This is a genomic window from Streptomyces sp. NPDC024555 (genome assembly GCF_055559335.1).
This window is the reverse complement of sequence record NZ_JBVHKV010000001.1, coordinates 456,170-513,840: the sequence shown is the minus strand read 5'-3', so window position 1 is coordinate 513,840 and position 57,671 is coordinate 456,170. Positions and strand designations below refer to the sequence as shown.

Here is a 57,671-nt window from a genome sequence, read left to right as displayed (position 1 = left end):
GGCCGGACCGGGCACCGGTCCCGCGCCGCTGCGGGTGCGCGGCCCCTCCGTGGCCCTGGCGACCTGGCTGCACGGGGCGGCCGCCCCCGTCTCCACCTGGGAGGACGGCGACGGCTGGCTGGACACCGGGGACCTCGCCACGACCGACCCGGGCGGCGGGGTCCGGGTCCTGGCGCGGGCCGGGACCCGGACCGGGGCGATCTTCATGGTGCCGGTCGCCGAGGTGGAGGAGGGGCTGCTGGCCCACCCCCGGGTCGGCGAGGCCGCGGTGGTCGCCTACACCGACCCGGAGCACGGCGAACTGCCCTGCGCGGTGGTCGTCCCGACCGCCTGGGACCGGCCGCCCGGCCCCGCCGAACTGCGCGAGCACCTCACCGCGCGGGGGGTCGCCGAGGCGTTCCTGCCGACCCGGCTGGAGATCGTCGGCGCGCTCCCCCGCGACGAGCACGGCCGGCTCCGCCGGGACGCGCTGCGCACCTGGCTGCTCCGCTCCCGGCCGGGCAGCCCCCGCCGGTCCCCCGGCTGACCGGGGCTCATGCGCAGCCGGCGACCCGGCGGGCGAAGGCCCGGAGTTCGTCGCGCCAGTGCGGGGCGACCGGGGCCCCGGCCACCGCCGCGTCGGCGCGCACCAGGAGTTCCGCGACGGTGTCCTCGGCCCGCTCGCGGGCCGAGGCGTCGAAGAAGATGTCCCGGAGGAACTGGGCGTCCCCGTCGAAGCCCGGCCCGCCGCGCAGGAAGCCCCGGATCCGCCAGGCCCCGTGCAGCGCGCGGGCGTACTCCTCGTACGGCTCGCGCAGTTCGTCCCGGTCCGCGAGCGCCGCGCCGATCAGCAGCGCGTGGCGCAGCCCGTACCAGCCGGCGCCGCAGCCCGCCCCGCAGTCCTCCAGGCACTGGCCGGGCCAGGCGTCGTCCAGGTACTCGGTCGCCGCCGCGGCCTCGGCGTGCGCGCCCAGGGCCCGTTCGACGCGCAGGTTCTCCCACAGCTCCCGGGCCCGGGGCGGGAGTCCGGCCGCGAAGCGGTCCCCGTACGCCGCCGCGAGGTCCCCGGCGAGGACGGCGGTGCCCTCGCCGAAACGGCGGGACTCGCCCCGCCAGCCGTTGCGTTCGTGCTCGGCGGCGTGGCTGATGTGGAGGGTGGGGATGCCCCGGCGCAGGGTGGCGTTCTGCCGGACGTCCTCGCGGATCATCAGACAGGTGTCGAGGAGTTCCAGCGCGGCGCAGGCGTCCACCACGTCCTCGCCGTCCGGGTCGCCGCCGGCCGCCAGATAGCCGGTGAGGCAGATGACCGGATGGGCGCGTTCGGCACCGGCCTGCACGAGTTCGGCGACGCCCGCCACCAGCACCACACTGCGCGGATCGGCCGTGCGGCGGATCCGGGACTCGTCGGCGAGGAGCCGGGCGAGCCGTTCCTCGACCCGGTCGAGCACGGTGTCGCGCAGCTGTCCGGTGCTCGCGGTGCGGCCCGGCCGGTCGTGCCTGGGTGCGGTGGTCATGGGTGCCCTCCCTGGTGGGCTGCGTCCTCATGACCGACCCTCCGGGACCCCCGGTCCGCCGGGCCACCCCGGACCGCCGCCGGGCGGACGGCCGGCGGCGGACGGGGCGGCGGAGCACCAGGTGCCTGCCATACGGGGCGGGTGCCCGCGGGGGCTTGCCATCACCTTGCTACGCGACGGCCCCGCACGGCGCGGCACGGTCAGATGAACTCCGCGACCCCGAGGTGGAAGTCGACGGGCAGCGCCTGCCGGCCCGGGATCTCCAGCTTGCGGTAGACCCGGGTGAGGTGCTGCTCCACCGTGCTCACCGTGATGTACAGCTTCTGCGCGATCTCCCGGTTGGTGTGGCCGTGCACGGCCAGCAGCGCGACCCGCTTCTCCGACTCGCTGAGGCTCGCCACCCGGTCGGCGTGCGGGGCGTCGGCCGCCGCCGCCGACCGCTGCGCCTCGCCGGTGTGCCCGGGGAGGATCCGTACGCACAGGGCCTCGGCCCCGCACTCCTTCGCCACGTGCCAGGCCCGGCGGTTGACCATGGCGGCGCGGGCCGGTTCGCCCAGTGTCTGGAGGACCTGGCCGAAATCGCTCATGGCACGGGCCAGTTCGTAACTGTCGCCGGAGCGGTGCAGATCGTCCACGGCCTTGGTGAGCATGGCCTGGCGTTCCTTCGGTTCGCGCAGCAGGGCGCGCAGCCGCAGGGAGATGCCGCGCACCCAGGGGTCGTTGGCGTCCCGGGTGGTCAGCTGGTCGGCGAGGAAGCGGTCGGCCTGGTGGGTCTCGCCGAGCCGGAGCAGCGCCTCCGCCGCGTCGGACCGCCAGGGCAGCACCCTCGGCCGGTCCAGGCCCCAGCGCTTCATGTGCCGGCCGATGTCCAGGAAGTCGCCGAGCGCCGCGTGGAAGCGGCTGGTCGCCAGGGCGTAGTGGCCCCGGGCGCGCAGATAGGCGAGCCCCTGCACACTGCCCGTCAGCCGTTCGGGCACCGGCCGGCTGAGCACGGCGGCCGCCGCGTCCGGGCGCCCCATGGCCGTGCGGGCCCGGACCAGGGTGGCCGTGAGCGCGCACAGCTGCACCCCGCCGCCCCGGGCCGGCACCGCGCGCAGCCCGTCCTCGGCGGTCTCGGCCGCCCCGTTCAGATCGCCCAGCCGCAGCCGGGCCTCCGCGTGGAGCCCGGCGAAGACCGCCTGCCAGCCGGTGGCGCCACGGGCGGCGGCCTGCTCGGCGAAGGTCTCGCACCAGGGCAGGGCGCGCTCGGCGCCCTCCAGGTACAGCAGGGTGCGCAGGGCCTGCACGGCCGGTTCCACCATGCCCTCGGCGAGGCTCGCCCCGCGCAGGAAGAGTTCGGCGGCGTGGGTGGCGGCCCCCTCGTCGGCCTCGGCGGGCAGCGCCCACAGGGCGGCCGGGTGCACGGGGCCGCGGCCGGTGCGGACCGCCGGGTGCGCCCCGGGCCCGCCGGCGGCGCGGCGTCCGGCGGCGCCCCACTGGGGGAAGGCGGAGAGCCCGTCGAGCGGGTCCTCGCCCGGGATGTCCCCGGGCCGGCGTTCGGCGCCCGGGTGGCGGCCCTCCCGGGACGCGAGCCGTTCCAGCACCTCGGTCGACTCGTCGATCCGGCCCTGCGCGGCCAGGGTCCGGGCCAGCGGGCCGAGGGCCCGCGCGTCGAGCCGGCCCTCGGCGAGCGCGGTCAGCGGTTCGGCGAGATGGCGTTCGGCCGCGGCCGGGTCGGTGCGGGCGGTGACGACGCCGAGCCGGACGCCCAGCTCGGCGCGGCGGGCCTCGTCCGGGCAGGCCTCGCGGGCCAGGCTCAGCAGCGCGGTCGCCTCGTCGAGCGCCCCGTCGGCCGCGTGCTGGTCGGCGGCGGCGCGCAGCACGGGCAGCGCCCAGTCCTCGCCGGTGTGGCGGGCGGCGAGGAGCTGTGCGGCGACGGCGGTGTCGGGGGCGCCCGCGCCCCGGGCCAGCAGGGCCGCCTCCCGGTGGAGCGCGCGCCGGGTGTCCGGGTCCGTGCCCTCCAGGACGGCGGCGCGCGCGGCCGGGTGGCAGAGGCCGCGTCCGCGGGTCAGCAGTCCGGCGTCCTCCAGGGCGGCGAGCGCGCGGGCGGCGGCGGGTTCGGTGGCTCCGGCCAGCCGGGCGACGTGCGCGGCGGTGGCCAGGGGGTCGAGTACGGCGACGGCCTCGGTGAGCGCGGGGGTGGCGGGCCCGCAGCGGTGCAGACAGGCGAGCACGGCCTGGGCGTAGGCCTCGCCCGGCCGGGTGCCGGGGTCCTGGAGCAGGGCGCGCAGCAGCAGCGGGTTCCCGCCGCTGGCGCGGTGGAGGCGGGCGGCCTCGGCCTCCGCGTGTCCGGGCAGCATCGCCCGGACGTCGGCGGGGGTGAAGCGTTCCAGGCGCAGCCGGGAGAAGTGCGGCAGCCGGAGCAGTTCGGTGCGCAGCAGCGGGTCGTCGCCGTGTTCGTGCACGGACTCGGTGAGCGCGAGGAGCACCTTGGCGCCCCGGGTGCCGCGCGCGAGGTGGAGGAGCTGGCGCCCGGAGACCTCGTCGACGTGGTGGAGGTCGTCCACGCAGACGACGACGGGCGCGGTGGTGCTCAGCTCGCACACGGCGGCGGCGAACCGGCGCATGGTGCCGACCCGGCCGGCCTCGTCGGGTGACGAGGGGGGCGGCAGTGCGCCGGGCGGGGCCTCGGCGGTGAGCTGGCGCAGCACACCGAGCGGATGGTGGCGTTCCTCCGCCGTCCCCATGGCCCGCAGCACTATTCCGCCGTGTTTCTCGGCGTGTACCGCGACGGTCTCCAGGAATTCACTTTTCCCGCAGCCGACGGCCCCCTCGATGAGAAGGAGTCCTGAATTTCCTTCCCCGCATCCTTCGATCAGTTTTTCCAGAAGAGAAAGTTCTTCGGCGCGACGGAACAACACCATGAGATCCCCCAGTGCCCACGTTCCGCGCGCTCGACGAATAAGGAACGCGAACCGGATACAGGACCGATCGAGCAGTGCTTGAGAATCCATACTGCTCCGCTCGAACCGGGGGCGGGACGGATCCCCGGTGGCCGGAACCTGCCAGTCAGCAATCCCCCGGTACGGGGAAGAGCCGGCGGGGCGCGACCCGGGTCTGCCCCCGGTGGTGCCGCTCCCGGGGGTAGCCGACCGAGACCTCCTCGAAGCGCACGCCGTCGTACCAGGTGGTCCGCGGGATGTGGAGGTGCCCGTAGACGACCGCGGCGGCCCGGAAGCGGGTGTGCCAGTCGGCCGTCAGCTCGGTGCCGCACCACTGGGCGAACTCGGGGTGGCGCAGGATCCGGGTGGGCGTGCGGACCAGCGGGAAATGGTTGACCAGGACGGTGCGCAGCTCCGGATCGCAGGCGGCGAGCCGCTGTTCGGTGGCGGCCACCCGGGCCCGGCACCAGGCCTCGCGGGTCGGGTAGGGGTCGGGGTGCAGCATGAACTCGTCGCTGCACACCACCCCTGCCTCGTAGGCCTGTTCGAGCGCCTGCTCCCGGGTGGCGGCCGTGGGGGTCCGGAAGCTGTAGTCGTACAGCAGGAAGAGGGGGGCCACGAGCAGCGGTCCGCCCGGTCCGGACCAGACCGGATACGGATCCTCGGGGGTGTGCACTCCGTACGAGCGGCAGATTTCGACCAATCTCCGATACCGAGCGTCTCCACGCAGCGACACAGGATCATCGCGAAGTGTCCACAGATCGTGGTTTCCGGGGGCCCATATCACGGTGGCATAGCGCCGGGTGAGCAAATCGAGGACCCATCCCAGATCGTCGGGGGACTCCCCCACGTCGCCCGCGATGACCAGCCAGTCGGCGGGGGAGTCGGGATACAGCTCCTCGACGATCCGGCGGTTCTCCGGGAATGCGACATGGAGGTCGCTGATGCCCATGAGGTATCCGTGCGCCATTCCCCCAGGCTGGACGGGCCGCCGCGCGGCTAACACCCCTCCCGGACCCCAGAGTTGACGGAGTGTGACCGCAGCGGCCCGGACCATAGCAGGGGCATGGCAAGGGGGCGGGCGGGCACCGGCAGGCCGTACGCAGCCGGGGCGCGGCCCGGGGCGCCGATGGCAGCGCCCTGGCAGGAAGGGCCCTCCGGGCGGGCCGTTCCTGCGCGCCGGGGCCGTTCCCGCTGGCCGGGCGGGCGGCGCCGGCGGGAGCGTGGGAGACGTCCACCCGACGCTCCGACCTGAAGGATCTGCCGTGCTCACCCAGCTCCTGCCTTCGACCGTCGCCACCGCCGAGGCCACCGCCGATCCGGCCGAGGTCTTCCTCTTCCCCGAGGAGGAGCACCTGATCCGCAACGCCGTGCCCAAGCGGAGGCAGGAGTTCGGCACCGTGCGCTGGTGCGCCCGGCGGGCGATGGGGTCGCTCGGGGTGGCGCCGGCCGCGGTTCTTCCGGGCCGGCGCGGGGTCCCGCAGTGGGCGCCCTCGGTGGTGGGGTCGATGACGCACTGCGCGGGGTTCCGGGGCGCGGCGCTCGCCCGCGGCCGGGACTTCCTCTCGGTGGGCATCGACGCGGAGCCCAACGCCCCGCTGCGGGCGGGGGTGCTGGGGTCGATCGCGCTTCCGCAGGAGGCGCGCAGGATCCGTGAACTCGCCTGGGCGGTCCCGGACATCGCCTGGGACCGGCTGCTGTTCTCCATCAAGGAGGCGGTCTACAAGACCTGGTTCCCGCTGACCGGCCAGGAACTGGACTTCACCGACGCGCTGGTGAGCGTGGACGCGGTCCAGGAGACCTTCCACGCACGGCTGGTGGCGGACCCGGACACGCTCTCCCCCGCGGGTCCCACCTCGTTCAGCGGGCGGTGGGCGGCCCGGGACGGAGTGCTGGTCAGCGCCATCGCCGTACCGGCGCGGGTGCCGGCCGGGGCCGCACATGACGATGCCCCCCGCACCTGCGTGGCGGGGAGCATGGTCTGAGTCGTCGTCGCGGCCGTCCGGGAGGGTCAGCCCCAGCGGTCGTCACCCGTCGGAACCGCACCGGTCCCGACGGTTCCGCCCGACACCGCTGCCGCCGCGTGCATCCCCGCTCCGGCCGGAGCATCCTGCGACACGCCCGACATGAACTGTCCCCCCAGAACGGCCAGAAGTGCACCCACAAGCAAAGTCAAGACCACCAAAGATTCTTTACCATAAGTTGCCATTGCGACTCCCCTCGGTCGACGAATGAGACTTACGTACGTCTAGTTCACCACCCGAAATCTCCGGCTTTGGAGGCCTCGGGCCGACAAGAAAAGAGTCTCGGATACTGATCATTCACGCCAAGGGCTTCCCGTTGGCGTAAAGTTACGTGGCAGCAATTACACCGACCAGTGGGGGCTGGCGTGTTCCAAGGGGAGTACGCAGATTCGGGCTTCGCCGAACTGGATGACGTGAGCGCTGCGGCCTACGGGCTCGCCGTCGAGTGCGGTCGCTTCGATCGGGAACGGATTGCCAACGACCTGTCGCTGTCGCACGACGAGGTCGCCCGGGTCGAGAGCGTCCTGTCAGGGGTCCGGCTGCTCCAGTCGGTGCCCGGTCACTCCCATCAGCTGACGCCCGTCACCCCCGACGCCGCCGCCGCCTCCCTCGTCGGCCCCGCCGAACGGCAGATCCGCGACCTCCAGCAGGCCGTCACCGAGGTCCGGGCCAAACTGATGTCGCTGACCCCCCTGTACTTCGAGGGCCGCCGGGTGCGCAATCACCTGGAGGCGTTCGACGTCATCACCGACCCCGCCCGCATCCAGGCCCTGCTGGACCATCTCGGGCAGACCTGCAAGAGCGAGCTGATCACCGTGCAGCCCGGCGGCGCGCGCCCGGCCGGACTGCTCGACGACGCCCGCGCCAGCGCCCTGTCGATCCTGTCGCGCGGGGTCTGCATCCGGACCATCTACCAGCACACCGCGCGCAACGACCTGCCCACCCGTTCCTACGTCCGCGACGTCACCGCGCAGGGCGCCGAGGTCAGAACCGCCGACGAGGTGATCGACCGGCTGATCATCTACGACAGGGAGGTGGCCTTCCTGCCGGAACGTTGCGTCGACGAGAGCAGACCCCCCGGCGCGGCCGTGGTCCGCGAACCCACCCTCGTCGCCTTCCTCTGCTCGGTCTTCGAATACCTCTGGGAGGGCTCGTCGCCGTACGTCGTGGAGAGCCAGCGCTCGCCCACCTCCACCGACGAGCTGAAGTGGTCGATCATCCGGCTGATGACCAAGGGCTACAAGGACGAGATGGTCGCCCGCAGGCTCGGCATGTCCGTCCGCACCTGCCGGCGTCACATAGCGGAGATCACCGAGCAGTTGGAGGCCACCAGCCGCTTCCAGGCCGGCTACAACGCCGCCCGCCAGGAACTGCTCAGCGGCGACGCGCCCCCGCCGCCCTACTGACGAGGGCGCCGCCGCACCCCTCATGCGCCGGTGCCCGCCTCGTCGTCCAGCGCCTCCGTGATCGCGTCCACACAGTCCTGGTCGAGCATCGTCGTCACCTGGGCGTCCTGGAGCTTGCCGAAGCCCGCGTCGTACACCGCCGCGCTCACCACGTACCCGTCCTCCAGCGGGAAGGTGCGGAAGGTCCACTCCTCACCGGTGCCCGCCGTGCCGTCGGGCCGCTGCACCCGCACCGGCCGCCCGTCCGGACCGAAGCCGAACTCGGTGAACCGGAACTGCATGCCCTGCCCGATCGCCTTGCTGTACGCCTCCTTCAGCGTCCACAGCCGCACCAGCGCCCCGTTGCGCTCCGCCTCCGGCATCCCGGACAGCAGGATCGCCTCGTACGGGGTGCAGATGTGCCGGGCCAGCCCCCCGCCGTACATGTCGCGGTCGGCCCGCTCCGCGTCCACCCCGATCAGCCCGCAGGTCGTCAGCCCCACCAGCAGCAGGTCCTCGGTGTGGCTGAGGCTGATGTCGATCTGGTCGCAGCCGCGCAGATACGGGCGGCCGGTCGGCCCGTACGCCAGCTCCAGACCGGCCGGCTCGCTGGCCAGGACGGCCCCCGCCGCGTGCTTGAGCAGCATCCGCGAGGCGACGTAGCGGTTGCGCACATCGGAGTGGGTGAGGTCGAGATAGCGCGTCCAGTCCCGCCCCAGCAGTTCCCGCAGACCGTCGCCCTCGGGCACCGCGGGCTCCAGGTCCTTCAGCCACGCGTAGACCAGCGCGCTGCCGTGGGCGGCGAGGTCCTCTCTGGCTCTGTTCCACGAATCACCTCCGGGAACCACGGCGATGGGCTCACCGAGCGGTGAGCCGAGCGTGACGTCGCCCGGGGCGGTCATCCGTACTCCTTCACGAGGGTGTGAATGTCCCGGAGGCTGCGCGCCTCCAGCAGACGGTGCACCGGCACGGAATGGCCGGACTCCTCCAGGAGGGCCAGCAGCCGGAGCAGATTGAGCGAGTCCCAGCCGGGCACCTCGGTCAGCGCGACATCGGCCCCGGCCGGGCCCTCGACGTCCAGCCCCAGGTCCTCGCCCACCATCTGCAGGAACGCGTCGAGGCCCACCGTTTCAGCGGCGCTCATCGGGGTGCCTTTCCGGACTCGGTGACACGGATGTGGCCGGGGACCTCCGGCAGCACCGTCAGGTCGTGGCGGTACTCCGAGGCCCCTTCCCCGCGCTCCCCCGACTCGGGAAGCCCGCGGGCGACGAACCCACAGGACGGATAGAAGTCCCGGGCCCGGTGATTGCGGACGGTGGGTACGTAGCGGGCGCCCACCGAGATCAGTCCCAGGCGCCGGGCTCTCCCCAACACTACGGCGAGGAAGGCGTGCTCGACGCCACGCCCGAGCACCCGGCAGCTCAGCCACAGGTTGTCCACGAGCCACCGCCCGCCGGACTCCGTGATCAGTGCCGCGCCGACCAGCCCGTTGTCCCCGAACCGGTCCGCGCCGCGCGCCACCAGCAGCAGCCGGCCGTCCGTCGCGGTGCCGTCCACCAGCCCGGCCAGCGCCGCCTCGGCATGGCCGCCGCCGGTCAGATTGAACTGATTGGTCCGCAGGGTGAGCTGCGAGATCCGGGCCAGCTCGTGCGGGCGCGGCGGGCCCACCTCCAGCCGGACGCCCAGCGCCGCCAGGAACCCCTCGTGCGAGGCCGCGCCCTCGCGCAGCTCCTGCCGGCGACGGCGTGCCCGGTACTCCCCGGTCCTCGCCCGGTCCTCCTCGGTCAGGCTCAGCGTGTCGAACCAGCCGTCCGCGAGCAGCCGCGCCACATGACCGGCCGGCTCCGCGCCGTCGAGCGGCACCACGGCGACCCCGGGCAGCCCGTGGCGGACCTGCGCCCGCTCGGCCGCCGAATCGTCCGCGAACACCAGGGCGTCGGTGCCCAGGTCCAGCTGCCGGGCGATATCGGCGAGGTTGCCGTCCTTGGGCCGCCAGTTCGCGCTGACCGCCACGAAGTCTCGCTCCCGCAGCACCAGATCGGGATGGTCCGCCAGCACCCGCGCCACCTCCGCCTCGTCGTTCTTGCTGCTCACGGCGAGCAGCACGCCCTGCGAGGCCAGCTGGGCGACGCAGGTCTGGAAGGCCCCGAACGCCTCGCCGCGCAGGGTGCCCGCGGCGGCGATGCCGTCGGGCCCCTCCTCGGCGAGGACCCCGTCCCACAGGGTCTGGTCGAGGTCCAGCACCAGGCATTTACGGGTCCGGCCGCGCAGCGCACGGGCCAGATGCGCGACCTCCCGGGCATAGCCGGCGAGCAGTTCGGTGCCCAGCTGGACCTTCGCGTAGCGGGCCAGAGCGGCACTTGTGACCGGCCCGCCCGCGCCGATCAGCGGGTCGAGGTCGACGACCACCGTCGAGGGCGCGCTCTCGCCGATCCGCAGCAGCCGGGCGTTGAACTCCCGCCACAGCGCCCCGAGCCGGGCCCGGGAGCGGTGGTCGACGAGCTGTCTGCTGTACGTGAGGGGCAGCGGCAGCGTGTTGAGGACCAGGGTGCCGGGCGCGGCGGCGGCCAGGGCGGCGCACCGCTCCAGGACCTCCTCGGCGGCCCCGGCCACGTGCTCGGGGCGCCAGACCCCGGGCACCTGGGAGAACACCGTCTCGGCGTCCAGCAGGCACAGGGTCAGCTCGCATCCGGCCCGGTGCAGCTCGCTCCCCGGATCGGTCAGATCGCGCAGATACGTGCCGTGCTCGCCGACGACCGCGCGCAGGAGCATGCCGTGGCGGGCCAGTTCACCGCGGAGCGGGTCGAGCACCTGGCCGACGGTGGACTGGCCGGTGACGCCGACCGTGACGACCGGGGTCGCCGGGTGGTGGCGCAGCACGGCCTCCGGGTCGACGCCCCCGAGCAGCCGGCCGGCCGCGGCGGCGTCCACCCGCGTCCCGTCCGGCCCCTCGTCGGCGAGCGCGGGCGCGACCAGGTCGTACGCCTCTTCGAGGAGGCCCTGCCTGCGGAGGTCCCTGAGGTCCCGCAGGTCGCGCAGGCGGTCCGGTCCCGCGGTCATCGCCACCTCACACCTTCTCCAGGGCGAAACCGGCCCGGATCCACCGGCTGGACTCCACGCAGAGGGCCACCGCCCGGTCGCCCTCCTTCAGTTCGGGCAGCAGCCGGTCGAGCTGGAGGAACGGCAGCGCGTTGCCCGTGTTGCCGGTGTCCGCGACGCAGTGGATCTGCCGGGCGGTGGTCGTCGGCAGCCGGTCCACGATGCGCGCGGTCATCCGCTCGGAGAGCTGGGGCGGCAGCAGGAAGGCGAGGTCGTCCAGCTCCCAGCCGAGCCCGCTCAGCAGCTCCCAGAGGATCTCCGAGGCGATCGGCGGCACATGCTCCTCGATGGCCTTGTAGTCCTCGGCCAGCATCGGCCGGTCCGAGGTGCGGTCGGTGGTGCCGTACCAGTCGAGCAGCTGGCCGGGCTTGCGGCCGCGCCCGGTCCAGGAGTTGAGGACCGAACGGACGGCGATCCGCTCGCCCTCCGGTTCGCCGGTGAGGACGGCGGCCCCGGCCCCGTCGCCGAACAGGACGTAGTTGACGAGTTCCCCGGTGGGGATCTTCGCCGTGTCCCGGTGCGGTGACAGGAAGCGGTGGGTGACGTCTCCGCCGATGACGATCCCGGCGTGCCGCCCGCCCGCGATCAGGCTGCGGCCCAGATCGAGGGCCTGCACGGCCCCGGAGCAGCCGGCCTGGATCTGGTAGACGGGCAGATGGTCCAGGCCCAGCCGGTCGGCGACCTCGGTCGCGGTGGTCGGCAGCAGCGTGTCCGGCGTCGCGGTCGCGAGGACCAGGAACTCGATGTCGGCCAGGCCGAGTCCGGAGGCCTGCACGGCCTGGGCGGCGGCCTCCGCGCACAGGTCCGCGAGCGAGCCGCGCACCTCACCGGTGACCGGGTCCCAGCCGAAGTAGCGGGTGCGGGTGCCGACGAAGAGGTCGATCCACTCCCGGCTGACGCCCAGCATCCCGCCGAGCACGGTGTTGTCCACCGGCTCGCCGGGCAGGGCCGTGCCGGTCGCGGCGACATGGACGGCCGTCATGCCGACCTCGCCATGATCACGCCGTCCAGGAACTCGGCGAGCGAGCCCACCGAGCGCAGTGCGGGCAGCAGTTGCTGGACGGAGACCTCGCCGACCCTCGGCAGCCGCGCCTCCACCCGGTTCTTCAACTGCATGATCATCACCGAGTCGAAGCCCAGGTCCTCGTGGAAGCGCGCCTCGCGCACCACCCGTTCCACCGGGTAGCCGCCGACCTCGGTCACCGCCTCGACCACGGCGTCCAGTACGGCGTCCTCGCCCGTTTCACGTGAAACAACGAGGTGGGGTGCGGCCTCCGGTGCCCGGGGGGCCGGGGCGGTCCGGACCGGTTCGGGCGCGACCGCCGACGGAGGCCGGTCCCAGTACCGGTGTGCGGAGGAGAACACATAGGGGGCCAGCGCTTCGTCGGTGCCGGTGCCGGGCGCGTACAGCTCCTCCCAGACCGGATCGAGTCCGCAGCGGTACAGGGCGGCGACCGTCTCGGCCAGCTCCCGGCCGGTGGCCTCGGGGCCCGGGACCGGGTGCAGCAGCTCCGCGCCGCGCAGCCGGCCGGCGCGCGCGGCGATCCGGCTGAGCTGCGGCTGCGGGCCTATCTCGATCAGATGGGTCGGGGCGACCGCGTCCACCAGCGCGCCCAGCGCGGCGTCGAAGAGCACCGGCTCCTCGGTCTGCCCGGCCCAGTAGGCGGCGTCCATCGGCTCCTCGTGGAGCATCCGGCCGTAGCGGGTCGAGGCCACCGGCAGCGCGGCGGGCGCACAGCGCACCGGCACCTCCCGCAGCCCGGCGGCGACCGGTGCCATCCCCTGGGTGTGGAAGGCGTACGGGGCGGACAGCTCCTTCGTCCGGATGCCGAGCGAGGCCAGCTCCCCGGCGATCCGGGCCAGTGCCCCGCCCGGCCCCGAAAGGACCGTGTCGGCGGGCCCGTTGAGCGCGGCGGCCACCACGTCCGGTTCGGCGGCCAGGGCCGGGGCCAGCACCTCGGCCCCGGCGGTGGCGGAGATCATGGTGCCGCCCGGGGGCAGCGCGGCCGTCAGCCGGGCCCGCCGCACCACCAGCCGGGCCCCCTCGTCCAGGTCCAGCACCCCGGCCGTCACGGCGGCGGCGTACTCGCCCAGACTGTGCCCGAGCACGGCGGCCGGGACGACGCCCAGCGCGGTCAGGGTGGCGGCGAGCGCGCACTCCACGGCGAACAGGGCGGGCTGCACCAGCTCCGGCCGGTCCGTCCACTCCCCCTCGCCCAGCAGCGCGTCACGCACCGAGGCGTCCAGATGCGCGGCCACCGCCGCGTCGGCCTCGTCGAGCCGGCGGCGGAAGGCGGGCGACTCGCGGTACAGCGCCGCCGTCATCTCCGGGTATTCACTGCCCTGCCCGGTGAAGAGGAACGCCACCACGGGCCGGCCCCACGGACGGTCCCCGGCCGCGCCCGGCACACCCGGCGCGGGGGTCCGCCGCTCCACGGCCCGGCGCAGCCCGGCCACGAGTTCGCCGGTGTCGCGCGCGGTGAGCGCGAAGCGGTGCGGCAGCCCGGTCTTGACCCGGTTGCTGGTCCGGCACAGGGCCGCCGCCCCGCCCGGGGCACGGGCCGCGACGGCGTCGGCCTGGGCGGCGAGATTGCGGCACAGCGCCTCGGCGGTGTCGGCGGTGACGGTGAACACCCCGGCGGCCCCCGCGTCCGCGCGGGAGCGGGCCGGGACGGGGCGCGGCGCGCGCGGGGCGGTGGCGAGCACGGCGTGGGCGTTCGTCCCGCCCATGCCGAAGCTGCTGACCCCGGCGATGTTCTCGCCGCGCGGCAGCCGCGAGGGCGACTTCAGCAGCCGCAGTCCGCGCTCGGCCAGCCGCAGCCGGGAGTTCTCCCGCTCCGCGAAGAGGCTGGCGGGGACGATCCGGTGGTGCAGGGCCAGCGCGGTCTTGATGAACCCCGCGATCCCGGCGGCGCCCTCGGTGTGGCCCAGGTTGCCCTTGACCGAGCCGAGCGCGCAGGGCCGCTCGCGCGGGACCCCGTGCACCGAGCCGAGGGCCGCGCACTCGATGGCGTCCCCGAGCACGGTCCCGGTCCCGTGCGCCTCCACGAAGGCGACCTCGGCCGGGTCGACGCCGGCCCGCCGGTAGGCGGCGTTCAGCACGCGCTCCTGGGACCAGCGGTTGGGGGCGATCATGCCGTTGCTGCGGCCGTCCTGGTTGACGGCGCTGCCGCGCAGCACCGCGTAGATCCGGTCGCCGTCGGCGAGCGCGTCGTCCAGCCGGCGCAGCACCACGAGGCCCACGCCGTCGCTGCGGCCGATCCCGTCCGCCTCGGCGCTGAACGGCTTGCACCGCCCGTCGGCCGCGGCCAGCCCCAGCTGCCCGTAGACCAGCCCGAGCGACGGCGACAGCACGACGTTCACGCCCCCGGCCAGCGCGGTGTCGCACTCCCCGGACAGCAGCGAGTTCGCGGCCAGGTGCACCGCGACCAGCGAGGACGAGCAGGCCGTGTCGACGGCGAGGCTCGGACCGGTGAAGTCGAAGTGGTACGAGATGCGGTTGGCGGCCATCCCGGCGCTGCTGCCCGAACCGAGCAGCGGGGTGACCTGCGCCAGATCGCTCATGGTCAGCCGGCCCCATTCACCGCCCATCACCCCGACGAAGACCCCGGTGCCGCTGCCCGCGAGCCCGCCGGGCGCCCGCCCGGAGTCCTCCAGCGCGCGCCAGGCGCACGGCAGCAGCAGCCGCTGGTGCGGGTCCATGGCCGCGGCCTCGCGCGGGGTGATGGAGAAGAAGTCGCTGTCGAAGACATCGGCGTCGTCGATGAAACCTCCGCTGTCCCCCACCGCGGGGAAGTCCCGCGCCTCCCAGCGCTGTCCGGGCACCGGGCCGGTACCGGCCCGGCCGCCCATCAGCAGATCCCAGTACGCCCGCACGCCCGCCGCCCCGGGGAACGCGCAGTCGATACCGACGACGGCGATGTCCCCCATCAGCGCGGGTCCCGCGCGCTCACGGCGTCCGCCGGGGCGTCCGGCAGCACGGCCGTCAGATGGCGCACGAGCGCCGAGACGGTCGGGAAGTCCCACAGCAGGGTCGGCTCCACCTCCAGGCCGAACTCCTCCTCCAGATCGCCGCAGAGGCTGAGCGCGGCCACCGAGTCCATGCCGTACTCGGCGAGCGGCACGGCCGGGTCGATGGACTCCGCCGCCCGCCGCAGATACAGCGAGAGGCGCGCCGACAGCCACTCGTACACGCCGTCGGCCTTCGCGGTGTCGGCAGGCGCGGTGGACCGGCCGGTGGGGATGGTCATGGCGGGACTCCTTCGGTCAGCCCGGGATCGGGGTCGAGTAGAGGTCGTAGCTGGTCCGGGTGGAGAAGCGGAGCTGGACCTCGTGCCGGATGCGCGTCTCGCACTCCGGGGGGAGATCGGGGACGCGGGTGCCCAGCCGCCCGCAGATGCGGTGCAGCGCGGCGGCCGCCCAGCACGGATCGGCGAGGAACGGATCGCTGCCGTACCGCGCCTGGTCCCAGACGCCGAGCACGGCGGCGGCGGCCAGCAGCAGCGTGTACCGGTCCATCAGGGCGAACCGGGCCGGCTGCGCGCTGCTCCCGCTCGCCGCCTCAAGACCGAGCACCCGGCCCCGTACGTCCCGGAACTCCTCGACGAGCAGCCCCGCCAGGGTGCGCAGGGCGCGCTCCACCGGGCCGTGCCCCTCGATGCGCGCGGCGACGGCGAGCAGCGAGGCGCTCAGCGAGTCACGGCCGCATGCCAGGGCGAGCCGGTCGCTGCGCAGCGGCGGCAGGTCCCCGTCCAGCCGGAAGAGCCCGGCCGGCGCCTCCTCCTCGACGAACCAGGAGCGGCGGGCGAGCCGGGGCATCTGCGGGATGACGGTGGCCTGGCAGGCGACGGTGCCGGCATGGCCCAGGGTGAGCAGCGGCAGGTCCCTGACGTGCTTCTGGAAGATGCCCAGGGTGCCTTCGCGGGTGTAGAAGTCCGAGCCCAGCACGATCGACAGGTCGTACATGGACTCGGTGAGGATGCGGGGCATCAGGTACTTGAGCGCCGCCGAGCTGACGCTGGTCTCGGCGGGCAGCAGATGCAGCGCGCGCGAGGCGACCACGGCGAGGGCGTCGTACAGCAGCAGGCTGACGAAGGCGTTGGTGACGGCCGCGCCGGTCCGGCTGCCGTCGGTGGCCCGGCCGTGCCAGCCGCCGGTCTGCTCCCGGCCGATGCGCACGGCGGTGCGCAGACTGGTGTCCAGGGCGGCCACGGCGGTCGCGGCGAACACGGTGCGGCTGATCTGGAAGGAGCGCAGCGCCGTCTCGATGCCGCTGCCCTCGGGGCCCAGCAGCGCGGACTCGGGCACGGCGCAGTCGTCGAACTCCACGGCGCCGAACCGGCAGCCGCGCAGCCCGACGGGCATCCGGCGGCCGGTGACGACCGCACGGGCGTCGGACAGCTGGTCGGGGCCCAGGAGCAGCACGGAGTGGCTGCGGCTGCCGGGCGCGGGGTCGGTCCGGCAGAACAGCACGAGCGCCCCGGCCCGCTCCAGGTTGTTGATCATCGGCTTGCCGCCGCTGATGACATAGCCGCCGGACCCCCGGCGCGCGGTCACCTGGCTGCGGACGAAGTCGTTGCTGTGCGCGGTCTCGTGCTGGGCGATCGCCGCCCGGCCGCCGGCGCGCAGCAGCCCGGCCAGCCACTCCCGCTGCCGGTCGCTGCCCACCGTCCAGACGTCGGACGCGGCCATGAACGTCGTCATGCCGTGCCCGATGGCGAGGCCCACGTCACGGCGCATCACCGGGCGCAGCACCCGGACCAGGGTGTCCATCGCGTCGAGCCGGCCGCCCAGCGACCGCGGCACGTACTCGTCGACGATCCCGAACGCGTCGAGCAGCGCCTCCCCCTGGGCGAACGGCACCTCGGCCCGGTCCGCCTCCAGGAGCGCGCCGTAACCGGCCGGGTTGGCCGGGTCCGACGGGTCCCCGAGCAGGTCCTCCAGCGCGGCGACCCGGGCCCGTACGGCGCTCTCGCGCCAGGGCGCGGCACCGCCGGACGCCGTCGGCGCTCCGGTGGTCCGCGGGGGCCCGGTGGTCGGGGACGTCACCACCGCCTTCCTCCGTCGGCTCCCTCCGGCCGCAGCAGGTCCCCTCCGAACAGCACGTCCTCGGCCCGCGCCAGCGCCCATACGTCCGGGCTCAGCACCTCGTACTCGCCGCGGATCACCCCGTCGAGGAAGAGCGTCCGCATCAGGGTGCGCTGGACCTTGCCGCTGCTGGTGCGGCGGACCGTGCCGGGGCGGACCAGCAGCACGTTCCCGGCCGGGATCTCGAATTCCCGGCCGATCAGGGCCTGGATCTTCTGGGCCACGGCCCGCAGTTCGGTCGCGCCGACCCCGCGCACCTCCTGCACGAGCACCAGGTGTTCACGGCCCGCGTCCACGGAGAACGCGGCCCCGGCGCCGAAGGTCAGGGCGGGGCTGACGGTCCGCGCCGCCCACTCCACGTCCTGCGGGTAGACGTTGCGGCCGTTGATGATGATGACTTCCTTGAGCCGCCCGGTGACGAACAGCTCGCCGTCCTCCAGGACGCCGAGGTCGCCGGTGCGCAGGAAGTTGCTCTCCTCGTCGTTGAGGCTGGCCCGGAAGGTCCGCACGGTCTCGGTGGGCCGCCGCCAGTAGCCGCGCGCCACGCTGTAGCCGCGGATCCAGATCTCGCCGACGGCGCCCGGCGGCAGCTCGTGGTGGGTCAGCGGGTCGACGATGCGCACCTCCATGTCCACCGGGGCGCCGCTGCCGACGAGCGTCTGCCGGCGCGCCTCGGGCGCCTGCGTGGAGACGGCCTGGTCGCGCTCCAGCGCGGTGCGGTCGAACTCCTTGCGGGTGTACGGGGTGCCGGGCACGCCGCCGGAGACGACGAGGGTGGCCTCGGCCAGTCCGTAGCAGGGGCGCAGCGCCTCGCGGCGGAAGCCGGCGGGTGCGAAGCGCTCGGCGAAGGCGTCCAGGCTCTCGGCGCGGACCGGTTCGGCGCCGTTGAGGGCGAGGCGCCAGCGGGACAGGTCGAGCGCGGCGATCTGCTCGTCCTTGATCCGCTGGACGCACAGGTCGTAGCAGAAGTTGGGGCCGCCGCCGACGGTGACGCCGTACTGGTCGATGGCCTGGAGCCAGCGCAGCGGGCGCCGCACGAAGGAGAGCGGGGTGACCTGCACGCTGTGGCTGCCGAGGTAGACCGGGTGCAGCAGATGCGCGACCAGGCCCATGTCGTGGAAGTAGGGCAGCCAGCTGCCGAAGACGTCCTCGCGGGTGGTGCGCAGCAGGGTCCGCAGGCTCGACTGGTTGGCCAGCAGATTGCGGTGCGAGACGGTGACGCCGCGCGGCTCGGAGACCGAGCCGGAGGTGTACTGGAGGAAGACCAGGTCGTCGGGGCGGGCGGCGACGGGCCGCCAGGCCTCCGGGTCGCCGATCTCGGCCACGTCGGTGACCAGGCACTCCGCGGTCGAGCGGGTGTTGCGGGCCAGCCAGAGCGCCACCTCGGGGGCGGCGGAGGTCTCGGTGAGGACGACCGCGGCACCGGTGTCCTTGAGGACGGCGGTGGTCCGGTTGAGCCGCTTGTCGCGGCCGGCCTCGCCCGGCAGCGGGACGGGCACCGCGACGGCGCCCGCGTACAGGCAGCCGGCGAAGGCCTTCAGGAACTCCACGGTCGAGGAGTAGGCGAGCAGCACCGGCTGCTCGGCCACTCCGTAGTCCTGGAGGCTGGCGGCTATCCGTCTCGCCTCGCGGTCGAGCTCTCCGTACGTGAGGTGCTCGGCCACCGGCCCGGCCGCTGTGTCACGGAGGAAGACGTGCACGTCCTCGTCGGCGAGTTCGGCCGTGCGGTCGCGGAGCAGTTCGGTGAAGGTGGCGAAGCGTGACTCTGACATCCGCGGCATCCCCTCGCGTCTGCGGGCCCGTGGATGGTGCGGCCCTCGTTCCCGCCGATCCTCCGCAACCGCGCTTAAGGTTCGCTTGCGCCGCCGTGCGCGCTCCCCGACTCAGGGGGCGGCAGGGGTGCTCCCGGCCCCGGGCGCGGGCCACGCTCGGCGCATGGACACTCACACCCACGGCGCCGGAGCGCCGAAGACGGCGATCGTCTTCCCCGGCATGCAGCCGACGGCCTTCTCCGAGGTCGGCCGGTTCATGCTGGTCAACCCGTACGCGCGCGAGCTGTTCGCGCGGGCCGACGACACCCTCGGCTACCGGCTGGCCGACCGCTACCAGCGGGCGGAGGGCGACTACTCCCTCTACGGGCAGATCTCGTTCGTGGTCAACTGCCTGGCGCTGGGCCGCTGGGCGACCGAGCGGATGGGGATCGACCCGGTCTGTGTGACGGGGCCGAGCTTCGGCGCCCGCGCCGCCGCCGTCCACTCCGGGGTCCTCGGCTTCGAGGACGCGGTGACGATGACCGCCCGGCTCGCGGACACCATGGAGGACTACTTCACCCGGGAGCACCCCGCCCTGGTCACCCAGTCGATCGCCCGGGTCGGCCGGGAGGGCGTGGAGCTGCTGCGCGGGGAGCTGGAGGAACGCGGCGAGTGGAGCGACGTCTCCTGCGTCGTGGACGAGGACTTCACCATGCTGACCGTCCACGAGTCGGTCCTGGAGTGGCTCCAGCGCCGGATCCGGGCGCTCGGCGGGATGGCGATGTACACGATGAAGCCGCCGATGCACTCATACCTCTTCGACGGGCTGCGCGACCGGGTCGCCGAGGAGATCTTCGCCCCGCTGACCTGGTCGGATCCCCGGCTGCCGGTGATCGCGGACCAGGACGGCCGGACGGTCACCACCGGTGAGGGCGTCCGGGACATGCTGCTCGACGGCTTCGTGCGCACGGTGCGCTGGCCGTCGGTGGTGGACGCGCTGAAGGAGGCCGGGGTGGAGCGGCTGTGCGTCTCGGGCGCGGACGGGCTGTTCACCCGGGTCGGCTGCACCACGCGGAACTTCGGCGTGCTCCCGGTGACGCCCCGGTCGGCGATGCGGCCGGAGCGGCGCCGGATGCCGGTGGCCGCCTGATCTGCACCGCCCCGCACACGACGGGAGGGGCCGGCGCCCGAAGGCGCCGGCCCCTCCCGTGCGTCGGTTACTTGCCGTCCACGGTGAAGGCGTAGAACGTGCCCTCGGTGCTGCTGCCCGTGGTGCCGGCGCCGTCCGCGAACCGGGCGTAGCCGTTGCCCCAGTAGACGGTGCCGTCGACGACGGCCGGGCCCGCGTTGGAGGAGTACGGTGCGGTGAACTCCCACAGGTACTGCCCGGTGGCGCCGTCGAACGCGTACATGTGACCGCTGGTGGAGCCGCCGAAGACGACACCGTTCGCGGCGGTCAGGGCGCCCCAGGCGAAGCCGTCGGTGCGGTCCTCGACCTGCCAGAGGATCTTGCCGGTCTGCGGGTCGAGCGCGGCGAAGGAGCTGCGGTTCGTCGTCGAACCGTCGGCCATCTGGTAGTCGAGCTTGTTGAAGTTGGCCTCGGCGAGGTAGATCCGCTTGTCGTCGTTGGCGGTGCCCCACTCGATGCCGCCGACGTGTCCGCCGGGACCGGCCGCCGCGCTCCAGACGACCTCACCGGTGGTGGCGTCCATCAGCCAGTACTCGCCGCTCTTCTCGCCCGCGCCGATGACCTTGCGGGCCCGGCCGTTCGCGCCCTTGATCGTGAACAGGTGGGCGCCGTCGCCGAAGTCGTAGTCGTAGCCCGGGTTCGGCGGGCAGTTGTTCGGCGGCAGGCCCGGCAGGCAGCCGGTGTTCCAGGCGTCGAACCGCTTGGCGCCGGTGTGCCACTTGATCCGGCCCGTGGTCATGTCCAGGGCCAGCACGGTGTCGACGTAGTTGTCCTCGGCGTAGCAGGTCGGCGGGGTGCCGCCGGCCGTCTGGCAGTCGGAGACGGACTGCGGGACGGTGTAGTTGTTGCCGGTGGTGAAGTACACCGTGTTCGTCGACGGGTCCAGGGCCGGGGTGCCCCAGACGGCGACGCCGCTGTAGCCGCCCGGCTTGCCGCCGTTGTCCGGGGTGGTGAACTGGCGCCACAGCACCTTGCCGGTGGCCGCGGAGATGGCGTTCACACTGCCGCGGAAGGTGCAGCAGGGGTACGACGGGTCGTAGGCGCCCTCGGACTCGCGCGAGGAGACGCCCTGGTAGACGACCCCGTTGTGCACGACCGGCGACTGGGTCAGCACGGCCTTGTACTGGGTGTCGATCTCGTTCTTCCAGACCAGCTTCCCGGTCCGGGCGTCCACCGACATCAGCAGCGCCTTGGTCCAGTCGGCGATGTAGACCTTGCCGTTCACCACCGTCGGGCTGGACCGGGAGACGGAGGCCGGGTCACCGGTGTACTCGGAGACCTTGTGCGACCAGATCTCCTGGCCCGTCTTCGCGTTGATCTTGTGCAGATAGCCGCCCCAGTCGGGGAAGTACACCGCGCCGTCCACGACCGCCGGCGTCGCCGACACGTCGCCGTGCGTGGCGTACGTCCACTTGGCCTTGAGCCGGCTCGCGTTGGCCGTGGTGATCGTGTGCTCCGCCGAGGCGGAGCGGCTGTTGGCCAGGTCGTGGCCGCCGGTCGACCACTCGGCCTGCGGCGCGCACGCCTGGGACTGGGCGGCGCCGAGGGTGGTCGCCATCGCCACGGCGGCGAACAGGGTGAACCTGCGGGCCGTTCGGTGCGACGACCGGAGTCTTGTGAACATGACTGACTGTCCTCCTGAGGACGGTGGTGACGGTGGTTCCGGAGATACGTGCGAAGGCTCCGAGGGGCGGCGGCCCACCGGGGCGGGTCCCGAACGGCGCGGGCCTCTCGAACGGCCCGCGCCGGACTCAGGCGGCGTGCGCCGGTACGGGGACCGGGGCCGGGGCGCCGTGCCGTTCGGCGGCCAGCGCGGTGAGCGCCAGCCGGTCGGTCTTCTTGTTGGTGTTGAGGGGGAACGCGTCCAGCCGGTGGTAGTGGCGCGGGATGAGCTGCGGCGGCAGGACGGCGGCCAGCTCCCGGTGGAACTCCCGCGGCGGGTGCTCCTCGCCGAGGTAGAACGCCACCAGCTCGGTGCTGTTGGCCACCGGTACGCCGACCACGACCGCCCCGGACACCGGGCAGGCCCCGCGCATCGCGTGCTCGACCTCGGCCAGTTCGACGCGGTAGCCCTGGACCTGCACCTGCGAGTCCATCCGGCCGAGGTAGACCAGCTCGCCCCCGGCCAGCCGGCGCACCCGGTCCCCGGTGCGGTACCACCGCGCCCCGTCCCGCTCCAGGTACTTGCCGCGCCCGTCCTCCGGGTCGAGGTACCCGGCGGACAGCTGCGGGCCGGAGAGCCACAGCTCGCCCTCGGACTCCGCCTCCGCGCCCCGCTCGTCCAGGAGCAGTTCGCCGTGGCCGTCGTGGAGCAGGCCGAGCGGTACGACCCCGTTGACGCCGAGCCGCGTCGACTCCTCGGGCGACCAGCGGTGGCGGTGGGTGGTGATGGTCATCTCGGTCGGCCCGTAGACGTTGATCACCGCCGAGTCCGGGGCGGCCCGCTGCCAGGCGTCGGTGTCGTCGAACTGGAGGGCCTCGCCGCCGAAGTACGTCCAGCGCAGCGACGGCATCGAACCGGGCACCAGCCGGCCGGTGCGCCGGGACAGCGAGATCACGCTCGGCGCCGAGAACCACACCGTGATGCCGTGGGCCTCCACGAAACCGGGCAGGTCCCGGTAGGCGTGCGCCGGCACCGACACCAGCGGGGCGCCCGCCGCCCAGGCGCACCACAGGTCCGAGACGGCCGAGTCCCAGTTGAGCCCGGCGGCCTGCGAGAAGACGTCGTCGGCGGTGAAGTCGTACCAGGCGTCCATCAGCGCGAAGTAGTGCGCCGTGTTGCCGTGGGTGAGCCGCACCCCCTTGGGACGGCCGGTGGACCCCGAGGTGAACAGGATGTACGCCACGTCCTCGGGCGTCACGGACCGGGGCTCCGCCAGGGCGGTGTCCGCACCGGCCACCGGCACCGGCAGCCCCGAGGCACCGGCGAGCTCCCGCGCCCCCGCCGCGTCCAGATGAGGTGCCAGCACCGGCAGCTCCCCCAGCTCCGCGCCGAGTCCGCCGGCCAGCAGCGCCGCGCCCTCCTCGTCCACGACCAGGGCGGAGACCCGGGCCGCGTCCAGCATCGAGACGATCTTCCCGGGCGGGAAGTCGGCCGGCATCGGCACGGCCGGCAGGCCCGCGTACAGGCTCGCCAGGATCGCGAGGTACGCGGTGGTGCCGCGCCCGGTCAGGATGCCGATCGCGCCGGGCGGACCGCCGGGCGCGGCCAGGAGCGCCCCCGCCCAGGCCAGTGCCGTCTCATGGGCCGTGGTGTAGTCGACGGTGTCCTCGCCCACCCGGACCGCCACACCGTCCGGGGACTTCTCCAGCCCCCGCAGGAAGCGCGCGTGCAGCGCCCCCGACGCCATTGAATTCATTCCGCTCCTCATTCCCCGGCACTTGATCGGGACATTCAAGCGACCTTCCCGGACATTCCCGGGACCTTTCCGTGACACATTGACAGCCGTCGACGGGCGCCTTCATCATTCCCTTATGCCAGAACTCGCGAATCACACCTGGGACGAAGCCTTCGAGGCCGTCATCCGTCCGTTCCTGCCCTATCTCTCGCCGGGCGAGAAACTGTCCGACGATTCCCAGCTCAAGGAACTCGGGCTGGACTCGATGGGCACGATCGAGCTGCTCGCGGCGCTGGAGAGCGCCTATTCCGTGCGCTTCCTCGACGATGCCCTGAAGCTGGAGAATTTCGCCAGCCCGGATATCCTCTGGAATACCCTGATCACCAAGACAGAATCTGCCGCCTGAGAAAGCGCTACCCCGCCCGGCCCGACAGGGAATTCCTTTCCCGGTCGGGCCGGTCTCATGGAGGCGCCACGCGGGACGGCCGTCATAAAAGCCGCCCGAACCCCGCTTCCACCCGGTCGAGCACCGCGCGCACATGAGGCAGGGCGACCGGGTCCGGAGCGGCCAGCGCCTGCTCCTGCTGGGCGGCCGTCTCGCCGTAGAGCATGCTCGTGGCGCACTTGAAGCGCAGCGCGCCGGGCTCGTCGCCGAGGAGGTGCCCGGCCAGGACCACGATCCCGTGGTCGAGCATCCGCCGGGCCAGCGAGGCGGAGTCGGTCACCCCGTGCTTGCCCAGCTCCTCGCGGACCGGCTCGAAGTCGGGGTAGACGTAGAACGCGCCGGTCGGCGGCCGGCAGCGGGCCCCCGCGCCGACGGCGATCCGGTGGACCTCGCGGGCGACGGCGCCGTGCAGCCGGGCGCTGTGGCGCAGCCGTTCGCGGATCTCCTCGGGCTCGCCGAAGGCGTACGCGGCGACCTCCTGCATCGGCCCGGCGAGCGTCGACCAGACCTCGCTGGCCACCGAGACCACCCCGTCGCGCACCGAGGCACCCCACGGGCCGTCCGGGAAGCGGGCCGCGCCGATGCGCCAGCCGCCGAGCGCCAGGCTCTTGCTGAGCCCGGTGCAGACGATGGTGCGCTCGGGCGCCACCTCGGCCGGGCTGAGGTAGCCGGCGTCCGGATCGTGCACGACGTCCCGGTAGATCTCGTCCGAGACGATGACGAGGTCCTCCTCCTCGGCGATCGCGCACAGGGCGCGGATCGTCGGGGGCGGGGCGAGCGTGCCGGTCGGGTTGTCGGGCAGGGTCAGGATCATGACGCGCGGGTCGTGGCCGAGCCGGCGGGCGGCCCGGATGTGCTCGCGCAGCACGGCCGGGTCCGGCACCCCTCCGCACTCCTCGGGGATCGGCACCGCGATCGGCCGTTTGCCGGCCAGCCGGGCCTGCGGGGCGTAGGTGTTCCAGGCCGGGCGCGGCAGCAGCACATCGCCGGGGACGGTGAGCCCGATCGCCATCAGCAGCGGCTTGCTGCCCGGCGCGACGACGATCCGGTCCGGGTCGGTGGGCAGCCGGCGGCGGTCGAAGTACCCGGCGACGGCGGCCCGTACCCCGGGCGAACCGGCCACCGGACCGTAGGCGTTGCGCCGCGCCCCGGCCGCCAGCCGCTCCACCAGCGGGGCGAAGGCGGGCAGCCGCGATTCGCCGAAGCCGAGGTGGACCAGGGGCTCACCGGCGGCCTGCCGTTCGGCGACCAGCTGGTTGAGCGCCAGGTTCGGGGACATGCCGTTGCCGCTCATGACTGCCTCCCCGCCGGGGCGACGGCCCGGCTGCCGAAGAGTTCGGGTTCGCCGGACCGGACCGGGCCGACGACCGCGCGGGCGATGTCCTCGGGCACCGAGTGGTCGAAGCGCAGTTCGTCGAGCCAGGCGGCGTCGGCGTCGTAGTGCGCGAGGAACGGGCGGCCGACCAGCGAGGGATCGCGGGCCTGGAGCATCCGCAGCTGGAGGAACAGCCCCTCGGCCCGCTCCACGACGCCGTCGACGGCGACCTTGCCCGGCGTCGCGGACATCACCGGCCCGCGCACCGTACGGGCGAGGCCCGGCAGGGTCGCGTAGGCGTCGCGGAAGATCTCCGCGGCACGGGCGAGCGGCACCCTGAAGTAGTCGTGCGGACCGGTGTCGCGCTCCACGAACATGTAGTACGGCACGGCCCCGGCGGCGAGTTCGGCCCGCCACATCCGGGCCCACACCCGGGCGTCGTCGTTGACCTTGGCGATCAGCGGGGCCTGGCAGTAGACGAGCGCCCCGGTGGACCGGATGCGGGCGATCGCGCGGCGCGCGAGGTCGGTCTCCAGTTCGCGGGGGTGGCTGAAGTGGGCCATGACGGCGAGGTTGCGCCCGGAGGCGACGACCTTCTCGAAGAGCCGCAGGACGTCGTCCGCGTCGGGGTCGGTGACGTAGCGCTGCGGCCAGTACGCCACGGACTTCGTCCCGATCCGGATGGTCCGCACGCTCTCCAGCGACAGCAGCGGCTCCAGATGGCCGCGCAGCCGCTCGGTGGTCATCACCATCGGGTCGCCGCCGGTGACGAGGACGTCGCCGGCGTCCGGGTGGGCCTCCAGATAGGAGATCAGCCCGCGCGGGTCCGGGGCGGCGAACCGCAGTTCGCTGTCGCCGACGAACTGGGCCCAGCGGAAGCAGTAGGTGCAGTACGCGTGGCAGGTCTGGCCCTGGCTCGGGAAGTAGAGGACCGTCTCGCGGTACTTGTGCTGGAGTCCGGGGATCTCGACGCCGTCGCGGCTGGGGACGTTGAGCGCCTTCTGCCCGGAGGGGTGCGGGTTGAGCCGGCCGCGGATCTGCTGGACGAGGGCGCGCAGGGCGACCTTGGAGGACGGGTCGGCGGAGAGCCGGGCGAGATCGCGCTCGTTCTGTTCGGTCAGCATCCCCTTCTGGGGGAACACCAGCTGGAACATCGGGTCGTCGGGTATCCGGTCCCAGTCGATCAGCTCCGACAGCACATAGGCGTTGACGCGGAACGGCAGCACCATCGACACCAGTCGGACGGTCTCGCGAAGGTCGGCGGGCAGGCCGTGGCGGTCGGCGATCTCGTCGAGCTGCCGTGGTCCGTAGGCGCGGAACCGTGCCGCCTCGGCAGAATCGGTTACCAGCAGGGACATGCGGATATTCCTCCAGCCTGGTGCCCGGCCGTTCGAGCGAGTGCTCGAACACGAAGCGATGCTATGGACGCGAATCGGCCACCGGACCCCAGAACCGACCCCAGCCGAACCCTTAGGTCGCCCCGGTCAACTCCCCTTCTTCATACCTGAGTTCGGGCATGGGGAAGCCGCCCAGGGGCGACGGGGGACGCGTCCCTGGACGGCTGGTCTCGGCCCCGTGAAGGGGTGGGGTGCTACGCCAGTCCGGCGCCGGGCTCCTGGGCCCCGGAGGAGGCGGACGCCCGCACCGCCCGCTCGGCCACCGGCTCCCCGGCGCCGGCGCCCGGCTCGACGGCGTCGGCCCCGGCCGCGGCGGTGGCGTTGTCGTGCTGGACGGAGCGCAGCCCGACGACGGCCACCACGGCCGCCCCGGCCATCACGACGGCCCCGGCCAGCGAAGCGGCGTGCACCTCGGTGGTGAACGCCGACCGCGCCGCGTCGACGAGGTTCCCGCCCGCCTCACCGGGCAGCCGGGCCGCCGCGGCCAGCGCACCGCCGATGGTCTCCCGGGCCTGGTCCAGCGCGGAGGCCGGCACCCCGGCCGGGCCGTCGAGCGCGGAGCTGTTGCGGTAGGCGGAGGCGCCGATGCTGCCGAGAACGGCGACCCCGAGGGCGCCGCCCAGCTCCTGGCAGGTCTGGAGCAGCGCGGACGCGGTCCCGGCGCGCTCCGGCGGCACCTGTCCGACGACCAGCTCGGTGACGAGCGTGAGGACGGGGGTGAGCCCGACGGCGAGCGCGATGATGCCGATGAGGATGAGGACGAGGCCGTCCTCGTCGGGGACCTGGGTGAGCATCAGCAGGGCGACGGTGGCGAGCCCGAAACCGCTCGCGATGATGACCGCGGGCTTCACGGTCCGCACGAGCACGGTCGCGACCGGCACGACCGCGCCGACGGCGATGGTGCCCGGGATCGTCCACAGCGCGGACTTCAGCGCGCTCATGCCGAGGACGGACTGCATGTACTGGGTGGAGAACAGCGAGTACCCGACCAGGGTGAAGCAGGCCAGCATGTTGACGGTGACCGAGGCGCCGAACGCCCGGTTGCGGAACAGCGAGACGTCGACCATCGGGTCGCTGCTGGTGCGCTGACGCCGCAGGAACACCGGGATGATCGCCAGCCCCACCACGATCGCGACGACGTACGTCACCGAGAACCCGTCCACCGCGATCTTCTTGAACCCGTAGATCACCGGCAGCACCACGGCCAGCGACAGCACCGCGCTGATCAGGTCGAACCTTCCGGCCGCCCGGTCCTTGAACTCCGGCAGCAGGAACGGCCCCGCCACCAGCAGGAGCACCATCACGGGCACATTGATGATGAACACCGAGCCCCACCAGAACCCGGCCAGCAGCGCCCCGCTGACCACCGGCCCGAGCGCCGCGCCCGCGGCCATCCCGGTCGACCAGACGGCCAGCGCGGTGCGCCGCTGCGTCTGGTCCGGGAACAGGTTCCGGATCAGCGCCAGCGTGGACGGCATCAGCGTCGCCCCGCCGATGCCCTGGAACGCCCGCGCGCTGATCACCATCTCCGGGCTGTTCGCGTACGCCGCGAGCAGCGAGCCCGCGCCGAACACCACGGCCCCGATCAGCAGCAGCCGCCGGCGCCCGATGCGGTCGCCGAGCGCGCCCATCGTGAGCAGGACCCCCGCCAGGACGAACCCGTAGATGTCGATCATCCACAGCTGCTGCCCGCTGGTCGGCCGCAGGTCCTCGCTGATCGAGGGAATCGCGAAGTACAGGACGGTCAGGTCCATGGAGACGAGCAGCACGGGCAGCAGCAGAACGCCGAGGGCGATCCACTCCTTGCGGCCCGCTCGGGTCTCCGGTCCGTTCGTGTTGTTCTCGCTCGGGGAGCTGGTCATGTGGACGGTCCAATGCTGGGGGGAGGGAACGTACCTACCAGTGAACGGACGTACCCGCGCGTAGGGGCCCGCAGCTCCCGGAATCAGGGGTGCCAACACGGCCGGGAGTAGGGGTGGGATGGGGGTGGGGCGGGGTTGCGGTGGCCCCCGGCCCGCTCGTCGGGCGGGCGCGTGCCCCGATCACCCCCGCGGCGGCCGCCCCACCCCCGTCGCTCGCAGTTCCCGTACGAGGGCGCGGACCCCCGCCGTGCGGGCCAGTTCGGGTGTCGCTGCGTAGCCGATGCGGCGGGTGGGGCGGTCGGGGCCTAGGTCGACGGTTTCGACGGAGGGGGGTGCGTCGCGCAGGGAGAGTTCGGGCATGACGGCCATGCCCCGGCCCTGGGCGACCAGGGCGAGAACGGTTCCGTCGTCCTCGGCGGTGACGGTGGCGGGGGGCAGCCAGTCCTGGGCGGACCACCAGGCGGCGGTGTAGGAGGAGCAGTTCTCCTGCCAGTCGACGAGCGGCAGGGTGCGGGGAGCCGGATGGCCGCGGGGGTGGACCAGGGCGTACGGCTCCTCCAGCAGATCGCCGGTGATCAGCCCCGCCGGCAGGGGCGTGGAGCCGCCGAGCGTCGCGATCGCCAGATCGGCGCGCCCGTCGGCCGCTTCACCGGCCGGGCCGGGCCCGATGTCCCGGACCACCCGGACCTCCGGGACGAGGCCGGGGTGGCGCCGGGTCAGCCGCTCCAGGGCGTCCGGGAGCAGATGGAGGGCCGCGCTGCGGAAGGCGGCCACACGCAGCGGACCGGACAGCGCGGCGCCGGTGGGGCCGTCGGCGCGGACCTCGGCGGCCATCACCTCGTACAGCCGCAGGATCCGGCGGGCGTGCCCGGCGGCGCGCTCACCGGCCGGGGTGGGCACGGCCCCGGTGCGGGCGCGGTCGAAGAGGACCGCGCCGAGCTTGCGCTCCATGGCGCGGACGGCGTGGGAGACGGCGGACTGGGTCAGGCCCAGGGCGGTCCCGGCGGCGGTGAAGCCGCCCTCGTCCCGCACGGACAGCAGAATGCGCAGCTCGGCGGGGGTGAGTTCGGCCATGAGCGCCTTTCATGTCCAGCGGTGGAGCCATGAGCGTTACGGTCTGCCCGAGCCCGGACGTCCTCCGTAGCGTCGTGGCCATGACGATCACAGCACAGGCCGTGCACCAGGTTGCACGCCCCTCCGGATTCCCGTCCCTGTCGGACTTCGCCCTCACCGAGCACGTACTCGACGCCCCGTCGCCCGGCACGGCCCTGGTCGAGAACGTCCTGCTGTCCGTCGACCCCTACATGCGCGAACTGATGGACCAGGCCGGTCTTCCCGGCGGCGAGAGCTGGTGGGATCTGAACGCACCGCTCGAAGGCCGCACCATCGGCCGCGTCCTGACCTCCGCCGACCCGTCCCTCACCCCCGGCGACCTCGTCCTGCACCGCAAGGGCTGGCGCACCCACGCCCTGGTGACGGCCTCGTCCGTACGGGTGCTGCCCCGCTACACCGGTGTCCCCCTCACCGCCCACCTCTCCGTCCTGGGCGGCACCGGCCTCACCGCGTACGTGGCCCTCACCCGCACGCTGCGGCTCCAGCCGGGAGAGGACCTCTTCGTGTCCGCCGCGGCGGGCGGCGTCGGCACGGCCGTGGGCCAGTTCGCCCGGCTGATGGGCGCGGGCCGCCTCGTCGGCAGCGCGGGATCACCGCTGAAGGTCGACCGCCTCGTGAAGGAGCTGGGCTTCGACGCCGCCTTCGACTACCACGACGGCCCGGTCCCCGCCCTGCTCGCCGAGGCGGCCCCGGACGGTCTCGACGCGGCCGTGGAGAACGTCGGCGGCGACCACCTGGAGGCGGCCATCGGCTCCCTGCGCGACTTCGGCCGCATCGCCTGGGTGGGCGCGATCGCCCAGTACCACTCCCTCGGCACACCCCCGCCCGCCCCCCGCAACCTCTTCGACGTGGTCGGAAAGTCCCTCCGCCTCGAAGGCGTCCTGGTCCGCGACCACATGGACGCCCAGCCCCTCCTGGAGGACTTCGCGGTCCCCCACATCCGCTCCGGCGCCCTCGTCCCGCAGGAAACGGTGGTCGACGGCTTCGAGAACATGCCCGCCGCCTTCCTGGGGGCGCTGCGGGGCGACAACGTGGGGAAGATGATCGTCCGCGCGGGGGTGTGACGCCCCCACCGGGGTCCCGGGGCAGGCGGGGATCAACCGCCGAAGGCGTCTCCCCTCACAGCTTCGACGAAGGGCATCCAACTCACCGTGGAGAAGGCCAGTACGGGACCGTGGACAGCCTTGCTGTCCCGCACCGGCACCAGGCCGGCGACACCATCGGCGACCTCGACGCAGTCGCCGCCCTGGCCGCTGTAACTACTCGTGCGCCACGCGGCGCACTCAAATCTACGAGTGCTCATGCCTCTTCGGCCCTTCCTGAAGTCACGCCCGTCACAGCTCGCGATGCGCCCTGGCGATCGCATCCAAACTGTCCTTGGGACTCAGCGCGATGGAGCGCAAGGAGTCGAAGATCAGCGTATATTCGCTCGTTTCCTCCGGCCTCTCCATGTACAGCGTCCCGGTCCGGTGCTCCACGCACACCACGTCGGAGAACGATGACGCGGGAAAGCCGAAGAGGACGAACGACCCGGCCAGCCCCGCATGAGCCCCCGCCCGGTCGGGAATGACCTGGACCTCGATGTTCGGACGCTCCGCCATCGTCGCAAGGTGTTCAAGCTGCTGACGCATCACGGACGCCCCACCCACCTGCAGCCGGAGCGCAGCCTCACCCTCGATCACGCAAAGCCTTGGTGGCTCAGCCCTCTCCAGTACTTCCTGACGCTTCATCCGGGCCGTCACCAGGGCGTCGACCTCGTCCTGCCCCAGCGTGGAAGGCGACGCCGACAGCACGGCTCTCGCATAGTCCGGGGTCTGCAGCAGTCCGGCAACCAAGCTGTTCTGGAAGGAGCGCACGTAGTCGGCCGTGCGCTCGTAGTCGATGAAGTCCGTGTACGAGGGACGCGCGAGCCCCGCACGCTGGACCCAACCGGGTTCCCGGCTCCGCCGCGCGAGGGCGACGGCTTCATCCACCTGCGCCGAGTCCTCGACCCCGTAGAACCGCAGCAAGTCACGCAGTTCACCGAGCGAGATGCCCAGACGCGCGTTCTCGATCCGGTTGATCTTCGTGCGATGGCATCCGATGCGTTCAGCGGCCATCTCCGGGGTCTTGCCGGCCTGCTCACGCAGCCCCACAAGCAGCGCGGCGAGCCGCCGCCGTCGGACGGTTGGGCGTGAAGCGGGCATAACTCCCCCTCGGTCCGGCGTAGATGGCGAGTGTAGCCACCAGTAAAGATCATGGAACAAGTTCCAAAGAGTCGCTTGCGGAATGCGCACACACGGAGGACTCCTACCTCAAGGTCACGCAGCGTCCCCACGTGCGGCGCTGCGTAACCACCGCTGCGCCAGCGCGCGCAGGAAAGTGCCCCCGCGACCGCTGGCACGGTCCGGGGGCATGGTCAACGCTTCGAAGGAGCGTCAACATGCTGAATTCTATGCGCCGGGCATTAGCCCGAGTGTTCGGACGGCCAATCCCCCGCGTCCCCCACGGCAACGTCCCCAGCCCGACCACGGGGCCGGGGTCGGAACCACCCGCCCGCCGCCTCCTGATCAGCCGGACCGCACCCCTCTCGCTCCCCCAACCACGCCCGACCGAAGGCCCGTTCTCGTACGCGGCCTACGGCCGTTGGGAACGGGCCGAGAAGCGGTGGCACCGGGAACGACGGCGGGCACGTCGCTCGGCACGGCAGGGGATCACCGCCGGGCCGAGCGTGGTGTACGGCGTGGTGATGCGCTGATGAGCACCGTTTCGGAGGCGGCGGTGATCCGGCGCTGGAGCCGACACCCGCGCTGCGTCGGCCGAGCACGTGCCGAACTGCGTGCCGCGCTGGAGAGTTGGGGGCTGACCCCCTTGACCGACTCCGCGATGCTGGTGCTGTCGGAGCTGCTGACGAACGCCGGTCGGCATGCGCGGGTCTCGCCCGGCCGGGAGATCGAGACCCGCTTCGTCCCGGTGCAGGACGGTCTCCGCATCGAGGTCCACGACGCCTCGGAGATGCCACCGGAGGAACGGAAACCGGACGTGGACGCGTGTGAGGGCAGGGGCCTCCTGCTCGTGCGTGCGCTCTCGGACGCCTGGGGATTCGGCGAACGCAACGGCCCCGGCAAGGTCGTCTGGGCGGAACTGCGGCTCGGCCCGTCGCCCGGGAGCGGTGATGACGGCGACGGCATGCCATAGATCTCGGGCCTGGGCCGCCGCAACGCGACGAGCCGGGTGACCCACCGCACCGGTCGGGCGGACCGTAGCCCCATTGACGCGTCTCGCGGTTTCGGGGGCTGCCCGACCGGTGTGCGTGCGGTCGGGCGAGGCACAGAACGTCGAGGGCGACCCACGACTTGGGGTGGGTCGCTGCCCTCGCCTGGCCGGAAATCGGTGCCCGGCGTTGCGGCACCTGTGATCCTGGTTACCTTCGACGCGACTGAATGGAGATCCGTCATGACGCGGCCCTGGGAACCCGATCCTTCCTCACCGCCGGTCCGCCGTCTGGGCAGATCTCCCGCCGAGCTCGGAACCACGGGCGGCGAGCAGGGATGCCCGGACATCTGGGAACTGGAGAACGGTGACATCGCCGTCGTCGGCCGCGACCTCACCGACTCCTACCTGCCCGCCCTCCCCCCGGGCCTCACCATCGGCCCCGGCGAACGGATCGTGGTCATCCCCCGCCGGACCGCGGCCGCCGCGAAGACAGACCTTCCCGATGCTTAACCCACGGCCGGAGGGGCCGGGCCTTCGCCTCGGGCTCGACGACTACACCGAGGACTTCGGGCGCCACTTCTGGCACTCCGGCTCCGAGGGGTTCTGGAAGCTCGAACGCCAGCAGACCTTCCGGGAACCCGGGGTGGAGAGCTGGGAAGCCTTCCACGCCGGGCACTGGGACGAGTCCCTGGCGCTGCTCGAAGGACAGCGGGGACATTACGAGGAGTACTTCCGGCGCATCGCTGCCAGTGGATTCGCCCTCCACCGCGTCCGCTGCGTGGAAGAACCCGTCTCGCCGTACCTCCAGTGGGAACTCCATCTGCTGCACCTGAAGGCCCAGTATGGGGAGGACACGAGAGTTCTCGGCGACAACGGAATCCGCCCGTACGAAACGCCGCGCCCACTTCCGGAGATCGTCGTCCTCGGATCCTCGGTGATGTACGAGGTGCTCTACGACGAGGACGGGGAACTCGCCGGTGCTGTCCGCTTCGACGATCCGGACGACATCCTCCGGTGCCGGCAGGCGATCCAGGAGATGCATCGGGCCGGTGAGCCGTTGGGGGACTTCTTCAGCCGCCGGGTCGCCGGAATGCCTCCTCCGGCCGTTCCCTGACCCGAACCCCGAACGGTCGCCCCGGAACACCGGTGGAGTGCCGGTCACCGGGGCGTGAGACATCCCGGCTCATGCCGGTCACACCACAAGGGCTGCACATGCGCATCATCCTCATCTCGTACTCCGCACAGGGATTCGCCCTCCTCCACCGTGTGTGCGAGCAGGCCGGGCACACGCCCGTCGCCTACCTGCACGCACGGTCGCTGCGGCCGGGCGAGCCGACACGTCAAGGTGCGGGCGATGTCGTCGGCGAGATCGTCGATGCACTGCCGGACGGGATGGACCTGCTGATTCCGGGGCGGAAGGGCATGCTGCCGCACATCGTCGCGGGGTATCAGGCCGATCTCGTCGTCTGCTACGGATTCCCCTGGAAGCTGCCGTCGACGGTGCTCCGGGCCACGGCTCTGGGTGCCATCAATGTGCACACGTCGATGCTTCCGAAGTACCGGGGCCCCCTCCCGGTGAACTGGGCGATCAGGAACGGCGACAAGGAGATCGGCGTCAGCATCCACTGGATGGACAGCACCTTCGACTCCGGCGGGATCCTGGCCCAGGAGGCAGGGATCGTGTTGGGCGACGACGTCGTCCCCCGGTTGCTGTGGGAAGAGGTCGACCGATCCATCGAGCGCCTTCTGCCCGTCGCGCTCTCACAGGCCGTGACCGGACTCCCCGGTGCGCCCCAGGACGAGGATGCGGCCACCTACGCGGGTTGGATGGAACCCGAGTTCTCGCAGATCGACTGGAGCGCCCCGAGGGCTGACGTCCACAACCAGGTGCGCGCCGTCCGGTTCGGCAGTTCGGGGCGATCCGGACCGGTGGCCGGGGTCGCCGGCCACCGGCTGCGAGTTCTGCGCACATCGCTGCGGCCGGCGGAGGGGATCGAGGTGATGTGCGCAGACGGTCCCTTGTGGATCACGGAGTCCGCACCGGTGGCGGACTCGGACTCCTGAACGGCGCCGGGCCACCGGGTGTCAGGTCGCGCCGTCCTGCGTGGTCTCCGCCAGGGAGCGCCGGTACCGCCCGAGCTTGTCCCGGATCGCCCTCGTCCACGGATGATCCGGGCCCAGGACCTGCTCGCGCCACTCCCTGACGACCTCCGCCTCTTCGATGGCTTCCCGGTTCTCGCCGACCGCGTGCAGAGCGCTGCTGAGCAGGCTCCGTGCCGCCATCGTGATGGGGTAGCCGGCGCCGAACCGGTGCTCGTGCGCCGCCAGCGCACGGCGGGCCGACCGCAGTGCCTCGGCATGCCTTCCAGTGTTGAGCAGCGCTCCAGCGCAGTTGAGGTCGGCCGACAGGGTGATCGGGTGGTCAGGGCCCAGCTCGCGGCGGCAGTCCGCGACCAAGTCCGGTCCGGTGAGCACCTCACGGTCCAGATCCAGCCCTGGGGGCAGTTCGAGCAGACACGTTCTCGCCTCCAGCGTCAACGGGTGCCATGGCCCCAGCAGCGCGGTTCTCCCTTCCACCGCACGGTGCATCAGCTGCAGCGCCTCCGTCAGGTGGCCGAGCCAGACCAGTGGACGGGACAGGTGGAGGCAGGTGGTCAGGGTGTCGGGTGCTTCGGGACCCGACACCCGTTCGAGGTCTCCGAGCAGCGCACGGTGGAGATTCGCGGCCTCCTCAAGGCGCCCGAGACGATCGGTCGCCTTCCCGATCCGCTGACGCAGGCGCAGCACCAGCAGGTGATCGTCTCCCAGCCGTCGTCGTGCGAGAGCCGTCGCCTGCCGGGCCGCGTCCAGCGCAGAGGCGTAATCGCCGGATCGGTGCTGGGCCGTCACCAGGCGCAGGGCACAGGTCACCGCGGACTCGGCGGTGCTGTCGGTGGCCTCGGGACAGTTGGTGACTCGGCGGAGCAGCGCCAGGACGTGCGGCGCGAGGGGGGTGAGCAGACTGTCACGCAGGCCGCGTTCCGGTGCCGCGGGCAGGGCGTGCAGGAGGAGTGCGGCCGCCGCGGAGGTGAGTTGGTCGCGTTCGTCGGCCGGAATGGCGCGTGCGACGCTGTCGAGCAGTACTCCGTGTGTGCGCAGGCAGCGGATGTCGCCGGGGACGAGTTCGGTGAGCGAGTGATCGAGCAGCCCTCGGAGCGCCAGCTCCACCCGGCCGGCGGGCAGTGGCAGGTTGCCTCCGCCGTGGGCCAGTAGCGACAGGGGCAGCGGGTCGTTGGACCAGCAGGCCAGCAGGCGCAGCAGGGTGACGGCCTCGGGCAGGTTCTGTCCGGCCAGGGAGTTCAGCGAAAGCTGCCACGTTCCGCTGACCAGGTGACGTGAGTCGTCGCCCGTGTCGGTGGCTCCCTGGTCGATCAACTCGATGGGGTCCGGGCGCTCTCGCAGGTGGCGCCCGTACTCCTCCATCGTCCAGGGGACAATCACCTGATGCGCCAGGAATCCGCCGGCCAGGGTCAGGGCGAGCGGCAGGCGGCCGAGGCTGTCGGCGATGGCGGCCGCATCCTCAGCGGAGCCCGTTCCCGGGGCGAGGTCACTCAGCACCTGCGCGGCCTCCTCGCGGGGCAGCACATCCACGTACAGAAGCTCGGCTGCGGGCCACCAGTGGCCGGCCGCCTGCCGTGTGGTCACGAGAACGGTTCCGCGCGGGCTGGTGCGCAGCCACCCGCCGTCCCGCAGCACCGCCGGGTCATCGGCGTTGTCCAGCACCAGCAGCCACGGCACGTCGGACCGGTCGAGACAGTCCCAGACCAGATCCGCGGCCGCGCGCAAACCGTTGCGCGCAGCCATCAGCTCGCCGTCCCCGGCGCCGCGGTCGGCGGCCACAGCGAGCATCCCGGCCCGCAGGGATGCCTGGTCGGAGGCGTTGACCCACAGGCCCAGACGTCCGCGTTCACGGGTGGCGTACGCGAAGAGTGCGCAGGCCACGGCCGTCTTCCCGCAGCCGCCCAGTCCGTGCAGGACGAACACGGTGCCTCCGGCGTCGTCGGCCACCGCCTCCCTGAGGCGCCCGACGAGTTCGGAGCGATCCCTGAGGATCGCGGGGGCCCGGCCGATGGGCGGGTGCCTCACCGAGTCCGGGCCGGTCCAGGCGACGCTGTGGTGGTGGTGCTCGGTGATGTGCTGGTCTCCGGAAGCCTGGTAGACCCGCGCCTGATCAGCGGCCCGACCGTCGTTGCGCCCGGTCACCGCTGGTCGATGTTCAGGTCGCGGCCGGCCTGGTACACGCGGGAGCTGCCGGAGGCGGTCGCACGTTGGGTGACGGCCGGTGGGACGGATGTGCCGGGATCCAGCTCGGTCAGCAGGGAGCGCAGTTCCGCCACCAGTTCGGGATGGGCGACGAGCAGGCGGCGCATGCGGCCCTGCCACTCCGCCGCGACCTCCCGCCCGGTCTCCTCGTCCCCGTCGTGCTGCGCGCCCAGCAGGTCCCGTCGCGACGCGTCGAGTTGGGCGGCGACCTGCTCCTCATGGTCCGGCCGGACACGCCGCCACAGCGTGATCACGCCGTTCCGCACGCCGTTCCAGGTGTCGGTCGCCAGCAGCGCCGCAATCGTCGTCCCGGCGGTGCCTGCTAAAAGGGTGATCTCCGCGTCCATCCTTCGTCCTCCCTCGCTCCGGCCCGGAATTCCACTCTAGGGAGCCGTGACGGTGGCGGTACACCGGGCGGGAGAGTGAACACCGCACGGTCGGACAGGCCGCCGAGGCGGGGCGGAAGCGCCCCCGGCTTCGGGGTCCGCCCCGCCGGTGCGGGCGCCACGGCGTCTCGGCCGGGCCGGTTGTCAGACCCTTCTGGGAGGCTGCACGGATGGAGATGACCGTGCAGCTGACCATCGATTGTGCCGACCCGCAGCGAATGGTGGCCTTCTGGGCCGAGGCACTGGACTACGTCCCCGAGCCCCCGCCCGCCGGCCACGCCACCTGGCGCGCCTACTGGCAGGACATGGGCGTGCCCGCCGAGGAGCTGCCGCCCGGCACCGGCGACCTCCCCGAGTCCATCGTCGACCCCGCCGGCCACGGACCCCGGATCTGGTTCCAGCAGGTCCCCGAGGCCAAGACCGTCAAGAACCGCTCGCACTTGGACCTCAAGGTCGGCGGCGGCCGCGACGTCCCCCTCGATGTCCGCACCGAACGCGTCAGAACCATGGCCGCCCGGCTCGTCAAGGCCGGTGCCACCGTCGTCGAGTTCCGGGACGAGCGGGAGATGGGCTTCTTCGCGGCGGCGATGCGGGATCCGGAGGGGAACGAGTTCGACGTGGTGTGAGGGCGGGGCAGATCGGGGGCCGAGGAGATCAGAGAACCTCGATGGCGCCCGGCGGAACCGGGCCTTCGCCTGCGTAGGAACTGCCTCGTGAGGCCGCTGGAGCGTCATCCTCCGAGAGCGTCAGCGTGGGCCACGCGGCGTCCAGGGTGGCGTCGTCCAGGCGGAGCGCGAGACGGTCGAGGACCAGAGCGACGACGGGGCTCATTCCGGAGCCGTCCTCGGCGGCCAGGGCCTCCTGGATGCCGTCCCACCACTCGCTGGGGCCCTCGGGACGGGAACTCGGCATGTCGGGCTCGAAGTTCTCCACACACGCGCCGTCCCGCCAGTGCTGGAACACGGCGAGGCCGTCGGTGGACAGGACGCTGTAGGTCTCGGTCCCCCGGGACAAGGCGGCGAGGGGTTCCGGCCAGGACCCGATCACTCCGTCCTCCTCGACGCAGAAGGACCAGTCGCCGAGCCTGCCGGACCTGAGCAGCGACACCGCTTCGGCTTCTGCCTCACCGGTGAGCAGGTCGGATGCCTTCTCCGCGTCCAGCGAGCGGGCGTGGGCCGGGTCGGCACCGTAGCGGGCGAACACCTCGGCGGGCTCCAGGCCCCGGGTGAAGGTGACACACATCAGATCCGCCGCCCAGGTCATCTCGTTCACTGCTCTGCCCCGCCCCATTCCGGACTCTGCCCGCCGGATCGTATCCGGATGGTCCCCCGCGAGACAGTGAAGCGCCGGAATCGACCTCGGGCCCGCGTCTGTGCGTGACCCTCGTCGCCCCCGCCATGGCCCCAGTGCGGCACAGAAGGCTGCCCCCATCACCCCGCAGCGTGGCATACTCGAAGTATGGCGACGAGGAAAATCACTATCACCGTGCCGGACGAGCTGGTGGAGTCGATCAAGGAGCGCGTCGACGCTCGTGGGGTGTCCGCCTACATCGCGGCTGCCGCGGCTCACCAGGATGCGATGGACCGGCTGCGCGAACTGGCCGACCGCCTGGAGGAGGAGCACGGTGCCGTGACGGACGCCGAGCAGCAGGCGGCCCTGGACCGCGTCGCGGCCATCGATGCCTGGCACGACGAGCAGCACCGGACCGCAGGCGAAGCGGCGTGAGCCGAACCGGGCGGGCCAAGACGCTCCGGCCTCGGCAGCGCGTCTTCGTGTTCGACTCCGAGGCGCTCTCCAAGGCCGTCCTGGGCGACCGGGACATGACCGCACTGCTCAAGGCGGCCCCCGGGCTCGACATCCCCGTCATCACCTCGGCGCTCACCACCTTGGAGGCATGGAACCCGCGCGAGGGGGCGAAGCAGACACTGTGGAACTGGACGCTCTCCCGGATCCGTGTCGTGCACACGGATGACCACATCATCGCGATGGCCCGCGACATGCTGAGAACGGCCGGTCTGCATGGGCACAAGTACGCCATCGACGCCGTCCTGGCGGCCGTCGCCGGCCGAGAAGCCGTTCAAGGGGCCGAGGCCACGGTCTTCACCTCGGACACGGATGACATGAATCAGCTTCTCGCGGGCCATCGCGTCCACGTTCAGAGGGTCTGAGGGGAAGCCCGCCCCACGGGCCCACGGGCCCACGGGCCCACGGGCCCACGAGCGAACGGAAGGTGACGTGCTTCCCCACGTCCACCGCATCACCCAGTACGACCCCGCCGACCGCGACGCGACCGGCAGTTACACCGGCACCGTCGAGGCGGTGAGCGATCACGGTCCCGTCGAGGCGGCGTACCTGCGCGCGGTCGCCGCGTTCGCGGAGGAGTCCGGGGTCGACCGGCTGGAGATCCGGGAGCCGCAGATCGCGTCGGGGGTGGCCGAGTTCGGGGCGGAGCCCGCCGTGGAGGGACACGGGCTGGCGGGGCTCTTCCCCGCCGGCCTCGCGGGCTTTCACGACGGGGCGGTCGTCCCGCTCGGCGTCGGCCTGGAGCTGGTCCGGGCGATGCTGCGGGACAACGGGGCGTGGTGCCGGCTCGAAGTGTGGAGGGGCGGTTCGCGGTCCATGTGGGGTGGGACCAGTACGTGTACGTCGGCAGCAGCGGGCCCTGCGAGGAGGCGGTGGCCCGCACCCGTTCCTTCGGTCTGTTCCCGGAACGGATCGACGCCTCCCCGTACGACATCGCCCACGACGCGGAACCGGGCGAACAGCGGCCCGCGGACGATGCCTTCTGGGAGCGGGTGGGCTGGTGCGTGGAGATCGGGCAGGCCGGGATGCTGGAGGAGGCGTACATCGGCAACGCCACCCGCTGGCACCGGCTCCGCGCGGACGGGCTCGACGAGGTCCGGGCCGGGCTGGCTCCCCGCGCACAGCTGGCGGTCTGGCCGGAGCTGTCGGAGGATGTCGCCGGTGTGCTCGCGGGCCTTCCCGAGGAGGGGCTGATCGAACTCGTCTCCGAGGACGCGGAGGGGCGCATCACGAGCACCGTGGCCGATGAGACCCGGTTCGCGGAGATCAGGGCTCAGGCGGCGGTGGCCCGCGCCGCAGCGGTGCTCTCCATGGACGCGGACGAACGCCGGCCCCTCCTCACCGCCGTCCTGCCCGACAGCGATGGCGTCCTGCGGGCCCGCTGGCGTACCGAGCCGACGCCGAGCGATCGCCACTGGGCCCTGCTCAAGACCCTGCGCCCGGGTCAGGTCGTCACCGGGACGGTGGCCGAGATCCCCCCGTTCGGCGTCACGTTCGTGGACATCGGCGGCTTCTACGCGATGATCAACGTCCCCGAGCTCTCCTGGCGGCACGTCGCCGCCGTCACCGACGTCGTCACCGTCGGCCAGACCGTCACGGCGGAGATCCTCGGTGTCGACATGATCGACGAGCGCGTACACCTGTCCCTCAAGGCACTCCAGCCTGACCCGATGCAGGACCTCGTCCACCAGGTCGGCCGCGTCGTCACCGGCCTCGTCACCGAGCTCGTCCCGTTCGGCGCCTTCGTCCGCATCGAGGACCGCGAGGACGGCCTCGAAGGGCTCGTCCACCTCAGCGAACTGGCCGACACCCCGGTGGAGAAGCCCGAGGACGTCGTCCGGGTCGGCCAGTTGCTCACCGTCGTCATCCTCCTCGTGGAACCCGAACGGCGCCGGATCGCTCTGTCGCACAAGCAGGCGCTGTAGGCACTGCCCTCAGCAGGGGGGGGTTGGGCCGACGGGCCCGCGCTCACCCCTCCTCCGCCGCCCGCGCCGCCAGTGCGCGGCGGTCCGTCTTGCCGTTGGGGGTGAGGGGGAGGGAGGGGACGAGGGCGACCTTGCGGGGGATCATGTAGTCGGGGAGGGTCTGGCGGCAGAAGGCGCTGAGGGCCGTGGGTTCGGCGGTGAAGGCGCGGCCGGGGACGACGTAGGCGTAGAGCTCGGGGTCCTGGCCGGGGCGGGGGCGGACGACGACGGCGGCGGCCTCGGTGTCGGGGAATTCGAGGAGGCGGCGTTCGATCTCGCCGAGTTCGACGCGGTTGCCGCGCATCTTGACCTGGAGGTCGGAGCGGCCGACGAAGTACAGCTCGCCGTTCTCGCCCCGGTAGGCGAGGTCGCTGGATTTGTAGACGAGCTGGCCGGTGCGGGGGTCGAGGGGGTCGGGGACGAGGACGGAGCGGGTGGCTTCGAGGTCGTCCCAGTAGCCGGTGAAGAGGGAGGGGCCGCGGAGGTGGATCTCGCCGATCTCGCCGGGCTGTTCGACGGGGCGGCCCTCGTCGTCGATGAGGAGCATTTCGGCGCCGGGGTAGGCGAAGCCGATGGAGAGCTTGTCGACGGTCTCGGGGAGCGGGTCGGGGACGTCGGTGAGGGAGAAGGCCATGGCCTCGGTGGGGCCGAAGCAGTTGACCACCCGGACCGGGCCGAGGAGCTGTTGCAGCTGGCGGAGTTCGGGGAGGGGGAAGGCCTCGCCGGAGAAGAGGACGCCGCGGACCTGGCCGGCGAGGGCGGCGAGGCCGGCGGCCTCGTGGCGCAGGACGGGGCGCCAGATGGACGGGACGCCGTCGACCTGGGTGGCGCCCGTGTCGGCGAGGAAGCGGAGGAACCGGCGGGGCCAGTGCATGAGTTCGCGGGGTACGGGGATGAGCTGGGCGCCCGAGCCCAGCGCGAGTCCGATGTCGAGCAGCGCGAAGTCGAACTGGAGGGGCGAGGTCGTCGCGAGGCGGTCCTGGGGGCCGACGATGCCGTGCCGGAGCATGCCCCGGTAGAAGGACAGGACGCCCCGGTGGCTCATCACGACGCCCTTGGGGCGGCCCGTGGTCCCCGAGGTGAAGATCATGTACGCGGCGTCGGTGGTGACCGGCTCGCGGCGGTGCCGGGTGCGGGGCGCGGGCGCCCGTTCCACGGTCACGCCGTCCGGGCCGAAGCGGGCCGTGCCGACGGTGTCCGGGACGCCCGCGCGGGTGCCCTTCACCGTCTGGAGGTGCAGGGCCGGTTCCGCCGTGTCGACGATGGTCCGCAGCCGGGCGTCGGGGACGTCCGGGCTCACCGGGACGAAGGTGAGCCCGAGCATCGAGCAGGCCAGCAGCGCGGCCACCGCGGCGGCCGAGTTGTCGGACTCCAGGACGACGCGGTCGCCGATGTCCAGGCCGAGCGCGTCCAGCGTCACCGCGTAGTCGTGGGCCCTGCGCTCCAGTTCGCGGTAGCTGAGCACCCGGTGCGTGCCGTCCTCGGCGGCCTCCCAGGCGGCCGGGGAGTCGGGTGCGGTGCGGGCCGCGGCCAGCATGAACTCATGGATCCGCTCGGCCGGGGCGCCCAGCGCCGCCGGGTGCCGCGTACTCAGGCTCATCGGTCTTCCTCCTGCGCTCGTTCGAATCCGCTGCTCCGCGTGGTCACGAGGAGATCCGCTCCTTCAGGTCCTTCAGCCAGCCGTCGACGACGGGGGCCGTCGTGTCGACGTGCTGTTCGACGATGGTGAAATGCGTGCCGGGGACGGTCGCGACGGTGTCCGCGCCCTTCCAGTCGGCCTGCCACGCGCCCTGTCCGACGCCCGCCTGTTCGCCGGCCTCGAAGAGGTCCCCGGCCCGGACGAAGAGGACGGGCGCCTCGATGTCGGCCTGGGTGAACTGCGGGAGCAGTTCGACGTACCGGCCCATCGCGGAGAGTTCGGCGCTGCTGAACGCGCCGAGCGTGGACCCCTTGTCCTCGACGGCGGAGGCCATCTGGTCGAAGATCGCGTCGTTGGCCGCGCCCATGTAGTACGTGTCCAGGAGGACGAGCCCGGCGGGGCGCACCCCGTGGACCCGCTCCAGCCGGGACACGGTGGCGTGGGCGAGGAGCCCGCCGGAGGAGAAGCCGAGCAGGACGAACGGTTCGCCGTCCGCCGTACGCAGAACGGCTTCGGCGAGGACGTCGACGGCCGCGTCGAACGACTCGGGCAGGGCCTCGCCCCGGGCGAATCCGGGGGTCGGGAGGCCGGAGACCGGGACGGACAGCCGGGCCGCGAGGCGGGCGTGCTGGTGGACTCCGCCGGCCACCGTCGGGGTGCTGAGGCAGATCAGCCGGGGCCCGGAGCCCTCCGCGTCCGGCTTGGTGCGCGCCCCGTAGGACACCGGCTCGGGCAGGGTTTCGAGGTCGGCCGCCGTGGCGAAGGAGGGCCGCAGCGCGGCCACCGAGCGGAGCATCGCCAGTCCGGGCTGGATGTCGCCCGCGGTGATCGCGGACAGGAACAGCCCGTAGAGGGTGTCGTCCAGCGGGGTCGCCGCCGCCGGTTCCGGGGCGGTGGCCGTCTCGGCCGGGGAGGAGGCCGAGGCCAGGCGGGCCGAGACCAGCCGGGCCAGGTCGAGCGGGTTGCGGCTGTCGAAGACGACCATGGCGGGCAGGGAGAGACCGGTGGCCGCGCCCAGCCGGTTGCGGAGTTCGACGGCGGTCAGCGAGTCGAACCCGGCTTCCAGGAAGCCCGCTTCGGCGTCGACCGCCCCGGCGTCCGCGTGTCCGAGGACCTCGGCCGCGTGGTGCAGGACCGCGTCGAGCACCGCCCGGTCGCGGGCCGCGTCGTCGAGTCCGCGCACCTTCTGGGCGAGCCCCCCGGCCTCCCGGGGCGCGGCCGCCGCTCCGGCCCGGCGGCGCCCGGCGGGTGCCAGGCCCCGCAGCAGCGCGGGCACCTCGTCGGTGCGGGCGCGCAGCGCGGCCAGGTCGACGCGGAGCGGGACGAGCGCGGCGGCGTCGGCGGCGACCGAGGCGTCGAAGAGCCACAGGCCCTCCTCCTCGGTCAGCGCGGGCGTTCCGGTGCGCCGCATCCGCTGGAGGTCGGCCTCGCCGAGCCACTGGCTGAGCCCGGTCTCGGTGGCCCAGAGGCCGAAGGCCATCGCCGTGGCGGCAAGGCCCCGGGAGCGGCGGTGGGCGGCGAGCGCGTCGAGGAAGACGTTGGCCGCCGCGTAGTTGCCCTGGCCGGCCGCCATGACCTGGCCGCCCGCCGAGGAGAACAGCGCGAAGACGGTCAGATCGAGGTGGGCGGTCAGCTGGTGCAGATGCCAGGCGGCGTCCGCCTTGGCCTTCAGCACGTGGTCCATCTGCCCAGGGGTGAGCGCCCCGACCAGTCCGTTGTGGGCGACGCCCGCCGCGTGGACGATCCCGCGCAGCGGGTGCGCGGGGTCGACGGTGCCGATGAGCGCGGCCAGGGCCGCCCGGTCGGAGACGTCGCAGGCGGCGATCTCCACCCGGGCGCCGAGCGCGGTCAGTTCGTCGCGGAGCCCGGAGGCGCCCGGGGCGTCCGGTCCGCGCCGCCCGGCGAGCAGCAGATGCCGCACGCCGTGTCCGGTCACCAGGTGCCGGGCGACGATCGCCCCGAGCCCTCCGGTGCCGCCGGTGATCAGGACGGTTCCCTCGGGGTCCCAGGGGGTGTCGCCGCCGGCCGCGGCGGACCGGGCGAGCCGGGGGGCGAGGACCTTCCCGCCGCGCACGGCCAGTTCGGGTTCGCCGGAGGCGAGCGCCGTGGCGAGCGTACGGGGCGACGGGGCGTGCTCCTCCAGGTCGAGCAGGACGAACCGGCCCGGGTTCTCCGCCTGCGCGGCCCGCACCAGACCCCAGACCGGGGCCTGGCGCACGTCGACCGGGTCGCCGTCCCCGACGGCGACGGCGGACCGGGTCACCAGCACCAGCCGGGACGGCGCGTACTCGGGTGCGGCCAGCCACCGCTGGACGGCGCCGAGCGCCGCCTCCACGGCGGTCCGGGTCCCGGCCGGCACCTCGTCCTCCGTACCGGCCCCGGACCCGTCCGCGAGGACCGGCAGCAGCACCGCGTCGGGCACACCGGCCCCGGACTCCCCGAGGGCGTCGAGCCCGGTGACGGCCGGCACCCCGGCCACGACCAGGCCGGGCCCGGCGACCGCCCAGTCGCCGCGCGGCCCGCTGCCGCCGCCGACGGGCTGCCATTCGACGGCGAGCAGCGCGTCGCGGAACCCGCCGCCGCCGAACTGTTCGGCGGCGACCGGACGCAGTTGGAGCGCCGCGACCGTGGCGACGGGTGCTCCCGCCGGGTCGGCGAGGTCGAGCCGGACGGCGTTGCGCTGCCCCTCGACGGGGGCGAGCCGGACCCGTACGGAGGTCGCGGACGTGGCGTGCAGGGTGACGCCGGTCCAGGAGAAGGGGAGCAGTGCCCGGCCCTCGTCCGCGTCCGCGCCGAGCCCGCCGAAGCCGAGCGCGTGCATGGAGGCGTCGAGCAGCGCGGGGTGGAGGCCGAAGCGGGCCGCGTCCTCGTGGGCCTGCTCGGGCAGGGCGATCTCGGCGTACAGCGCGTCGCCGTGCCGCCAGGCCGCGGTGAGGCCCTGGAAGACGGGGCCGTAGCCGAAGCCGCGTTCCTGGAGGCCGTCGTAGAGCCCGTCGGCGTCCAGTTCCTCCGCCCCGGCGGGCGGCCAGTCGGACAGCCCGTCGCCGGTCTCCTCCGCGGCGGGCGCGAGGAGGCCGTCGGCGTGCCGGGTCCACGGCTCGTCGGGGTGGTTCTCGGGCCGGGAGTACACCCGGACCGTGCGCCGGGCCTCGGCGTCGGGCTCCGAGACGACGACCTGGAGCAGCACACCGCCGCGCTCGGGCAGCACCAGCGGCGCGTACAGCGTCAGTTCCTCCACGAGGGCGCAGCCGACGTGGTCGGCGGCCCGCAGGGCGAGTTCGACGAATCCCGTGCCGGGCAGCAGCACGCTGCCGTGCACCGCGTGGTCGGCCACCCAGGGCTGGGTGTCCAGGGAGACCCGGGCGGTGAAGGTCACGGACTCCGAGTCGGGCGAGGCCACGACGGCCGCGAGCAGCGGGTGGTCGAGGGCGTCCTGCCCGACGGCGAAGGCGTCGGTGGCGGGCTTGGCCGCGTCCACCCAGTACCGGGTCCGCTGGAACGGGTACGTCGGCAGGTCGACCGTGCGGGCGCCCGTACCGGCGTAGAAGGCCGCCCAGTCGACCCGGGCCCCGTCCGCGTACAGCCGTCCCAGCGCCGTGACCAGCGCCTCGGCCTCCGGCCGGTTCCGGCGCACCGACGGCACGACGACCGCCTCGCCGTCCGTGCCGTCCCGGTCCAGGATCTGCTGGGCGAGGCCGGTCAGGATGCCGTCCGGGCCGATCTCCAGGAAGCGGGTCGCCCCCTGTTCCGCCAGCGCGGCGACGGCGTCGGTGAAGCGGACGGCCTCGCGGACCTGGCCGGTCCAGTACTCCGGGGACTGCCAGTCGGAGGCCGGTGCGCCCGTCACGGTCGAGACGGCCGGGATGCGCGGTTCGGCGTACGTCAGCGACGCGGCCACCGCGCGGAACGCGTCGAGCATCGGCTCCATGAGGGAGGAGTGGAAGGCGTGCGAGACGGAGAGGCGGTTCGTCTTGCGCCCGGCGGCGGCGAAGTGTTCGCCCACCGCCAGGGCCTCCGCCTCCACCCCCGAGACGACCACCGACTGCGGCCCGTTGACCGCCGCGATGGAGACACCGTCGGTGAGGAGCGGAAGCACTTCCTCCTCGGTGGCCTGGACGGCGACCATCGCGCCCCCGGCGGGCAGCGCCTGCATCAGCCGGCCCCGGGCCACGACCAGCCGGGCCGCGTCGGCCAGGGACAGCACCCCGGAGACATGCGCGGCGGCCAGCTCGCCGATGGAGTGTCCGGCGACCACGTCCGGGGTGACGCCCCACGACTCCACGAGCCGGTACAGCGCGACCTCGAAGGCGAACAGCGCGGGCTGGGTGAGCGCGGTCGCGTTCAGCGCGTCCGCGTCCTCGCCCCAGACCACGTCCAGGAGCGACGACCCGAGATGCGTGTCGATCTCCGCGCAGACCTGGTCGAAGGCGTCCGCGAACACCGGGAAGGAGGCGTGCAGTTCGCGGCCCATGCCGAGCCGTTGCGCACCCTGCCCGGTGAAGAGGAACGCCGACTTCCCGCTGCGGCGGGCCTGGCCGGCGGCCACGGCGGGGGCGTTGCGGCCCTGGGCCAGGGCGGTGAGGCCGCGCAGCAGTTCCTCGGTGCCGGAGCCGACGACGACGGCGCGGTGCGGGAACGCGGTGCGGGTGGAGACGAGCGAGAGCCCGAGGTCGGCGGCGTCGGGCGCGGGGCCGTCGGCGAGCCGGCCGATCAGCTGCCCGGCCCGGTCGGCGAGGGCCTGCGGGCTCTTGCCGGAGAGCACCCACGGCACGACGGGGAGCGCGGCGCCCTCACCCCGTGCGGTGGGGGCCTCGGGGGCTTCCTCGACGATCACATGGGCGTTCGTCCCGCTGATCCCGAAGGAGGAGACGCCCGCGCGGCGCGGGCGGTCCGTGGGCGCCCAGTCCCGGGCCTCGGTGAGCAGGGCGACGTGTCCGGCCTCCCAGTCCACCTGGTCGGAGGGGGCGTCCACGTGCAGGGTCCTCGGCAGAACGCCGTGGCGCATCGCCATGACCATCTTGATGACCCCGGCGACGCCCGAAGAGGCCTGCGTGTGGCCCATGTTGGACTTGATGGAGCCCAGCCACAGCGGCCGGTCCCCCGCGCGCCCCTGGCCGTACGTGGCGAGCAGCGCCTGCGCCTCGATGGGGTCGCCGAGCGTGGTGCCGGTGCCGTGGGCCTCGACGGCGTCGACCTCGGCGGCGGTGAGGCCCGCGTTGGCGAGGGCCTGGCGGATGACGCGCTGCTGGGACGGGCCGTTGGGGGCCGTCATCCCGTTGCTGGCGCCGTCCTGGTTGAGGGCGGAGCCGCGCAGGACGCCGACCACCGGGTGGCCGTTGCGGCGGGCGTCGGAGAGCCGTTCCAGGAGCAGCACACCGGCGCCCTCGCCCCAGGCGACCCCGTCGGCGGAGGCGGCGAAGGACTTGGACCGGCCGTCGGGGGCGAGCCCGCGCTGTCGGCTGAACTCGATGAACATGCCCGGGGTGCCCATGACGGCGACGCCCCCGGCCAGGGCCAGCGCGCACTCACCGGACCGGAGCGCCTGGGCGGCCATGTGCAGGGCGACGAGCGAGGACGAGCACGCGGTGTCGACGGTGACGGCCGGGCCCTCCAGGCCCAGGGTGTAGGCGGTGCGGCCGGAGACGAGGCTGCCGCCGCTGCTGGCCGCGGCCTCCACGCCGAGCGCGTAGTCGTGGTACATCACCCCGGCGAACACCCCGGTCGACGAGCCCTTGAGGGTCGTCGGGTCGATCCCGGCGCGCTCGATGGCCTCCCAGGAGACTTCGAGGAGCAGCCGCTGCTGCGGGTCCATCATCAGCGCCTCGTTGGGGCTGATCCCGAAGAACACCGGGTCGAAGTCGGCGGCGTCGTAGAGGAATCCGCCCTCGCGGGCATAGGTGCGTCCGGGCGTGCCGGGCTCGGGGTCGTACACCTCGGCGTCCCAGCCCCGGTCGTCCGGGAAGCCGCCGATGGCGTCGGTGCCCTCGGCGACGAGCGTCCACAGCTCCTCGGGGGTGGTGACTCCGCCCGGGTAGCGGCAGCCCATGCCGACGATGACCACGGGGTCGTCGCCGGCGTCGGCGCCGCCGCCCGTGGGCAGGGCGCGGGCGGGGGCGGGCAGCGCGTGGTCCGGGCCGGCCACCTCGGTGCCGATGTACGCGGCGACGGCGTCGGCGGTCGGATAGTCGAAGATCAGCGTGGCGGGCAGCCGGAGGCCGGTCGCCGAGCCGAGCCGGTTGCGCAGCTCGACGGCGGCGAGCGAGTCGAAGCCCAGCTCGCTGAAGGCCCGTTCCGGTTCGATCGCGTCGGCGGAGGCGTGGCCGAGGACCCCGGCGACGTGCGTCCGGACGAGGTCGAGGAGCGCGTCGGCACGGGCAGGCGCGTCGAGCCCCGCCAGCCGGGCCACCAGCCCGTCGCCGCCGTCCGTGGACCGCGCCGTCCTGCGTACGGGGACGCGGACCAGGCCCCGGAGGAGGGCGGGGAGTTCGGCGGCGCGGTTGCGCAGGACGCCGGTGTCGACGCGCAGCGGCACGGTGGCCGGGAGGCCGGAGGCGAGCGCCGCGTCGAAGAGGGCCAGGCCCTCCGCCTCGGAGAGCGCGGGCAGCCCCTGGGCCGCCATCCGCTCCTCGGCCAGACCGAGCATGTCGACGCTGGTCATGCCGGTGTCGACGCCCCAGAGCCCGAAGGCCATCGCCGTGGCCGGGCGGCCTTCGGCCCGGCGCTGGGCGGCCAGGGCGTCCAGGAAGACGTTGGCGGCGGCGTAGTTGCCCTGCCCGGCGGCCAGGACGAGCCCGCCCGCCGACGAGAACATCACGAACGCCGACAGCTCCAGGTCCCGGGTCAGCTCGTGCAGATGCCAGGCCGCGTCCACCTTCGGCCGCAGCACCGCGTCGACCCGCTCGGGCGTCAGCGCGCCGACGACCCCGTTGTCCACGACCCCGGCGACGTGCACGACCCCGGTCAGCGGGCGGTCCGGGCCGACCGAGGCGAGGAGCGCGGCAAGGGCGTCCCGGTCGGCGGCGTCGCAGGCGGCGACCTCGACCGTGGCGCCGTGCGCGGTGAGTTCCGCGACGAGTTCGGTGACCCCGGGGGTGTCCGCGCCCCGGCGTCCGGCCAGCAGCAGACCGCGTACGCCGTGCTCGGTGACCAGGTGCCGGGCGACGCGCCCGCCGAGACCGCTGGTGCCGCCGGTGACGAGGACGGTCCCTTCGGCGTCCCACACCGGGGCGGGGTCCTCGTCGGGCGCCGCCGCCAGGGCGAGCCTCGGGACGCGGACCTCGCCGTCGCGCACGGCCAGCTCCGGTTCGCCCAGGGCCACCAGCCGCTCCCAGGGCACGGAACCGTCGGTGTCGATCAGGACGAACCTGCCCGGGTTCTCGGCCTGCGCGGCACGCACCAGGCCCCAGACCGGGGCATGGCGCACATCGACGGGATCGCCGTCGGCGACGGCCACGGCGTCCCGGGTGACGACGGCCAGCACCGCGCCGTCCGGACGGTCCGCGGACAGCCACTCCTGTACGGCGCCGAGGGCCTGGCCCACCAGGTCGTGGACGGCGCCCGGGACGTCCTCGACGTCCAGATCGCGAGTCCCGCAGTCGAAGACGGCGGAGAGGGCCGCCTCGGGCGGGGTCTGGGCGACGGGGGCCGGCAGCGGGTTCCACCCGATGCGGAACAGGGAGTCGCTGCCGTGCGTGGCGAGCTGTTCACCGGAGACGGGCCGCCCGACCACCGCGCCGACCGTGGCCACGGGGGCCCCGGTGACGTCCGCGACCTGGAGGGAGAGGCTTTCCGGGGTGGGCTGGGTGATGCGGACGCGGACGGCGGAGGCACCCGTGGCGTGCAGGGTCACCTCGCGCCAGACGAACGGGAGGACGGTCTCGTCGCCGCCCGTCCCGTTGACGAGCGCCGCGTGCATGGCCGCGTCCAGCAGCGCCGGGTGCAGCCCGAACGCCTCGGCCTCCGCATGCGCCTGCTCGGGCAGCGCGACCTCCGCGTACAGCACGTCGTCCGCACGCCAGGCGGCCTTCAGGCCCTGGAAGACCGGCCCGTAGCCGAAGCCGCGTTCGCGCAGCCCCGCGTAGGCACCGTCCAGGGGAAGTTCCTCGGCCCCGGCGGGCGGCCAGGCCGAGAGGTCGAACGCGTCGGGGTCCGCCCCCGGGGCGAGCACCCCGTCGGCGTGCAGGGTCCACGCCAGGTCCGGCCGGTCCTCGGCGCGTGAATACACGCTCACCGAACGGCGGGCGCTCGCGTCGGCCGCGCCCACGACCATCTGCACGATCACGGCCCCGCGCCCGGGGAGGATCAGCGGCGCCTGGAGGGCCAGCTCCTCCAGCACCCCGCAACCGACCTGGTCCCCGGCCCGTACGGCCAGCTCCACGAAGCCGGTGCCCGGAAGCAGCACGCTGCCGAGGACATCGTGGTCGGCGATCCAGCCGTGCGTCGCGGCCGACAGCCGGCCGGTGAACGTCACCATGTCCGTGTCCGGCGACGGCACGACCGCACCGAGCAGCGGATGCCCGGCATCGGTCAGCCCGGCCGTCGCCATGCTGCTTCCGCCGCCCCCGATCCAGGAGTTGGCGAGGTACTCGTCCATGCCGATCCAGTACCGCGTGCACTGGAACGCGTACGTCGGCAACTCCACCCGCCGCGCCCCCGCGCGGGCGTAGAACGCCTCCCAGCCGACCCGCACCCCGTCCGCGTACAACCGGCCCACACCCGCGACCAGCGACTCCGGCTCCTCACGGCCCCGGCGCACCAACGGCACGAACGCACTGCTCACGTCCTCGACCGAACCCGCCCCGAGCGCGGTCAGCACCGAGTCCGGCCCGATCTCCACGAACGTACGGGCGCCAAAGCGCTCGGCGGCGCGTACGGCGTCCGCGAAACGGACGGCTTCGCGTACCTGGCCGACCCAGTACTCGGGGGACTGCCAGTCGGACGTCAGCTCACCCGTCACGGTCGACACCGCCGGGATACGCGGCTCGGTGTACGTCAACGAGGCAGCCACCGCGCGGAACTCGTCGAGCATCGGCTCCATGAGAGACGAGTGGAACGCGTGCGAGACGGCGAGGCGGCTGGTCTTACGGCCTGCGGCGGCGAAGTGCTCGCCCACCGCCACGGCCTCCGCCTCCACGCCGGAAACGACCACGGACTGCGGGCCGTTGACCGCCGCGATGGAGACACCGCCGGTGAGGACAGGCAGGACTTCGTCCTCGGTCGCCTGCACGGCGACCATCGCACCCCCGGCAGGGAGCGCCTGCATCAGACGCCCGCGCGCGACCACGAGCCGCGCCGCGTCAGGGAGGGACAGCACCCCGGAAACATGCGCGGCAGCCAGCTCACCGATCGAGTGGCCCACCACCACGTCCGGAGTGATCCCCCACGACTCCACGAGCCGGAACAACGCCACCTCGAACGCGAACAACGCGGGCTGGGCGATCCCCGTCGCGTTCAGCGCATCCGCGTCGTCGCCCCAGCCCACGTCCCGCAACGACGACCCGAGATGCGTGTCGACCTCCGCGCAGACCTGGTCGAAGGCCTTCGCGAACACCGGGAAGGACGCGTGCAGTTCGCGGCCCATCCCCAGCCGCTGCGCGCCCTGCCCCGTGAACAGGAATGCCGACTTCCCGAGGGTGCGCGTGGTGCCCCGGATCAGGCCGGGGTGGTCCTCGCCTGCGGCGAGGGCGGTGAGGGCGGCGGTGCGGTCGGGGCCGAGGACCACCGCGCGGTGCTCGAAGGAGGGCCTGGTGGTGGCGAGGGAGTGGCCGATGTCCTCGGGGCGCGTGTCGGCGGCGCCGGCCAGGGGAAGGAGGGCTTCGGCCTGGCCCGCCAGGGCCTGGGGGCTCTTGGCGGAGAGGATCCAGGGGGCGGCGGGGAGTTCCGTACGGCTCTCCGTGTCGGGCACGGGCGGTGCCGGGGGCTCTTCGACGATGACGTGGGCGTTGGTGCCGCTGATCCCGAAGGACGAGATGCCGGCGCGGCGCGGGCGGTCCGTGGGTGCCCATTCCCGGGCCTCGGTGAGGAGGGAGACGTCACCGGCCGACCAGTCGATCTGGTCCGAACGCTCCTCCGCGTGCAGGGTCGGAGGGAGAACGCCGTGGCGCATCGCCATGACCATCTTGATGATGCCCGCGACACCGGCCGCCGCCTGCGTGTGCCCCATGTTCGACTTGATCGAGCCCAGCCACAGCGGACGGTCCTCCTCGCGCCCCTGGCCGTACGTGGCCAGCAGCGCCTGCGCCTCGATCGGGTCGCCCAGGACCGTGCCCGTGCCGTGGGCCTCGACGGCGTCGACCTCGGCGGCGGTGAGGCCCGCGTTGGCGAGGGCCTGGCGGATGACGCGCTGCTGGGACGGGCCGTTGGGGGCCGTCAGGCCGTTGCTCGCGCCGTCCTGGTTGAGGGCGGAGCCCTTGACCACGGCGAGGACGGGGTGGCCGTTGCGGCGGGCGTCGGACAGCCGCTCCAGGAGGAGCATGCCCGCGCCCTCGCCCCAGCCGGTGCCGTTGGCCCCGGCGCCGAAGGACTTGCAGCGGCCGTCGGGGGCGAGGCCGCGCTGACGGCTGAACTCCACGAACACCTCGGGGGTGGCCATGACGGCGACGCCGCCCGCCAGGGCCAGCGAGCATTCGCCGGAGCGCAGGGCCTGGGCGGCCAGGTGCAGGGAGACCAGCGAGGACGAGCAGGCGGTGTCGACGGTGACGGCCGGGCCCTCCAGGCCGAACACGTACGAGACGCGGCCGGAGGCGATGGCGCCCGTGCTGTTGTTGGCCGCGTAGTCGTGGTACATCATCCCGGCCCAGCAGCCGGTCATGCTGCCGCGCAGCGTCTCCGGGTCGATCCCGGCCCGCTCGAACGCCTCCCACGCCGTCTCCAGCAGCAGGAACTGCTGCGGGTCCATGACGGCGGCCTCGTTGGGGCTGATCCCGAAGAACGCCGGGTCGAACTCGCCCGCCTCGTGCAGGAATCCGCCCTGGTTGGCGTAGGTGGTGTGCGGGCGTTCCGCGCTCGGGTCGTACACCCGGTCCAGGTCCCAGCCGCGGTTGCCGGGGAAGTCCGAGACCGCGTCGACGCCGTCCGCGACGAGCCGCCACAGCTGCTCGGGGCTGCGGACGCCGCCGGGGTAGCGGCAGGCCATGGAGACGATCACGACCGGGTCGTCGTCGGTGCCGGGGGCGGTGGTGGCGCGGCCGGTGGGGGCCGGCCGGACGAGGGAGCCGTCGAGTTCGGCGAGCAGGTGCCGGGCCAGGGCGCGCGGGCTCGGGTAGTCGAACGCCAGGGTCGCGGGCAGCCGGACCTCGGCGGCGGCGCTGACGGCGTTGCGGAACTCGACGGCCGTCAGCGAGTCGAAGCCCAGTTCGCTGAAGGCGCGCGTCTCGTCGACGGCCTCCGGGCCCGGGTAGCCGAGGGCCGCCGCGACCTGGGTGCGCACCAGGTCGAGCAGGGCGGCCTCGCGGTCCTCGGGGGCGAGGGCGGCCAGCCGGCCGCGCAGCGCGCCCGCCGCCTCGGGCGCGGTGGCGGTGGCCCGCCGGGGCCGTATCCGCACCAGCTTCCGGAAGAGCGGCGGCAGCGCCTCGCCCGCCTCGGCGAGGGTGCGCACGTCGAGCCGTATCGGCAGGACGACGGGGGTGTCCACGGTCAGCGCCCGGTCGAACAGCTCCACCCCGTAGGCGGAGGTCAGGGCGCCGATGCCGGTACGGCTCATGCGCTGGAGGTCGGCGTCGGTGAGGGTGCCGGACATGCCGCTCGCCCACAGGCCCCAGGCCAGGGAGCGGGCGGGCAGGCCGTGGGCGGTGCGGTGGGTGGCGAGGGCGTCCAGGACGGCGTTCGCGGCCCCGTAGTTGGCCTGGCCGGGGACGCCGAGGACCCCGGTGGCGGAGGAGAACAGGACGAACGCCGACAGCGCCCGGTCCCGGGTCAGGTCGTGGAGGTGGAGCGCGGCGTCGGCCTTGGCCCGCAGGACCGTGTCCAGGCTCTCCGGGGTGAGCGAGGCGATCAGGGTGTCGTCGAGGACCCCGGCGAGGTGGACGACGCCGGTGAGGGGCACGCCGTCGAGGACGGCGGCGAGCGCGTCGCGGTCCGCGGCGTCGCAGGCGGCGAAGGTCACCTCGGCGCCGAGCGCCCGCAGTTCGGCGCCCAGTTCCCGGGCGCCGGGGGCGTCCTCGCCGCGCCGGGAGAGCAGCAGCAGCGCGCGTACGCCGTGCGCGCCCACGAGCTGCCGGGCCACCAGCGTGCCGAGTGCGCCGGTCGCCCCGGTCACCAGGACCGTTCCGTCGCCGAAGTCGGGCGCGGTCCGGGTCTCCGGGTCGTCGGTGAGACGGACGAGGCGGGCGCCGTACACGTCCGTGCCCCGGACCAGGGTCTGGGACTCCCCGGTGGCGAGGGCGGCGGCGGCCTGCGCGTCGTCGGCCGGGTCGTCCAGGTCGGCGAGGAGGAACCGTCCGGGGTGCTCGGCCTGCGCGGAGCGCACCAGGCCCCAGACGGCGGCGCCGGCCAGGTCGGTGACGTCCTCGCGGGGTTCGCCGGTCCGGGCGACCGCGCCGCTCGTGGCGACGAGCAGCCGGGAGCCCGCGTACCGCTCGTCCGCCAGCCAGTGCTGGAGCGCGGCCAGCACCTCGGTGGTGGCCGCGCGCACGGCCGCCGGGCCGGTGCCGGTGGTCGCGGGGCGCAGGACGACGTCCGCGGGCGCGGGCCCGTCGGCGCTCAGGGCGGACCAGTCGACGGGTGCGGACTGCGGTGCGGCGGCCGGGAGTTCGGTCCAGTCCAGGCCGAACAGTGATGCGTGGGCGACGGTGCGGGCGGCGGCCAGCTGTTCGGCGGAGACCTCGCGCAGGACGAGCGCGTCGACGGAGAGGACGGGCCGGCCCGTCTCGTCGGCGACGGACAGGGCGACGGCCCCGGCCCCGTCGGGGACGATCCGGACCCGCAGCCGGGCGGCCCCGGAGGCGTGCAGCCGGACGCCCGTCCAGACGAACGGCAGCACCGGCCCGGTGGCCTCCGCGAACAGGTCCGTGAAGACGGAGCCGTGCAGGGAGGCGTCCAGCAGCGCCGGGTGCAGCCCGAACGCGGCGGCCTGGGCGCGGGCCCGCTCGGGCAGCGCGACCTCGGCGCAGATCGCCGTCCCGGACCGCCAGGCGGCCGTCAGTCCCCGGAAGGCGGGCCCGTAGGCGAGACCGGCCTCGGCCAGGCCCGCGTACACCCCGTCCGTGTCCAGGGGCGTCGCCCCGGCGGGCGGCCAGGCGGCCAGGTCGAAGGCGGCGGTGTCCGCCGTGGTGGCGGCGAGGACACCGGCCGCGTGGAGCGTCCACGGCTGGTCGGGCTGGTCGTCGCGGCGGGAGTGGACGCTGACCGGGCGCCGCCCGGAGGCGTCCGCCGCGCCGACCTCGACCTGGAGCGCGACCGCGCCCCGGGCGGGCAGCACCAGCGGGGCCTGGAGCATCAGTTCGTCGAGCGTCTCGCAGCCGACCTGGTCCCCGGCCCGTACGGCCAGTTCCACGAAGCCGGTGCCGGGGAAGACGACGGAGTCCCCGACGACGTGGTCCGCCAGCCACGGCTGCGCCGGGAGGGAGACCCTGCCGGTGAGCACGACACCGCCGGAGTCCGCGAGGGAGACGACGGCGCCGAGCAGCGGATGCCCGGCGGCGGCGAGACCGGCGGCGGCGACGTCCCCGGGGGCGCCGGTGCCCTCGACCCAGTAGCGGCCGCGCTGGAAGGCGTACGTGGGCAGCGCGACGCGGCGCACCCCGGTCCCGGCGTAGAACGCCTCCCAGTCGACGCGGGTGCCGGTGGTGTACAGCCGGCCGAGCCCCGTGACCAGGGCCGCCGGTTCGGGCAGGTCCTTGCGGAGCAGCGGGACCAGTCCGGTGGACGCGTCGGTGACGGAGGCGGCGCCGAGGGCGGTGAGGACGGCGTCGGGGCCGATCTCCACGAAGGTGCGGACCCCGCTCGCCTCGGCGGCCCGTACGGCGTCCGCGAACCGCACGGCTTCGCGGACCTGGCCCACCCAGTACTCCGGCGAGCGCCAGTCCGACGCCGGCTCGCCGGTCACGGTCGAGACCGCCGGGATGCCCGGCTCGGCGTACGTCAACTCCTGTGCGACGGCCCGGAACGCGTCGAGCATCGGCTCCATCAGCGAGGAGTGGAAGGCGTGCGACACCGACAGCCGGGTCGTCTTGCGGCCCAGCGCGGCGAAGTGCTCGCCGATGACGAGGGCCTCGATCTCGACGCCGGAGACGACGACCGCCCGCGGGCCGTTGACGGCGGCGATCGACACCCCGTCGGTCAGCAGCGGCCGGACCTCGTCCTCGCCCGCCTGCACGGCGACCATCGCGCCCCCGGCGGGCAGCGCCTGCATCAGCCGGCCCCGGGCCACGACCAGCCGGGCCGCGTCGGCCAGGGACAGCACCCCGGAGACATGCGCGGCGGCCAGCTCACCGATCGAGTGTCCGACGACGACGTCCGGAGTGATCCCCCACGACTCCACGAGCCGGAACAGCGCCACCTCGAAGGCGAACAACGCGGGCTGGGCGAGCGCGGTCGCGTTCAGCGCGTCCGCGTCCTCGCCCCACATCACGTCCCGCAGCGACGACCCGAGGTGGACGTCGACCTCCGCGCAGACCTGGTCGAAGGCCTCCGCGAACACCGGGAAGGACGCGTGCAGTTCGCGGCCCATGCCCAGCCGCTGCGCCCCCTGCCCCGTGAACAGGAACGCGGTCGTGCCCTTCGTGGCGGTGCCCCGGAAGAGCGCCGGGTGGGTCCCGCCCTCGGCCAGGGCCGCGAGGCCCTCCCGGGCCGTGTCGCGGCTGCCGGCCAGGACGACCGCCCGGTGGTCGAGAGCGGCACGGGTGGTGGCCAGGGAGTACGTGACGTCGCCGGGGTTCTGCCCGGCCGCGTCCCCGAGGTGGGCGTGCAGGCGGCCCGCCTGGGCGGCCAGGGCCTGCGGGTCGCGGGCGGAGACCGGCCAGGGC

Annotated in this window: 38 protein-coding genes (2 of these 38 running past the window's edge); 14 read left to right on the top strand and 24 right to left on the bottom strand. The window is 73.6% G+C overall.

Features of this window, described 5'->3' with window-relative positions:
- Positions 1-526: the end of an AMP-binding protein gene (locus ACZ4FH_RS02085; RefSeq protein ID WP_467301639.1), read on the top strand. It extends 1,169 nt beyond the left edge of the window; 526 of the gene's 1,695 nt are visible here — the last part of the coding sequence; the start codon falls outside the window, past its left edge; its stop codon occupies positions 524-526.
- A gap of 7 nt (positions 527-533) precedes the next feature.
- On the opposite strand, the gene ACZ4FH_RS02080 is transcribed toward ACZ4FH_RS02085, so the two are convergent.
- From ACZ4FH_RS02080 to ACZ4FH_RS02070, 3 genes are all read right to left on the bottom strand, one after another.
- Positions 534-1,493, bottom strand: a complete 960-nt coding sequence (locus ACZ4FH_RS02080) for a polyprenyl synthetase family protein (RefSeq protein ID WP_467301638.1) — start codon at positions 1,491-1,493, stop codon at positions 534-536.
- A 200-nt stretch (positions 1,494-1,693) separates the two neighbouring features.
- On the bottom strand, positions 1,694-4,396 hold the full coding sequence (locus tag ACZ4FH_RS02075) for a helix-turn-helix transcriptional regulator (RefSeq protein WP_467301637.1): 2,703 nt from the start codon (positions 4,394-4,396) through the stop codon (positions 1,694-1,696).
- A 145-nt stretch (positions 4,397-4,541) separates the two neighbouring features.
- Positions 4,542-5,384, bottom strand: a complete 843-nt coding sequence (locus ACZ4FH_RS02070) for a metallophosphoesterase family protein (protein WP_467301636.1) — start codon at positions 5,382-5,384, stop codon at positions 4,542-4,544.
- Between the two features lie 295 nt (positions 5,385-5,679).
- On the opposite strand from ACZ4FH_RS02070, the gene ACZ4FH_RS02065 reads away from it, so the two are divergent.
- Both ACZ4FH_RS02065 and ACZ4FH_RS02060 read left to right on the top strand, forming a co-directional pair.
- Positions 5,680-6,399: a 4'-phosphopantetheinyl transferase family protein gene (locus ACZ4FH_RS02065; protein WP_467301635.1), complete on the top strand. Its 720-nt coding sequence runs from the start codon at positions 5,680-5,682 to the stop codon at positions 6,397-6,399.
- 452 nt (positions 6,400-6,851) lie between these two features.
- Positions 6,852-7,844, top strand: a complete 993-nt coding sequence (locus tag ACZ4FH_RS02060) for a LuxR C-terminal-related transcriptional regulator (protein WP_467301634.1) — start codon at positions 6,852-6,854, stop codon at positions 7,842-7,844.
- 20 nt (positions 7,845-7,864) lie between these two features.
- On the opposite strand, the gene ACZ4FH_RS02055 is transcribed toward ACZ4FH_RS02060, so the two are convergent.
- The 8 genes from ACZ4FH_RS02055 to ACZ4FH_RS02020 are packed head-to-tail and all read right to left on the bottom strand — an operon-like array spanning position 7,865 to position 18,790.
- Entirely contained in the window at positions 7,865-8,725 is an 861-nt protein-coding gene (locus ACZ4FH_RS02055; RefSeq protein WP_467301633.1) for a 4'-phosphopantetheinyl transferase family protein, read from the bottom strand.
- Positions 8,722-8,967: a phosphopantetheine-binding protein gene (locus ACZ4FH_RS02050; protein WP_467301632.1), complete on the bottom strand. Its 246-nt coding sequence runs from the start codon at positions 8,965-8,967 to the stop codon at positions 8,722-8,724. Before ACZ4FH_RS02050 ends, ACZ4FH_RS02055 begins: the two co-directional genes overlap by 4 nt.
- A complete protein-coding gene (locus ACZ4FH_RS02045) occupies positions 8,964-10,883 on the bottom strand; it encodes an HAD-IIIC family phosphatase (RefSeq protein ID WP_467301631.1) in 1,920 nt (639 codons plus the stop codon). Before ACZ4FH_RS02045 ends, ACZ4FH_RS02050 begins: the two co-directional genes overlap by 4 nt.
- 7 nt (positions 10,884-10,890) lie before the next feature.
- Positions 10,891-11,904, bottom strand: coding sequence for a 3-oxoacyl-ACP synthase III family protein (locus tag ACZ4FH_RS02040; protein WP_467301630.1), 1,014 nt, complete (start codon positions 11,902-11,904; stop codon positions 10,891-10,893).
- Complete coding sequence (locus tag ACZ4FH_RS02035) at positions 11,901-14,852, bottom strand: type I polyketide synthase (RefSeq protein ID WP_467301629.1); 2,952 nt, start codon at positions 14,850-14,852, stop codon at positions 11,901-11,903. Before ACZ4FH_RS02035 ends, ACZ4FH_RS02040 begins: the two co-directional genes overlap by 4 nt.
- Positions 14,852-15,172 (bottom strand): acyl carrier protein, encoded by a 321-nt coding sequence (locus tag ACZ4FH_RS02030; protein ID WP_467301628.1) that lies wholly within the window; start codon positions 15,170-15,172, stop codon positions 14,852-14,854. The genes ACZ4FH_RS02035 and ACZ4FH_RS02030 overlap by 1 nt, the downstream gene beginning before the upstream one ends.
- Positions 15,173-15,188: 16 nt before the next feature.
- The gene (locus ACZ4FH_RS02025; protein ID WP_467301627.1) at positions 15,189-16,970 is read right to left on the bottom strand and encodes an acyl-CoA dehydrogenase; all 1,782 of its coding nucleotides are present in this window, start codon (positions 16,968-16,970) and stop codon (positions 15,189-15,191) included.
- Entirely contained in the window at positions 16,967-18,790 is a 1,824-nt protein-coding gene (locus ACZ4FH_RS02020; protein WP_467301626.1) for a fatty acyl-AMP ligase, read from the bottom strand. Before ACZ4FH_RS02020 ends, ACZ4FH_RS02025 begins: the two co-directional genes overlap by 4 nt.
- 154 nt (positions 18,791-18,944) lie before the next feature.
- Here ACZ4FH_RS02020 and ACZ4FH_RS02015 point away from each other — a divergent pair, with 154 nt between their 5' ends.
- On the top strand, positions 18,945-19,910 hold the full coding sequence (locus ACZ4FH_RS02015; RefSeq protein ID WP_467301625.1) for an ACP S-malonyltransferase: 966 nt from the start codon (positions 18,945-18,947) through the stop codon (positions 19,908-19,910).
- Positions 19,911-19,977: 67 nt separating this feature from the next.
- On the opposite strand, the gene ACZ4FH_RS02010 is transcribed toward ACZ4FH_RS02015, so the two are convergent.
- Both ACZ4FH_RS02010 and ACZ4FH_RS02005 read right to left on the bottom strand, forming a co-directional pair.
- Positions 19,978-21,573: an outer membrane protein assembly factor BamB family protein gene (locus ACZ4FH_RS02010; RefSeq protein ID WP_467301624.1), complete on the bottom strand. Its 1,596-nt coding sequence runs from the start codon at positions 21,571-21,573 to the stop codon at positions 19,978-19,980.
- A 127-nt stretch (positions 21,574-21,700) separates the two neighbouring features.
- The gene (locus ACZ4FH_RS02005; protein ID WP_467301623.1) at positions 21,701-23,308 is read right to left on the bottom strand and encodes an AMP-binding protein; all 1,608 of its coding nucleotides are present in this window, start codon (positions 23,306-23,308) and stop codon (positions 21,701-21,703) included.
- Positions 23,309-23,423: 115 nt separating this feature from the next.
- Between ACZ4FH_RS02005 and ACZ4FH_RS02000 the strand changes: the two genes are divergently transcribed.
- Positions 23,424-23,693: a phosphopantetheine-binding protein gene (locus ACZ4FH_RS02000; RefSeq protein ID WP_467301622.1), complete on the top strand. Its 270-nt coding sequence runs from the start codon at positions 23,424-23,426 to the stop codon at positions 23,691-23,693.
- Positions 23,694-23,775: 82 nt separating this feature from the next.
- Here ACZ4FH_RS02000 and ACZ4FH_RS01995 read toward each other — a convergent pair whose 3' ends face one another.
- The 4 genes from ACZ4FH_RS01995 to ACZ4FH_RS01980 all read right to left on the bottom strand — a co-directional run bounded on the left by ACZ4FH_RS01995 (position 23,776) and on the right by ACZ4FH_RS01980 (position 29,380).
- The gene (locus tag ACZ4FH_RS01995; RefSeq protein WP_467301621.1) at positions 23,776-25,026 is read right to left on the bottom strand and encodes a pyridoxal phosphate-dependent aminotransferase; all 1,251 of its coding nucleotides are present in this window, start codon (positions 25,024-25,026) and stop codon (positions 23,776-23,778) included.
- Entirely contained in the window at positions 25,023-26,405 is a 1,383-nt protein-coding gene (locus ACZ4FH_RS01990) for a KamA family radical SAM protein (protein WP_467301620.1), read from the bottom strand. The genes ACZ4FH_RS01995 and ACZ4FH_RS01990 overlap by 4 nt, the downstream gene beginning before the upstream one ends.
- A gap of 233 nt (positions 26,406-26,638) precedes the next feature.
- Positions 26,639-28,306 carry an MFS transporter gene (locus ACZ4FH_RS01985; RefSeq protein WP_467301619.1) on the bottom strand — a complete coding sequence of 556 codons (1,668 nt, stop codon included), beginning with the start codon at positions 28,304-28,306 and terminating at the stop codon, positions 26,639-26,641.
- A 180-nt stretch (positions 28,307-28,486) separates the two neighbouring features.
- Positions 28,487-29,380, bottom strand: coding sequence for a LysR family transcriptional regulator (locus ACZ4FH_RS01980; protein WP_467301618.1), 894 nt, complete (start codon positions 29,378-29,380; stop codon positions 28,487-28,489).
- An 80-nt stretch (positions 29,381-29,460) separates the two neighbouring features.
- On the opposite strand from ACZ4FH_RS01980, the gene ACZ4FH_RS01975 reads away from it, so the two are divergent.
- Entirely contained in the window at positions 29,461-30,483 is a 1,023-nt protein-coding gene (locus ACZ4FH_RS01975; RefSeq protein WP_467301617.1) for an NADP-dependent oxidoreductase, read from the top strand.
- 32 nt (positions 30,484-30,515) lie between these two features.
- Here ACZ4FH_RS01975 and ACZ4FH_RS01970 read toward each other — a convergent pair whose 3' ends face one another.
- Positions 30,516-30,722, bottom strand: a complete 207-nt coding sequence (locus ACZ4FH_RS01970; RefSeq protein ID WP_467301616.1) for a DUF397 domain-containing protein — start codon at positions 30,720-30,722, stop codon at positions 30,516-30,518.
- Between the two features lie 31 nt (positions 30,723-30,753).
- Entirely contained in the window at positions 30,754-31,605 is an 852-nt protein-coding gene (locus ACZ4FH_RS01965; RefSeq protein WP_467301615.1) for a helix-turn-helix domain-containing protein, read from the bottom strand.
- 550 nt (positions 31,606-32,155) lie between these two features.
- Between ACZ4FH_RS01965 and ACZ4FH_RS01960 the strand changes: the two genes are divergently transcribed.
- The 4 genes from ACZ4FH_RS01960 (at position 32,156) to ACZ4FH_RS01945 (ending at position 34,678) form a co-directional block, all read left to right on the top strand.
- Positions 32,156-32,596 carry an ATP-binding protein gene (locus ACZ4FH_RS01960; RefSeq protein ID WP_467301614.1) on the top strand — a complete coding sequence of 147 codons (441 nt, stop codon included), beginning with the start codon at positions 32,156-32,158 and terminating at the stop codon, positions 32,594-32,596.
- A gap of 258 nt (positions 32,597-32,854) precedes the next feature.
- The gene (locus ACZ4FH_RS01955; protein ID WP_467301613.1) at positions 32,855-33,124 is read left to right on the top strand and encodes a hypothetical protein; all 270 of its coding nucleotides are present in this window, start codon (positions 32,855-32,857) and stop codon (positions 33,122-33,124) included.
- On the top strand, positions 33,117-33,728 hold the full coding sequence (locus ACZ4FH_RS01950; RefSeq protein WP_467301612.1) for a DUF6879 family protein: 612 nt from the start codon (positions 33,117-33,119) through the stop codon (positions 33,726-33,728). Before ACZ4FH_RS01955 ends, ACZ4FH_RS01950 begins: the two co-directional genes overlap by 8 nt.
- Before the next feature lie 98 nt (positions 33,729-33,826).
- Positions 33,827-34,678 carry a methionyl-tRNA formyltransferase gene (locus tag ACZ4FH_RS01945; protein ID WP_467301611.1) on the top strand — a complete coding sequence of 284 codons (852 nt, stop codon included), beginning with the start codon at positions 33,827-33,829 and terminating at the stop codon, positions 34,676-34,678.
- Between the two features lie 21 nt (positions 34,679-34,699).
- Here the strand turns inward: ACZ4FH_RS01945 and ACZ4FH_RS01940 are convergent, their stop codons facing one another.
- Positions 34,700-36,856, bottom strand: a complete 2,157-nt coding sequence (locus ACZ4FH_RS01940; RefSeq protein WP_467301610.1) for a tetratricopeptide repeat protein — start codon at positions 36,854-36,856, stop codon at positions 34,700-34,702.
- Positions 36,853-37,263 (bottom strand): hypothetical protein, encoded by a 411-nt coding sequence (locus tag ACZ4FH_RS01935; RefSeq protein ID WP_383631697.1) that lies wholly within the window; start codon positions 37,261-37,263, stop codon positions 36,853-36,855. The genes ACZ4FH_RS01940 and ACZ4FH_RS01935 overlap by 4 nt, the downstream gene beginning before the upstream one ends.
- A 209-nt stretch (positions 37,264-37,472) precedes the next feature.
- Between ACZ4FH_RS01935 and ACZ4FH_RS01930 the strand changes: the two genes are divergently transcribed.
- Positions 37,473-37,928 (top strand): VOC family protein, encoded by a 456-nt coding sequence (locus ACZ4FH_RS01930; RefSeq protein WP_467301609.1) that lies wholly within the window; start codon positions 37,473-37,475, stop codon positions 37,926-37,928.
- Positions 37,929-37,956: 28 nt separating this feature from the next.
- On the opposite strand, the gene ACZ4FH_RS01925 is transcribed toward ACZ4FH_RS01930, so the two are convergent.
- Positions 37,957-38,565, bottom strand: coding sequence for a DUF6461 domain-containing protein (locus ACZ4FH_RS01925; RefSeq protein WP_467301733.1), 609 nt, complete (start codon positions 38,563-38,565; stop codon positions 37,957-37,959).
- Positions 38,566-38,760: 195 nt separating this feature from the next.
- Here ACZ4FH_RS01925 and ACZ4FH_RS01920 point away from each other — a divergent pair, with 195 nt between their 5' ends.
- The 3 genes from ACZ4FH_RS01920 (at position 38,761) to ACZ4FH_RS01910 (ending at position 41,030) form a co-directional block, all read left to right on the top strand.
- Positions 38,761-39,027 (top strand): hypothetical protein, encoded by a 267-nt coding sequence (locus ACZ4FH_RS01920; RefSeq protein ID WP_467301608.1) that lies wholly within the window; start codon positions 38,761-38,763, stop codon positions 39,025-39,027.
- On the top strand, positions 39,024-39,470 hold the full coding sequence (locus ACZ4FH_RS01915; RefSeq protein ID WP_467301607.1) for a hypothetical protein: 447 nt from the start codon (positions 39,024-39,026) through the stop codon (positions 39,468-39,470). The genes ACZ4FH_RS01920 and ACZ4FH_RS01915 overlap by 4 nt, the downstream gene beginning before the upstream one ends.
- Before the next feature lie 414 nt (positions 39,471-39,884).
- Entirely contained in the window at positions 39,885-41,030 is a 1,146-nt protein-coding gene (locus ACZ4FH_RS01910) for a S1 RNA-binding domain-containing protein (RefSeq protein ID WP_467301606.1), read from the top strand.
- A gap of 43 nt (positions 41,031-41,073) precedes the next feature.
- On the opposite strand, the gene ACZ4FH_RS01905 is transcribed toward ACZ4FH_RS01910, so the two are convergent.
- Together ACZ4FH_RS01905 and ACZ4FH_RS01900 are read right to left on the bottom strand one after the other, a co-directional pair.
- Entirely contained in the window at positions 41,074-42,669 is a 1,596-nt protein-coding gene (locus ACZ4FH_RS01905; protein ID WP_467301605.1) for an AMP-binding protein, read from the bottom strand.
- A 43-nt stretch (positions 42,670-42,712) separates the two neighbouring features.
- Positions 42,713-57,671: the 3' portion of an SDR family NAD(P)-dependent oxidoreductase gene (locus ACZ4FH_RS01900; protein ID WP_467301604.1), read on the bottom strand. The gene runs 1,499 nt beyond the window's last position; only the last 14,959 of its 16,458 coding nucleotides appear in the window; the start codon falls outside the window, past its right edge — the gene reads right to left on this strand; the stop codon is at positions 42,713-42,715.

Bases quoted from the DNA above. Each gene is read 5' to 3' on its own strand.
- ACZ4FH_RS02040 (WP_467301630.1), bottom strand. From the start codon at position 11,904: ATGACGGCCGTCCATGTCGCCGCGACCGGCACGGCCCTGCCCGGCGAG.
- ACZ4FH_RS01920 (WP_467301608.1), top strand. From the start codon at position 38,761: ATGGCGACGAGGAAAATCACTATCACCGTGCCGGACGAGCTGGTGGAG.
- ACZ4FH_RS01905 (WP_467301605.1), bottom strand. From the start codon at position 42,669: ATGAGCCTGAGTACGCGGCACCCGGCGGCGCTGGGCGCCCCGGCCGAG.
- ACZ4FH_RS02080 (WP_467301638.1), bottom strand. From the start codon at position 1,493: ATGACCACCGCACCCAGGCACGACCGGCCGGGCCGCACCGCGAGCACC.
- ACZ4FH_RS01970 (WP_467301616.1), bottom strand. From the start codon at position 30,722: ATGAGCACTCGTAGATTTGAGTGCGCCGCGTGGCGCACGAGTAGTTAC.
- ACZ4FH_RS02050 (WP_467301632.1), bottom strand. From the start codon at position 8,967: ATGAGCGCCGCTGAAACGGTGGGCCTCGACGCGTTCCTGCAGATGGTG.
- ACZ4FH_RS01990 (WP_467301620.1), bottom strand. From the start codon at position 26,405: ATGTCCCTGCTGGTAACCGATTCTGCCGAGGCGGCACGGTTCCGCGCC.
- ACZ4FH_RS01965 (WP_467301615.1), bottom strand. From the start codon at position 31,605: ATGCCCGCTTCACGCCCAACCGTCCGACGGCGGCGGCTCGCCGCGCTG.
- ACZ4FH_RS02075 (WP_467301637.1), bottom strand. From the start codon at position 4,396: ATGGTGTTGTTCCGTCGCGCCGAAGAACTTTCTCTTCTGGAAAAACTG.
- ACZ4FH_RS02015 (WP_467301625.1), top strand. From the start codon at position 18,945: ATGGACACTCACACCCACGGCGCCGGAGCGCCGAAGACGGCGATCGTC.
- ACZ4FH_RS02035 (WP_467301629.1), bottom strand. From the start codon at position 14,852: ATGGGGGACATCGCCGTCGTCGGTATCGACTGCGCGTTCCCCGGGGCG.
- ACZ4FH_RS02030 (WP_467301628.1), bottom strand. From the start codon at position 15,172: ATGACCATCCCCACCGGCCGGTCCACCGCGCCTGCCGACACCGCGAAG.
- ACZ4FH_RS01945 (WP_467301611.1), top strand. From the start codon at position 33,827: ATGCGCATCATCCTCATCTCGTACTCCGCACAGGGATTCGCCCTCCTC.
- ACZ4FH_RS02010 (WP_467301624.1), bottom strand. From the start codon at position 21,573: ATGTTCACAAGACTCCGGTCGTCGCACCGAACGGCCCGCAGGTTCACC.
- ACZ4FH_RS01925 (WP_467301733.1), bottom strand. From the start codon at position 38,565: ATGACCTGGGCGGCGGATCTGATGTGTGTCACCTTCACCCGGGGCCTG.
- ACZ4FH_RS02045 (WP_467301631.1), bottom strand. From the start codon at position 10,883: ATGACCGCGGGACCGGACCGCCTGCGCGACCTGCGGGACCTCAGGGAC.
- ACZ4FH_RS01960 (WP_467301614.1), top strand. From the start codon at position 32,156: ATGAGCACCGTTTCGGAGGCGGCGGTGATCCGGCGCTGGAGCCGACAC.
- ACZ4FH_RS01955 (WP_467301613.1), top strand. From the start codon at position 32,855: ATGACGCGGCCCTGGGAACCCGATCCTTCCTCACCGCCGGTCCGCCGT.
- ACZ4FH_RS01995 (WP_467301621.1), bottom strand. From the start codon at position 25,026: ATGAGCGGCAACGGCATGTCCCCGAACCTGGCGCTCAACCAGCTGGTC.
- ACZ4FH_RS02020 (WP_467301626.1), bottom strand. From the start codon at position 18,790: ATGCCGCGGATGTCAGAGTCACGCTTCGCCACCTTCACCGAACTGCTC.
- ACZ4FH_RS02055 (WP_467301633.1), bottom strand. From the start codon at position 8,725: ATGACCGCCCCGGGCGACGTCACGCTCGGCTCACCGCTCGGTGAGCCC.
- ACZ4FH_RS01935 (WP_383631697.1), bottom strand. From the start codon at position 37,263: ATGGACGCGGAGATCACCCTTTTAGCAGGCACCGCCGGGACGACGATT.
- ACZ4FH_RS01975 (WP_467301617.1), top strand. From the start codon at position 29,461: ATGACGATCACAGCACAGGCCGTGCACCAGGTTGCACGCCCCTCCGGA.
- ACZ4FH_RS02000 (WP_467301622.1), top strand. From the start codon at position 23,424: ATGCCAGAACTCGCGAATCACACCTGGGACGAAGCCTTCGAGGCCGTC.
- ACZ4FH_RS01950 (WP_467301612.1), top strand. From the start codon at position 33,117: ATGCTTAACCCACGGCCGGAGGGGCCGGGCCTTCGCCTCGGGCTCGAC.
- ACZ4FH_RS01985 (WP_467301619.1), bottom strand. From the start codon at position 28,306: ATGACCAGCTCCCCGAGCGAGAACAACACGAACGGACCGGAGACCCGA.
- ACZ4FH_RS02070 (WP_467301636.1), bottom strand. From the start codon at position 5,384: ATGGCGCACGGATACCTCATGGGCATCAGCGACCTCCATGTCGCATTC.
- ACZ4FH_RS01980 (WP_467301618.1), bottom strand. From the start codon at position 29,380: ATGGCCGAACTCACCCCCGCCGAGCTGCGCATTCTGCTGTCCGTGCGG.
- ACZ4FH_RS01930 (WP_467301609.1), top strand. From the start codon at position 37,473: ATGGAGATGACCGTGCAGCTGACCATCGATTGTGCCGACCCGCAGCGA.
- ACZ4FH_RS02005 (WP_467301623.1), bottom strand. From the start codon at position 23,308: ATGAATTCAATGGCGTCGGGGGCGCTGCACGCGCGCTTCCTGCGGGGG.